The organism is Microbulbifer sp. GL-2, assembly GCF_007183175.1.
Lineage (GTDB): Bacteria > Pseudomonadota > Gammaproteobacteria > Pseudomonadales > Cellvibrionaceae > Microbulbifer.
This window is the reverse complement of record NZ_AP019807.1, coordinates 2,910,001-2,967,671: the sequence shown is the minus strand read 5'-3', so window position 1 is coordinate 2,967,671 and position 57,671 is coordinate 2,910,001. Positions and strand designations below refer to the sequence as shown.

Annotated in this window: 50 protein-coding genes, 2 rRNA genes, 1 other RNA gene, 2 pseudogenes and 1 riboswitch (2 of these 56 only partly in view); of the genes and pseudogenes, 27 read left to right on the top strand and 28 right to left on the bottom strand. The window is 49.5% G+C overall.

The genetic code is table 11. The features are described from left to right. Positions 1-276, top strand: the final stretch of a protein-coding gene (locus tag GL2_RS12955; RefSeq protein WP_143731062.1) for a type IV pili methyl-accepting chemotaxis transducer N-terminal domain-containing protein. 504 nt of this gene lie to the left of the window's left edge; 276 of the gene's 780 nt are visible here — the last part of the coding sequence; the start codon falls outside the window, past its left edge; the stop codon is at positions 274-276. A gap of 114 nt (positions 277-390) precedes the next feature. On the opposite strand, the gene GL2_RS12950 is transcribed toward GL2_RS12955, so the two are convergent. Next, complete coding sequence (locus GL2_RS12950) at positions 391-2,253, bottom strand: M2 family metallopeptidase (protein ID WP_143731061.1); 1,863 nt, start codon at positions 2,251-2,253, stop codon at positions 391-393. Positions 2,254-2,524: 271 nt separating this feature from the next. Beyond that, an RNA gene (gene ffs / locus GL2_RS12945) (signal recognition particle sRNA small type) lies at positions 2,525-2,621 on the bottom strand. A 129-nt stretch (positions 2,622-2,750) separates the two neighbouring features. Here ffs and GL2_RS12940 point away from each other — a divergent pair. The 4 genes and pseudogenes from GL2_RS12940 to GL2_RS12930 all read left to right on the top strand — a co-directional run bounded on the left by GL2_RS12940 (position 2,751) and on the right by GL2_RS12930 (position 6,028). Beyond that, complete coding sequence (locus tag GL2_RS12940) at positions 2,751-3,593, top strand: 6-carboxytetrahydropterin synthase (protein ID WP_143731060.1); 843 nt, start codon at positions 2,751-2,753, stop codon at positions 3,591-3,593. 105 nt (positions 3,594-3,698) lie between these two features. After that, positions 3,699-4,127: pseudogene (locus GL2_RS22370) on the top strand (RsmE family RNA methyltransferase); the annotation flags it as partial. Between the two features lie 128 nt (positions 4,128-4,255). Further along, on the top strand, positions 4,256-4,366 hold the full coding sequence (locus GL2_RS22365; protein WP_370452057.1) for a 16S rRNA (uracil(1498)-N(3))-methyltransferase: 111 nt from the start codon (positions 4,256-4,258) through the stop codon (positions 4,364-4,366). A 309-nt stretch (positions 4,367-4,675) separates the two neighbouring features. After that, positions 4,676-6,028 (top strand): substrate-binding domain-containing protein, encoded by a 1,353-nt coding sequence (locus GL2_RS12930; protein WP_143731059.1) that lies wholly within the window; start codon positions 4,676-4,678, stop codon positions 6,026-6,028. Between the two features lie 369 nt (positions 6,029-6,397). On the opposite strand, the gene ald is transcribed toward GL2_RS12930, so the two are convergent. Then, a complete protein-coding gene (gene ald, locus GL2_RS12925; protein ID WP_143731058.1) occupies positions 6,398-7,543 on the bottom strand; it encodes an alanine dehydrogenase in 1,146 nt (381 codons plus the stop codon). Between the two features lie 199 nt (positions 7,544-7,742). Here ald and GL2_RS12920 point away from each other — a divergent pair, with 199 nt between their 5' ends. After that, on the top strand, positions 7,743-8,228 hold the full coding sequence (locus tag GL2_RS12920; protein WP_143731057.1) for an Lrp/AsnC ligand binding domain-containing protein: 486 nt from the start codon (positions 7,743-7,745) through the stop codon (positions 8,226-8,228). 47 nt (positions 8,229-8,275) lie between these two features. On the opposite strand, the gene GL2_RS22150 is transcribed toward GL2_RS12920, so the two are convergent. The 4 genes from GL2_RS22150 to putP all read right to left on the bottom strand — a co-directional run bounded on the left by GL2_RS22150 (position 8,276) and on the right by putP (position 10,980). Next, positions 8,276-8,479, bottom strand: coding sequence for an Mpo1-like protein (locus tag GL2_RS22150; RefSeq protein WP_255505667.1), 204 nt, complete (start codon positions 8,477-8,479; stop codon positions 8,276-8,278). Further along, the gene (locus GL2_RS12915; RefSeq protein ID WP_232053611.1) at positions 8,410-8,739 is read right to left on the bottom strand and encodes a DUF962 domain-containing protein; all 330 of its coding nucleotides are present in this window, start codon (positions 8,737-8,739) and stop codon (positions 8,410-8,412) included. Before GL2_RS12915 ends, GL2_RS22150 begins: the two co-directional genes overlap by 70 nt. Positions 8,740-8,845: 106 nt before the next feature. Next, on the bottom strand, positions 8,846-9,358 hold the full coding sequence (locus tag GL2_RS12910; protein ID WP_143731055.1) for an O-acetyl-ADP-ribose deacetylase: 513 nt from the start codon (positions 9,356-9,358) through the stop codon (positions 8,846-8,848). Positions 9,359-9,513: 155 nt separating this feature from the next. Then, on the bottom strand, positions 9,514-10,980 hold the full coding sequence (putP, locus tag GL2_RS12905; protein WP_143731053.1) for a sodium/proline symporter PutP: 1,467 nt from the start codon (positions 10,978-10,980) through the stop codon (positions 9,514-9,516). Between the two features lie 207 nt (positions 10,981-11,187). Between putP and GL2_RS12900 the strand changes: the two genes are divergently transcribed. Continuing rightward, positions 11,188-11,793, top strand: a complete 606-nt coding sequence (locus GL2_RS12900; RefSeq protein ID WP_197736450.1) for a hypothetical protein — start codon at positions 11,188-11,190, stop codon at positions 11,791-11,793. Here GL2_RS12900 and ttcA read toward each other — a convergent pair. Next, positions 11,678-12,595, bottom strand: coding sequence for a tRNA 2-thiocytidine(32) synthetase TtcA (ttcA, locus tag GL2_RS12895; RefSeq protein WP_143731051.1), 918 nt, complete (start codon positions 12,593-12,595; stop codon positions 11,678-11,680). The two genes, GL2_RS12900 and ttcA, sit on opposite strands and share 116 nt — an antisense overlap. Positions 12,596-12,728: 133 nt before the next feature. Further along, positions 12,729-13,397 (bottom strand): arylesterase, encoded by a 669-nt coding sequence (locus GL2_RS12890; RefSeq protein ID WP_197736449.1) that lies wholly within the window; start codon positions 13,395-13,397, stop codon positions 12,729-12,731. Between the two features lie 45 nt (positions 13,398-13,442). Here GL2_RS12890 and GL2_RS12885 point away from each other — a divergent pair, with 45 nt between their 5' ends. From GL2_RS12885 to GL2_RS12870, 4 genes are all read left to right on the top strand, one after another. Further along, entirely contained in the window at positions 13,443-14,165 is a 723-nt protein-coding gene (locus GL2_RS12885) for an ABC transporter ATP-binding protein (protein WP_143731049.1), read from the top strand. Further along, positions 14,165-16,615: an ABC transporter permease gene (locus GL2_RS12880; RefSeq protein WP_143731047.1), complete on the top strand. Its 2,451-nt coding sequence runs from the start codon at positions 14,165-14,167 to the stop codon at positions 16,613-16,615. The genes GL2_RS12885 and GL2_RS12880 overlap by 1 nt, the downstream gene beginning before the upstream one ends. Before the next feature lie 54 nt (positions 16,616-16,669). Continuing rightward, entirely contained in the window at positions 16,670-17,941 is a 1,272-nt protein-coding gene (gene bioA / locus GL2_RS12875; protein ID WP_143731045.1) for an adenosylmethionine--8-amino-7-oxononanoate transaminase, read from the top strand. Between the two features lie 396 nt (positions 17,942-18,337). Continuing rightward, the gene (locus tag GL2_RS12870) at positions 18,338-18,748 is read left to right on the top strand and encodes a DUF6746 family protein (protein WP_143731043.1); all 411 of its coding nucleotides are present in this window, start codon (positions 18,338-18,340) and stop codon (positions 18,746-18,748) included. Between the two features lie 152 nt (positions 18,749-18,900). Here the strand turns inward: GL2_RS12870 and csrA are convergent, their stop codons facing one another. Then, positions 18,901-19,089 (bottom strand): carbon storage regulator CsrA, encoded by a 189-nt coding sequence (gene csrA, locus GL2_RS12865; protein WP_143731041.1) that lies wholly within the window; start codon positions 19,087-19,089, stop codon positions 18,901-18,903. A gap of 1,228 nt (positions 19,090-20,317) precedes the next feature. On the opposite strand from csrA, the gene GL2_RS12860 reads away from it, so the two are divergent. The 13 genes from GL2_RS12860 (at position 20,318) to GL2_RS12800 (ending at position 29,860) form a co-directional block, all read left to right on the top strand. After that, positions 20,318-20,758 (top strand): hypothetical protein, encoded by a 441-nt coding sequence (locus GL2_RS12860; RefSeq protein WP_143731039.1) that lies wholly within the window; start codon positions 20,318-20,320, stop codon positions 20,756-20,758. Positions 20,759-20,881: 123 nt separating this feature from the next. Next, a complete protein-coding gene (locus GL2_RS12855; protein ID WP_143731037.1) occupies positions 20,882-21,367 on the top strand; it encodes a hypothetical protein in 486 nt (161 codons plus the stop codon). A 132-nt stretch (positions 21,368-21,499) separates the two neighbouring features. Next, positions 21,500-22,018, top strand: a complete 519-nt coding sequence (locus GL2_RS12850) for a hypothetical protein (RefSeq protein WP_143731036.1) — start codon at positions 21,500-21,502, stop codon at positions 22,016-22,018. 6 nt (positions 22,019-22,024) lie between these two features. Beyond that, entirely contained in the window at positions 22,025-22,594 is a 570-nt protein-coding gene (locus GL2_RS12845) for a hypothetical protein (RefSeq protein ID WP_143731034.1), read from the top strand. 122 nt (positions 22,595-22,716) lie between these two features. Next, positions 22,717-23,502 carry a PhzF family phenazine biosynthesis protein gene (locus GL2_RS12840; protein WP_143731032.1) on the top strand — a complete coding sequence of 262 codons (786 nt, stop codon included), beginning with the start codon at positions 22,717-22,719 and terminating at the stop codon, positions 23,500-23,502. A gap of 560 nt (positions 23,503-24,062) precedes the next feature. Further along, the gene (locus tag GL2_RS12835) at positions 24,063-24,311 is read left to right on the top strand and encodes a hypothetical protein (RefSeq protein WP_143731030.1); all 249 of its coding nucleotides are present in this window, start codon (positions 24,063-24,065) and stop codon (positions 24,309-24,311) included. 238 nt (positions 24,312-24,549) lie between these two features. Then, a complete protein-coding gene (locus GL2_RS12830; RefSeq protein WP_143731028.1) occupies positions 24,550-24,903 on the top strand; it encodes a transposase in 354 nt (117 codons plus the stop codon). Then, complete coding sequence (locus tag GL2_RS12825; RefSeq protein WP_143731026.1) at positions 24,855-25,742, top strand: IS3 family transposase; 888 nt, start codon at positions 24,855-24,857, stop codon at positions 25,740-25,742. Before GL2_RS12830 ends, GL2_RS12825 begins: the two co-directional genes overlap by 49 nt. Positions 25,743-25,832: 90 nt before the next feature. Then, positions 25,833-26,339: a hypothetical protein gene (locus GL2_RS12820; RefSeq protein ID WP_143731024.1), complete on the top strand. Its 507-nt coding sequence runs from the start codon at positions 25,833-25,835 to the stop codon at positions 26,337-26,339. A gap of 898 nt (positions 26,340-27,237) precedes the next feature. Further along, positions 27,238-27,702 (top strand): hypothetical protein, encoded by a 465-nt coding sequence (locus tag GL2_RS12815; protein ID WP_143731023.1) that lies wholly within the window; start codon positions 27,238-27,240, stop codon positions 27,700-27,702. After that, a complete protein-coding gene (locus GL2_RS12810) occupies positions 27,699-27,992 on the top strand; it encodes a hypothetical protein (protein ID WP_143731021.1) in 294 nt (97 codons plus the stop codon). The genes GL2_RS12815 and GL2_RS12810 overlap by 4 nt, the downstream gene beginning before the upstream one ends. A gap of 734 nt (positions 27,993-28,726) precedes the next feature. Continuing rightward, positions 28,727-29,155 (top strand): hypothetical protein, encoded by a 429-nt coding sequence (locus tag GL2_RS12805; protein WP_143731020.1) that lies wholly within the window; start codon positions 28,727-28,729, stop codon positions 29,153-29,155. Positions 29,156-29,185: 30 nt separating this feature from the next. Continuing rightward, on the top strand, positions 29,186-29,860 hold the full coding sequence (locus tag GL2_RS12800) for a DUF3885 domain-containing protein (RefSeq protein ID WP_143731018.1): 675 nt from the start codon (positions 29,186-29,188) through the stop codon (positions 29,858-29,860). A 95-nt stretch (positions 29,861-29,955) separates the two neighbouring features. On the opposite strand, the pseudogene GL2_RS12795 reads toward GL2_RS12800, so the two are convergent. After that, positions 29,956-30,901 (bottom strand): annotated as a pseudogene (locus GL2_RS12795) (helix-turn-helix domain-containing protein). Between the two features lie 544 nt (positions 30,902-31,445). Between GL2_RS12795 and GL2_RS12790 the strand changes: the two are divergent. Beyond that, positions 31,446-31,775: a YceK/YidQ family lipoprotein gene (locus GL2_RS12790; RefSeq protein ID WP_143731017.1), complete on the top strand. Its 330-nt coding sequence runs from the start codon at positions 31,446-31,448 to the stop codon at positions 31,773-31,775. A 224-nt stretch (positions 31,776-31,999) separates the two neighbouring features. On the opposite strand, the gene GL2_RS22360 is transcribed toward GL2_RS12790, so the two are convergent. From GL2_RS22360 to GL2_RS12765, 5 genes are all read right to left on the bottom strand, one after another. Continuing rightward, the gene (locus tag GL2_RS22360; RefSeq protein ID WP_143731016.1) at positions 32,000-32,146 is read right to left on the bottom strand and encodes a transposase; all 147 of its coding nucleotides are present in this window, start codon (positions 32,144-32,146) and stop codon (positions 32,000-32,002) included. A gap of 153 nt (positions 32,147-32,299) precedes the next feature. Continuing rightward, the gene (locus GL2_RS12780) at positions 32,300-36,313 is read right to left on the bottom strand and encodes a translocation/assembly module TamB domain-containing protein (protein WP_143731015.1); all 4,014 of its coding nucleotides are present in this window, start codon (positions 36,311-36,313) and stop codon (positions 32,300-32,302) included. Further along, positions 36,313-38,112: an autotransporter assembly complex family protein gene (locus tag GL2_RS12775; RefSeq protein WP_143731014.1), complete on the bottom strand. Its 1,800-nt coding sequence runs from the start codon at positions 38,110-38,112 to the stop codon at positions 36,313-36,315. Before GL2_RS12775 ends, GL2_RS12780 begins: the two co-directional genes overlap by 1 nt. A gap of 161 nt (positions 38,113-38,273) precedes the next feature. Then, positions 38,274-38,648: a hypothetical protein gene (locus tag GL2_RS12770; RefSeq protein ID WP_143731013.1), complete on the bottom strand. Its 375-nt coding sequence runs from the start codon at positions 38,646-38,648 to the stop codon at positions 38,274-38,276. A 108-nt stretch (positions 38,649-38,756) separates the two neighbouring features. Beyond that, positions 38,757-40,736 (bottom strand): acetoacetate--CoA ligase, encoded by a 1,980-nt coding sequence (locus GL2_RS12765; protein WP_143731012.1) that lies wholly within the window; start codon positions 40,734-40,736, stop codon positions 38,757-38,759. 157 nt (positions 40,737-40,893) lie between these two features. Here GL2_RS12765 and GL2_RS12760 point away from each other — a divergent pair, with 157 nt between their 5' ends. Continuing rightward, positions 40,894-41,775 carry a LysR family transcriptional regulator gene (locus tag GL2_RS12760; protein ID WP_143731011.1) on the top strand — a complete coding sequence of 294 codons (882 nt, stop codon included), beginning with the start codon at positions 40,894-40,896 and terminating at the stop codon, positions 41,773-41,775. A 37-nt stretch (positions 41,776-41,812) separates the two neighbouring features. Here GL2_RS12760 and GL2_RS12755 read toward each other — a convergent pair whose 3' ends face one another. The 7 genes from GL2_RS12755 to thiC all read right to left on the bottom strand — a co-directional run bounded on the left by GL2_RS12755 (position 41,813) and on the right by thiC (position 49,196). After that, positions 41,813-42,286: a Dps family protein gene (locus tag GL2_RS12755; protein ID WP_143731010.1), complete on the bottom strand. Its 474-nt coding sequence runs from the start codon at positions 42,284-42,286 to the stop codon at positions 41,813-41,815. A gap of 537 nt (positions 42,287-42,823) precedes the next feature. Beyond that, a complete protein-coding gene (locus GL2_RS12750; RefSeq protein ID WP_143731009.1) occupies positions 42,824-43,573 on the bottom strand; it encodes a HesA/MoeB/ThiF family protein in 750 nt (249 codons plus the stop codon). After that, the gene (gene thiE / locus GL2_RS12745; protein ID WP_143731008.1) at positions 43,567-45,120 is read right to left on the bottom strand and encodes a thiamine phosphate synthase; all 1,554 of its coding nucleotides are present in this window, start codon (positions 45,118-45,120) and stop codon (positions 43,567-43,569) included. The genes GL2_RS12750 and thiE overlap by 7 nt, the downstream gene beginning before the upstream one ends. Before the next feature lie 7 nt (positions 45,121-45,127). Then, positions 45,128-45,934 (bottom strand): thiazole synthase, encoded by an 807-nt coding sequence (locus tag GL2_RS12740; RefSeq protein ID WP_143731007.1) that lies wholly within the window; start codon positions 45,932-45,934, stop codon positions 45,128-45,130. 2 nt (positions 45,935-45,936) lie between these two features. Beyond that, the gene (gene thiS, locus GL2_RS12735) at positions 45,937-46,137 is read right to left on the bottom strand and encodes a sulfur carrier protein ThiS (RefSeq protein ID WP_143731006.1); all 201 of its coding nucleotides are present in this window, start codon (positions 46,135-46,137) and stop codon (positions 45,937-45,939) included. Continuing rightward, positions 46,137-47,213 carry a glycine oxidase ThiO gene (gene thiO, locus GL2_RS12730; protein ID WP_143731005.1) on the bottom strand — a complete coding sequence of 359 codons (1,077 nt, stop codon included), beginning with the start codon at positions 47,211-47,213 and terminating at the stop codon, positions 46,137-46,139. The genes thiS and thiO overlap by 1 nt, the downstream gene beginning before the upstream one ends. Before the next feature lie 72 nt (positions 47,214-47,285). Further along, the gene (gene thiC, locus GL2_RS12725) at positions 47,286-49,196 is read right to left on the bottom strand and encodes a phosphomethylpyrimidine synthase ThiC (protein ID WP_143731004.1); all 1,911 of its coding nucleotides are present in this window, start codon (positions 49,194-49,196) and stop codon (positions 47,286-47,288) included. 86 nt (positions 49,197-49,282) lie between these two features. Next, positions 49,283-49,381: riboswitch (TPP riboswitch) on the bottom strand. Positions 49,382-49,656: 275 nt separating this feature from the next. Here thiC and GL2_RS12720 point away from each other — a divergent pair. Continuing rightward, positions 49,657-50,583 (top strand): SGNH/GDSL hydrolase family protein, encoded by a 927-nt coding sequence (locus tag GL2_RS12720; RefSeq protein WP_143731003.1) that lies wholly within the window; start codon positions 49,657-49,659, stop codon positions 50,581-50,583. A 71-nt stretch (positions 50,584-50,654) separates the two neighbouring features. Here GL2_RS12720 and GL2_RS12715 read toward each other — a convergent pair whose 3' ends face one another. The 5 genes from GL2_RS12715 to GL2_RS12700 all read right to left on the bottom strand — a co-directional run. After that, positions 50,655-52,121 carry a thioredoxin domain-containing protein gene (locus GL2_RS12715; RefSeq protein WP_172621137.1) on the bottom strand — a complete coding sequence of 489 codons (1,467 nt, stop codon included), beginning with the start codon at positions 52,119-52,121 and terminating at the stop codon, positions 50,655-50,657. Between the two features lie 565 nt (positions 52,122-52,686). Next, positions 52,687-54,867, bottom strand: coding sequence for an Ig-like domain-containing protein (locus GL2_RS12710; RefSeq protein ID WP_143731001.1), 2,181 nt, complete (start codon positions 54,865-54,867; stop codon positions 52,687-52,689). Positions 54,868-55,505: 638 nt separating this feature from the next. After that, a complete protein-coding gene (locus GL2_RS21490) occupies positions 55,506-55,661 on the bottom strand; it encodes a hypothetical protein (protein WP_172621045.1) in 156 nt (51 codons plus the stop codon). A 42-nt stretch (positions 55,662-55,703) separates the two neighbouring features. Beyond that, a 5S ribosomal RNA gene (gene rrf / locus GL2_RS12705) occupies positions 55,704-55,819 on the bottom strand. 206 nt (positions 55,820-56,025) lie between these two features. Next, a 23S ribosomal RNA gene (locus GL2_RS12700) occupies positions 56,026-57,671 on the bottom strand (it continues 1,238 nt past the right edge of the window).

Here is a 57,671-nt window from a genome sequence, read left to right as displayed (position 1 = left end):
AATGCCAGCAGCGGACTGCAACAGGATCTTGCTGAGTACACTAACCGCTTAAACCAACTTCTGGACAGTCCGCTTAACACACCAGAAATCACCTACAATCTCCGCAAAGCTCGGGACCACCTGAATTATGCAAGCCGCGGATTCGAGGGGGAGATGAAAATATCTGAGAAGCGTCAGATTCAGGTGATTACAGGGACTACTGATTTGATGCTGCGCAACATGGATGTTGTTACAGAACAATACGCCAAATTATTGGATTCAAGCGCCCTTTTATAAGAATGGGATGTATTTGAAAGAAAGCGGTGTAGAAGCCTTCGTAAAACGATAAAAGGGGAGTAAAACTCCCCTTTTATCGTTGGTGCGCTAACGAGCTATTGGATAACTATCAAATTACCAGCCGCACTGGCGACCCTGGTTTTGCTCTTCCAGGTAGGCCATCAGAGGTTGGAAATAATCGATAATCGCAGAAGCATCCAGGTCTCGCTGGCCAGTCAGGGCTTCCATCGCATCCGGCCAGGGCTTGCTTGCACCCATAGCCAACATGGTGCGCAACTTCTCTCCTGCCGCACTATTTTTGTAGATGGAGCAACGGTGCAACGGTCCAGTTTCTCCAGCAGCTTCGCAGAGCGCACGGTGGAATTGGAACTGCTGGATACGCGCCAGGAAGTAGCGAGCATAAGGAGTATTGCCTGGGATGTGGTATTTGGCGCCCGGATCAAAGTTTGCCTCGGAGCGCTCTACTGGAGCCTCAATACCTTGATATTCCTCGCGCAGCTTCCACCAAGCCTTATTGTAATCAGACGGTTGCACTTCACCGTTGAATACCTGCCAGCGCCACTTGTCTACCAGCAAACCGAATGGCAGGAAGGCAATCTTATCCAGCGCTTGCTGCATCAGGTAGCCAATATCCTTACTTTCATCCGGCACTTCGTTCATCAAGCCGATTTCTTTGAGGTATTTCGGAGTGATAGATAGTGCGATGGTATCGCCCACGGCTTCATGAAAACCGTCGTTGGCACCTTCCTTATAGAGGAAAGGCTGATCCTTATAAATACGCTGGTAAAAGTTATGGCCGAGCTCATGGTGAATTGTGACCAGATCTTCACCGGTTTTATTGATACACATCTTGATACGGATGTCGTCCTGGCCATCCATATTCCAGGCGCTGGCGTGACAGACCACATCGCGATCACGGGGCTGGGTAAACTGAGAACGTTCCCAGAAGGTCTCCGGCAGCGGCTCAAAACCGAGAGAGGTAAAGAACTTCTCACCGACTTTTACCATATCCTGCTCACTCATTCCCGAGTCAACAACCAGCTGGGTCAGGTCATAGGGCGCCTGCATGTCCTCATCCTTGACCAGCTCATAGACATTACCCCATTCCTGCGCCCACATATTGCCGAGCAGGTGAGCGGGGATTTTGCCCTGAGAAGGCACCACTTCATCACCATAGTGTTCGTTGAGCTTGGCGCGCACATGGCAATGTAATGCTTCGTACAAAGGCTTCACTTTGCCCCACTGGGCATCCATATCAGCAGCAAAGGCATCCGGCTCCATATCGTACTTGGAGCGCCAGAAAACACTCAGGTTGTCGTAACCCAGCTCTTTAGTGCCGGCATTGCCAATCTCAACCTGGCGCTCATACAGCGGCTTCATGGGAGGAGACACTTTGCGCCATCCAACCCAGAGATCCTTAAGCAGTTCCGGGTCGCGATTTTTAGCCATCACCTGCCCCATCTCGGTCAGGGTATAGCACTTCTCAGCACCGGACTCCTTGCGGCAGTATTTGCCAGCGCCATACATACCTTGCATCTTCGAGCCGATCTGGGCCAACTCTGAAGTTAATGCCGGGTCTTTGGGAGCCGGGAATACCAGCCCCTGTTTGAGCATGGTCAGCTGGCGGCGGGTATCCGCATCCAGCTCCAGGTTGTTGAACTTGGCCGCTTCAGAGGCCAGCTCTACAGCCAGGGTGGTGTAACGCTCTGATGCCAAAGCCTCAACGTACTGGGAATCCATGTTGATATAGGTTGATGCCAGCCATGCAGCATGACTCATCTCCTGTCCCATTTTCTCCAGGCGGGCCTGGGCATTATCCAAAAAAGCCTGGGCGTCTTTCGCTGTTAACTGGCTTTGTTCCGCTGCCGGACTTTCCGCAGTGGCCTGCGCCACACCAACAGTTTTCGACGTCTGCTGACCACTATCGCAAGCAGAGAGTGCCACGGCAGTCGCAAGGGCTAGAGCAACTTTTTTCATCTTCCCCTCAAATAATCATTATTGGGCCTGGTTATAATTGTCGCCGTTTATAGCATAAGCATCGCTATTTCAGCGATGGCGCTGCCGCCGTTAGGCCCAGATCGACACAAAATCCCTTTTTTTTAGGTATATTTGGCGGAAAATACGGGGACTACTGTAAAAATCACAGGCACAGGGCAGCACGCTTAGAAGCCGGGTCGTAAAACAGATAAGGAGGGCTTTGAATAGAGCAGTAAAGGATGCAAGAAAAGTGGGGAGAAATTGGAGGCAGCCCAACCAGCACACCCTCGGCACATGATACCACTGCTACCGTTGCTCCCTTCCGGGCCTGGCGGAGTTCACAGCTGTTCATTGCGAGGGGACCGGAAGGGCCGCCACAACGATCTTCGGTGCATCCGAAGAGGGCGCGATTATAGAGGCATAAAGGCGCAAGTTCCAGCCCTATTAACAGGTTATAATGGACGACTACTATCTTACCCCATGCAATAGAGTTACCCATGCACCTGTTTGTCGATAATTTAACCAATGTTGATTTCAGCTACCTGGACTTCCAGCGCGGCCTGGTAGGAGAGACATGGCTGGCCAATGCCACCCTTGAGGGCGCTCTCGATCATCAGGGCATGGTTTGCGACTTTGGTATCGTAAAAAAGACTCTGCGCCACTGGCTTGATGACCAACTCGACCACCGCCTTCTGGTCCCCACCCTAGCCCCTGGACTAACTCTTACCAATGAGAGCGGGCAAATATCACTCACTTGGCAGCTGGCAAGTGGCGAGCAGATTTCTGTTTCCGGCCCGGAACAAGCTTTTGCACTGGTTGAGGCTGGCACTATAAATGGGGACTCAGTAGCACGTTGGAGCGTAAAACAACTGGCCAGCTCCTTTCCCACCAGCGTCGAGCAACTCAAGCTCTCCTTTGAAGATGAAAAAATAAAAGATGCCTTCTATCACTACAGCCATGGCCTAAAAAAACACCAGGGCAATTGTCAGCGAATCGCACACGGCCACCGATCCCGCATCCAGATTTTTACTGATGGTGAACGCGACCAGCAATTGGAGCAGCAATGGGCAAAGCGCTGGGAAGATATTTATCTGGGAACCCGCGAGGATTTGCGCATAGAAGAAAAGAAGACTTTGAGCTTCGCCTATCGGGCTCAACAAGGTGATTTCACCCTGGAACTTCCCTCGCGCTGTTGCGAGGTTATCGACTGCGATACCACCGTAGAGCAGCTGGCCCAATATATTGCCAACACCCTGGCCAATGAGGCGCCCGGAAAAACAATCACCGTGCGCGCCTACGAAGGTTTGGGTAAAGGGGCAATCGCCTCCGCCCAGCGATGACCTTTTGCATACGGCAAAGCAGAACCCGTCTCTATACACAGCAAAGGTTGGCAGATTTTGAACCTGATTGTTTTACAGGAAACTGATTTCATCGACTCCACTCATGTGCGCCTCTCAGACCGCAGGTTGGAGCATATCGTTAAGGTCCACCGGGCCGCCCCAGGGCAGCAATTGCGTGTTGGATTGCTCAATGGTGAAATCGGTTTTGGTGAAATCATCGCTCTTACAGATCAGCAGGTTGAGCTCAGAGTAGAGTTACAAAGCAATCCTCCACCACCATTGCCACTCACCCTGATTCTGGCATTGCCGCGCCCAAAAATGTTAAAGCGGATTATTCAGCATATTACTGCTCTGGGTGTAAAAAAACTGGTTCTTCTCAATAGTTACCGTGTAGAAAAGTCCTATTGGCAAACCCCCTGGCTGGAGCCGGACAAACTGTCTGAGCAGTGTCTGCTAGGGCTTGAGCAGGCCGTCGATACCCAGATGCCAGAGATCATCTTGCGAAAACGCTTTAAACCCTTTGTGGAAGATGAGCTGCCTGAGTTATCTGCCGATACGGTGAAAATGGTTGCCCACCCGGTGGGGGGGAGGCCTGCCCGGTCGATATCGATAAGGCAACCACCCTGGCGATTGGCCCCGAGGGTGGCTTTATTCCCTACGAAGTGGAAAAATTACAAGAGGCCGGCTTTCATTCCGTACACTTGGGAGCCCGTATTTTGCGAGTAGAGACTGCACTACCGGTACTGGTAAGCCGCCTTTTCCCAGCGCATTAGTCTTTCACGGTTGACCGGGTCAGGATTCCAGCAATCCGGATTGAAGGTATTTGGTCTGCCCGCCAGCTGCCAATCCCCTTAATTTCAAACTTTTTATCTAAATAGTCAGCCCGGCACTCTGATCCCTGTTACACATCTTTAACCCCGCTTACCTTACAATTTCAAAATTCCACCCGATAATTCCTTCCACATAGTGCATAGAACCAATGACTGAGACATTTGCACACTTTATTCACTAAGATTTCATCATTTTGTAATAAACAAGACATATTTTGCGGCCTCGTTTTTCTTCCCTACGGGCGAGTTCTTATGCACCTGTTCTTACACCGACTTTTCTGTTCCTTGTTACTTTTGCTGGGACTGGTATTTTCTCCAATAACATCCGCCGACTTACCTGCTTTTGACTCCAACACTTCCGGCCTGCTGTTTACCCTACGTGGCTCAAATACCATCGGCGCGCAGTTAGCACCCAACTTGATTCGCGACTACCTTTCAGCAAAAAATGCCCAGAACATCCGTGTGATCCCCCTAGGCACCGCTAATGAATTCCGTGTACAAGCAGGCACCGGCAGCCACACTATCTTTGTCGATATTGCTGCACACGGCTCAAGCACAGGTTTCAAAGGGCTTAAACAGTCCCAAACGGACATTGCCATGGCTTCCAGACCAATCAAGGAAACAGAATTTACAGCACTTTCTAACCTGGGAAATATGCGTAGCAGCCGCGCAGAGCATGTCATTGCTATCGACGGCCTGGCAATCATTGTGCATCCCGACAACCCCATCCAAAAGTTGACGCTGCAGCAGATCGCCTCAATTTTCTCGGGAAAAATCTCCAACTGGTCCCAGCTCGGCGGAGGCAAAGGTCGAATCAATGTCTATGCCCGCGATAACCAATCTGGAACCTGGGATACCTTTAACAGCCTGGTGCTTGGAAAAAACCACACGTTGATCGACAGCGCAAAGCGCTTTGAATCCAATGACCAACTCTCTGATTTGGTTGCCGCAGATCCCTATGGCATTGGCTTTGTCGGGCTGCCATCAATACGACAATCCAGGGCAATCGCTGTCTCTGACGAAGACACCCAGCCCCAGGCACCTGAGCACTTAACCGTAGCAACGGAAGATTACCCGCTATCACGCCGCCTGTTTTTGTATACCCCGGTTTATTCGACAAAACCGCTTGCCGAAGAATTTCTGCGCTTTGTACAGAGTGAACCGGGCCAAGAGCAGGTAAAATCCACCGGGTTTGTTGCCCAGACTCCCATCGGGGTCAAACCCGAGGGCTTGCGTGAGGGCCCAAAAGAGTACCTGGACCTGACTGAAAAAGCGGAGCGCTTGAGTATTAATTTCCGCTTCTCTGAAGGTAGCGCCACTCTGGACAACAAAGCACAACAGGATATTCAAAGACTGGCGAGCTATATGCAAAAATCCGAGAATCGTGAGCGTCGCTTGTTGCTGATCGGCTTTGGTGACGAAAAAGCGAGCCCAGAACGTTCAGTGATTTTGTCCAAGCTGCGCGCCGTAACCGTTCGATCTGCCCTTCGCCATCACAAGATCAACACTGCACCAGTCCAAGGCTTCGGTGCCTACCTGCCGATTGCATCCAACAATTCCACTAGCAAGATTAAAAATCGTCGAGTTGAGGTTTGGTTACTGTGATTTGAAAGCTCCGCTGATTTGCAGGGAAGGAATAACCATAACGTGGGACTTGGAAATGTGACGGGAAGTGCCTTGATGGGCTTCCTGTTTTCCCCACATAGCTAACGCCTTAGATACAGAAAAAACGGGCTTTCTGTAAACATCAGACAGCTCTATGAGCACATAGTAAAAGTATTGTGAGTGTAAGCAGGTCAGAAATAATGGGCTCAGCAATAAAAAAGCCGCGTAAATACGCGGCTATCAACTGATGGCTTGGGAGCCACCAGGTCTCACAGAGAGGAACGCCAAAGAGCGCTCCGGGGAAAACTCCCAAATAACAAGCGCATTGCAGCTTGTTTTTAAAAGCGGCTGTATGACAGCCGCTAATAATCAGGCTACCGCTTCTTCCGACTCGGCAACTTTTTGCAGGGCCAGCTTGGGATCTACAAACTCATAACCCAGCACATCGGCAACTGCTTCGTAAGTCACCATGCCAGCGTGGACATTCAGACCTTCCAGCAGGTTGGCATCATCCAGTAACGCTTGCTTGGCGCCTTTGTTTGCCAAGGCCACAGCATATGGCAGGGTGGCATTATTCAGAGCCATAGTAGAGGTACGGGCTACACCACCGGGCATATTGGCCACACAGTAGTGCACAACACCATCCACTACATAAGTGGGCTCCTGGTGAGTGGTGGCTTTGGAGGTCTCGAAGCACCCGCCCTGATCGATAGCAACGTCTGCTACCACAGCACCTTTCTTCATGCGGCTGATAATATCGCGAGTCAGCAGCTTCGGAGCCGCGGCACCCGGAATCAGTACAGCACCAACGACCAGATCCGCTTCCAGCGCGTGTTTTTCAATCGCATCATTAGTGGAGTACTCGGTACGTACAGCGCCACCGAAAATATCATCCAGCTGGCGCAGGCGCGGCAAGGAGCGATCCAGAATGGTTACATCGGCACCCATACCCAGCGCCATCTTGGCCGCATTGGTACCAACAACACCACCACCAATAATCAGAACCTTGGCAGGAGCTACACCGGGTACACCACCCAGCAATACACCGAGGCCACCCTGGGCTTTTTCCAGGTGGTGCGCGCCACACTGCACAGACATACGACCAGCCACTTCAGACATCGGGGCCAGCAGCGGCAGGCCGCCAAAGCGGTCGGTAACAGTCTCGTAAGCGATACAGGTAGCACCAGACTTCACCAGCAGCTCAGTCTGCTTGGGATCTGGAGCCAAGTGCAGGTAGGTGTATAGAACCTGTCCAGGACGCAGCATTTCACATTCATTCGGCTGCGGCTCTTTTACCTTGACGATCATATCGGCAGTGGCAAAAATTTCTTGCGGAGTATCAATAATCTTGGCCCCGGCCTGCTCGTACATTTCATCGGTAAAGCCGATTGCTGTACCACCATCCTTCTGTACGATGACCTGGTGGCCATGGCCGACCAGTTCGCGAACACTCGACGGCGTCAGGCCAATACGATACTCGTGGTTTTTGATCTCTTTAGGGACGCCAATCAACATTTTCTGCTCCTCGGTCTCTGTATCTGGCGCAATCTCCGCACAAAGGCTGGAGCCACGCCTAATTTCTGTGTTTTCCCCAGTATAGGACCACTTTGTGAGTGGATTTATATGAGATTTTTTATCAAACTAGTGGAATCAACTAGTAAAGTTAGTGATAAGTCCATTTTTTAAGCTGATCGCCTACAGAGGAAGCAGAGGTATGCGTAAACGCGCGGGAGAGCTCAACACAGTGGATCGCAATATACTGCGGGTCCTGCAAAAAAATGGCCGCACCAGCTATGCGGAACTGGCTCGTCAAGTCGGATTAACTGCTACACCCTGTGTAGAACGGGTGAAACGGCTGGAAAGCGAGGGGGTTATCCAAGGCTATACGGCCCTGATCAATCCGGAGTTTCTGGATGCAGCGCTGGTAGTGTTTGTACAGATCCGCCTGAATCGCTCCGCCCAAGACGCCTTTGAAGAGTTTCGTAATGCCGTTGCAGCGCTGCCAGAGGTACAGGAGTGCTATCTGGTCTCCGGAAACTTTGATTACCTGATTAAGGCTCGGGTTGCGGATATGAGTGCCTATCGCAGGTTTTATGGCGAAACCTTACTGACTTTACCGGAGGTGCAGGAGTGCACCAGCTATGTGGTGATGGAGGAAGTAAAAGAGACCCTGGAGGTACCGGTTCACTACAACCGCTAACATCCACGACGAGGGCGACAAGCCAGTCGCCCTCCCACTGAACCGGCTTAGTATTGAATACCCAACTTGCGATAAACAAAGCCTATTACCCAGGCTGGACCAATCAGCAAAAATTGGACATCTTTAAAAAAGGAGGGCTTTTTTCCCTCGATATGGTGGCCGACAAACTGAAAAACCCACATCACCACGAACAGTCCCAGTGCCGTCTGCCACACGGGAACACCCAGGCGTTCCGCCACTGACCACCCCATAAACAGACTACCGTCAGCGCGGTCATACCCAGGCCAATTGGGAAGGAAAGGGCAAAGTAAAATAGCAGCACCGGCACTGTGATTACCACAGCCCAATTCAGCCATGGGAGTGCCGCCATAAACTGTAACTGCGGGATATCCCACAGAAGGCCGGCAACAGTTGCATAGATTACCGGTACCGCGATCCAGTGAATCGATTTATTAATGGGGTTCTGGTGACTCTCACCGTATTCGGCAAACCACTGCTGAGCACTGCGCATGACAATCTCCTTTTCTTATAGTGTTATTGTCAGGAAACTTATCATCCTCGACACCCCCGCCCTAATCAATGGCCGAAAGTATCAGGCGTTGAGCCAAAATAAGCGATTAACGCCGCACGTAGGCATCTAACTGAGCGTGATAGAGCTCAGCCATCTCCGCATCAAAACAACAAAATACGATGCTCTGTGGTTCGCCGTCTTTTTCCAGGTGTTGCTGCACCTGTTCAACAGCTATTTCCACCGCCAACCGAGGGGGATAATCATAGACACCACAACTGATGGCAGGGAAGGCAATGGAGCGCATACTCTCCCGCCGCGCCAACGTCAGGCACTGGCGGTAGCAGCTCGACAGCAGTTCCGGCTCGCCCAAACGGCCACCGCGCCAGACAGGCCCAACTGTGTGGTAGATACGTTTGACAGGGATTGAGAAAGCACTGGTGGCACGGACCTCACCGGCGGGACAACCCCCGATACTGCGGCAGGCCTCCAGAAGATTGGGGCCCGCGGCACGGTGAATGGCTCCGTCGACACCGCCACCACCGAGTAAGTGGGCATTGGCGGCATTGACGATGACATCGACGTTCAATCGCGTGATATCACCGAGATGAACTTTGATCACTCAGTATCTCCAACCGCTATTGGAATAATCGCTGCGGATGGAAATCCTTTTCGCCTCACAACAGTCGCGCCCTTGCCACAGGCGCGCCCTTTGCGCAGCTGTCGTCTTGCACCCAACCCCCTTAAAAGAAGGCCTTAAGTGCAAACCCTCCGGGCTTATCCCAGCAACTTTTTATGCTGGGAGGCCACGGCTTCCGGGCATTTCGTCAGTACGCTAACTATGACGATAGCAGCTGCTGAGAAAATAAAGCCTGGCAGCAATTCGTAAACATCGAAGATGCCACCGGAGAGCTGCTCCCAGATCACCACTGTGACTCCACCGACAGTAACCCCGGCAATAGCGCCGCTACCGGTCATCCTCGACCAGTAGAGACTGATTAACAGTGTCGGACCAAAAGCGGCACCCAGCCCGGCCCAGGCATAACTCACCACATCCAGGACCTTGGAATCCGGGTCCATGGCAATCCATACGGCAATCAGGGAAAGCCCCACAACGGCCCAACGCCCCACTTTAACCATGGCTTCCGGACTGGTCTTGCGCCCAAACCAGACATGGTAAATATCTTCTGCCAACGCTGCAGAAGACACCAGCAATTGCGAATCTGCAGTACTCATAATGGCGGATAAAATCGCTGCCAGCAGTACACCGGCAACAATCGGATGGAACAGCACTTGCACCAGCTCCATAAATACCGTTTCGCCATCGGGCAACCCCTGCTGCATCTGCAAGTGGGCAAAAAGGCCCACCGCCATGGCACCGAGGAAACCAATCAGGGACCAAACAGCAGCTACGGTTGCCGCCGCAGGAACATCGTCCGAGCTACGCACAGCCATAAATCGCGCCAGAATATGAGGCTGGCCAAAGTAGCCCAGTCCCCAGGCCAGGGAACTGAGAATGGCCACCAGCCCCAAAGCCTGGCCACTGCCATCAATCAGCCAATGCGTTAACTGCGGCTGCTGTGCTTGAAGCTGAGCCCAGCTGGCGGTTAAACCTCCCTGACCGGAGATAACTACCCAAGGCACAGCAATCAAGGCAACGCTCATCAGTAAACCCTGGAACACATCAGTCCAGGATACCGCCAGGAAGCCACCAAACAATGTGTAGGAAATTACCGCAACAGCGCCAATAACCACCGCATAGTGGTAGTCCCAACCAAACACTGTCTCAAATAGCTTGCCACCGGCAATCAAGCCTGAGGCCACATAAAAGAGGAAAAACAACAAAATGAAAATGGCGCAAATAGTGCGCAGATAGGGATGCCCCATTTTGAAGCGACGATCCAGGTAAGCGGGCACTGTCAGGGAATCATCGAGCTCATAGGTATAGATACGCAGGCGGCGCCCCATGCTGACCCAGCTCAAAACGATACCGGAAAAAAGCCCTATGGCAATCCAACCCGCAGATAAACCCGCTGCATAAGCAGCGCCGGGCAAGCCCAAGAGTAACCAACCGCTCATATCTGAAGCACCGGCAGACAGCGCCGCAACGGCGGGGGGTAGAGAGCGGCCACCGAGGAAGTAATCGCTGGCATTTTTGGTGCGCATATAGGCGTAAATGCCAATCACCAGGATTAAAGCCAGGTAAGCGACAAAGGTAAGGGCAACGAGCCACTGTGCGGGCATGTGGGGTTCCTTCTACTCAAGGTGGAGTGGCACCAGGATAGGGCTATTACTGCGACTCACTGCTCGCTTTTTGGGCAAAATGAGCTACAGGATCGGTACCACTTCAAAAATTGTTATGTTTATTGCGCCTAAATCTACCCAACAGGTGGCGTCGACTCAATCCGCAAACTAAATATTCAGGACAGCCACAGAAAAAAAGACAACACTATGGGCATCTGTCTGGACGAATTGCGCCTCCAGGTTATCCGTCCGACCCTCAAACACCTGAGAGCCTGGAGCCAGGGCATGGAAAACCTCCTGCTCGGCACTGCTGCACAGGAGTCGCAGCTTGGCTTTCACCTCAAGCAGGGACGGCGCCATGGATTGGGCATCTACCAAATCCAACCACACACTCACCGGGAGATCTGGGACGACTACCTGATTGGTCACCCGGCCCTGGCCTCAAAGGTACGGGGTCTGGCCAGCCAGCGGGATTTTCTCGATCACCCCCACAGTGAGCTGACCACCAACCTGCGCTATGCCACAGCTATCGCCTGGCTGGTATACCGCTCGGCGGATATCCACAAGATCCCCGAGCCGGAAACCAATGACGTGGCGAAAATGGCACGGCTGTGGCACCAGCACTTCCACCATGGGCCCAGTGCCACCACGCGCGACTTTGAATGCAGTTACGCCCAGCTGGTCAGCGGTGCAGATCCTACAGATTCAGCGCCTCGATATGCTGGGGGGCAACCTCCCGCGCATCCTCCGGCTCCCAGGAATTCACCTGGCGCTGAATTAAATGATCAGGACGCTCGGCAGTCGACGGCATAGAGCGGTCCAGCTCCAGGCTTTCAAAATCATACAGATCCCTGTCTGCTAATTGCGACGGAGATACGCGCGTTATTGCAGCGAAGATATTTTCGCTGCGCCCGGGGAATTTATTGTCCCACTCTCGCAACATCTGCTTGATCGCCTGCCTCTGCAGATTCTCCTGACTACCGCAGAGATTACAGGGAATGATCGGAAACTCCTTGAAAGCCGCGTAGCGGGCGATATCTTCCTCCCGGCAATAAGCCAGCGGGCGAATCACAATATTGCGCCCATCATCAGCACGCAATTTAGGGGGCATCGCCTTGAGGCGGCCACCGTAAAACATATTCAGGAACAAGGTCTCGACGATATCGTCCTTGTGGTGGCCCAAGGCCACTTTGGTGGCTCCAATCTCTTCGGCAAAGCCGTAAAGGGTGCCACGGCGCAGGCGTGAACAGAGGCTACAGGTAGTCTTACCCTCAGGTATTACCTCCTGCACCACCGAGTAGGTGTCTTTCTCCACGATATGGTGGGGCACACCCAGGGAGCGCAAATATTCCGGTAGGATATGCTCGGGAAAACCCGGCTGTTTCTGGTCCATATTCACCGCTACCAGTTCAAAATTGACCGGTGCGGTTTTTTGCAGGTTTAGCAGGATATCCAGCATGGCATAGGAATCCTTACCGCCGGACAGGCAAACCATAATTTTGTCGCCCTCTTCAATCATATTGAAATCGGCGATAGCACGGCCCACATGGCGGCGAAGGCGCTTCTGCAGCTTGTTGAATTCGAGCCGCTCGCGGCGGTTTTCCACTTCGGACATGGTGTCTCTCTAACTAGTTCAGTACCGCTGACCGGTTACAAATCTGGGGATCCAGCTGCAACCACTACCACTGGTGACCAATGGCCTGGCGCTGGCTTTCCCTATCCTGGGGGCGCGATTGTACGCATTTCGATCACGGAGTACACGACTCCCCCTCCACTGTATCCGCCAGCAGTGACTCAACACAGGGCCACACATGCTCCAGCAGTGCTGGTTGAGCCTTAGCCGTGGGGTGGATACCATCCGATTGCATGGCGCCATCCTCAAGTGCCACAGTTTCCAGAAAGAAAGGCACCAGTCCCACCTGCTCAGATTTCGCCACCTTTGGATAGACGGCGGCAAATGCATTGGTGTAGGCGCGTCCATAATTGGGCGGGATACGCATACCCAGCAGCAGCACCTCCGCACCAGAGTTCTTGGCCAGCTTCACCATTTCCATCAAGTTACGCTGTAAGGTTTGCGGCGGGTAACCTCGCAGGCCGTCATTTCCGCCCAGCTCCACAATTAGCCAGCGTGGGCTATATTCCTGCATCAGTCGCGGCAGGCGGGTCAACCCACCGGAAGTAGTCTCACCACTGATACTGGCATTGACCACCCGAACCTTCTTGCCTTTTTCCTGCAGGCGCTCTCGCAATAACTGCACCCAGCCCTGCTCCTCATTAATACCGTAGGCCGCACTGATGCTGTCCCCCAACACCAGCAGGGTCTCCGAGGTGTCCGCCTGGGCAACCCCGACAGGGACAAACAGCAACAACATCAAGCTGAATTGAGCCGCCAACTGCCGAAAAAAGGCTGTCGTCATGTCATACTCTCCAAAAAATTCGCGCATCCGTATAGGGAACACAGTATGTCCGCCATTCTCAAGGCAGAAAACCTGTATCACAGGGTCTCCACCAGCGAAGGGCCATTGACCCTATTAAACAATATCTCCCTGCAACTGGCTCGCGGGGAGAGCCTGGCTGTGACCGGTGCCTCAGGTTCCGGAAAATCCACACTACTCGGCCTGCTCGCCGGATTGGACAAGCCCAGTGAGGGTAAAATCTGGCTGGCCGGTGAAGAAATAACCGCCTTAGACGAAGAGCAGCGTGCTGCCATACGTGCCCGCTGTGTGGGTTTTGTATTCCAGACCTTCCAGTTATTGCCCGGTCTAACCGCACTTGAAAATGTCATGCTGCCCAGTGAGTTGCGCGGAGAGCGGGGTGCAGCAAAACGCGCAGAGGCGTTCCTGGCCAAAGTCGGACTGGAGCACCGCCTGGGCCACTATCCGCGCCAACTCTCCGGTGGAGAACAGCAGCGGGTCGCCATTGCCAGGGCATTTGCCAGCTTTAGCGGCGACGATGCGATTCTCTTCGCCGACGAGCCCACCGGCAGCCTCGATGCCGGCAACGGCGCCAAGATCATCGACCTGTTATTCAAACTCAACGCCGAATCCAACACCACCCTGGTGTTAGTGACCCATGAACAACGCCTGGCAGAGCGCTGCGCCACCCACCTGCGCATGTCCGCGGGCGCAGTAGAGTCCTACGACTCCCTCACCGGTGACGACAACCTGTCAGAGGTATCCGCCTGATGCTGCCACTGCGACTGCTTTTCAGGGACTGGCGCGGAGGCGAGCTGGCCCTGATCGCCAGTGCCCTGGTGCTGGCTGTGACCTGCGTAACCGCCATCGCCCATTTCACCGATCGCCTCACCCGTGCCATGGAAGAGCAGTCCCTCACCTTCCTGGCGGCAGAGAAGGTGCTGCGTAGCAGCCAGCCAGTCGACCCCGCTTGGCTCACCGAGGCCGAGAAACGAGGATTGGAGCAAGGTGAAGCAATCCAGTTTGCCTCGATGATCTCGGCCAATGACCAATTCCAGTTTGTCTCCGTAAAAGCCGTGGGTGGTGGCTACCCTTTGGTTGGTCATCTGGAAATTCGCCGATCGCCGGATGCCCCACGTGAGGTCGCACAACAGGGGCCACCTGCAGGGGAGGCCTGGGTGGAGTCCCGCCTACTCCCCCTGCTGGAAATTGAAATCGGCGACTCTATAGACCTGGGCGACACACAGCTCAAAGTGACCGGACTTTTAGAGCGGGAACCCGACCGGGGTACCAGCCTGTTTGATATGGGCGCACGGGTGCTGGCCAATGTGGATGATCTGCCGGCCTCCGGTGTTATCCAGCCCGGCAGCCGGGTGCGCTACCGTTACCTGTTTGCCGGCGATAACCAGATACTGAAAGAGTATTTCGACTGGCTGAAACCACAGCTGACTGAGCATCAGCGGGTGCTGGATCTGCGCGAGGGCCAGCCACGGGTAGCCTCAGCACTGAACCGCGCAGAGAGCTTCCTGTTCCTTGCCGCCAGCCTCGCTGTACTGCTGGCCAGTGTTGCTGTAGGCCTGGCCGCACGCCGCTATGGCCTGCGACATACTGCTTACGTGGCTGTAATGAAAAGCTTGGGCGCCGGGCGCAACAAGGTACTTGCTATCTATCTGGGCCAGCTGGCCGCCCTCACCCTGCTTGCCACTGCCCTGGGCCTCGCTTTAGGCAGTTTTATCCAGGCACAAGCGGTCAACCTGATGGCTGGCTTCTTCCCGGTAGCCCCGCCCGCCAGCCACTGGAACCCTCTGTTAGTCGGGCTCGCCACCGGCCTGGCCTGTGCACTGGGTTTTGCCCTGCCACCGCTGTTCCGCCTGGCGCGCACCGACCCCATGCAAACCCTGCGCAAGGACTGGAGCAATCCCGATAAACGGGAATGGCTTGGATTAATCCTCGGCCCCAGCGCCATGCTGTTGTTGATCTGGTGGCTGTCGGGCAGCTTGGCCATGACTCTGGCCCTGCTCGCCGGTATGGCGCTGCTGGTAGGAGGCAGCGCCCTGGTCAATCAATTACTGGTGCGAGGAAAGCTGGCCTCTCTTGGTGGAGCCTGGCGTATTGCCCTGGGCAGCCTGCAGCGCCGCGCCGCATTCAATACACTGTTGATCGCCGCCTTTGGCACCGGCCTGCTGGCAATGTTGGCCCTGGTTTTTGCACGCACCGCACTGATCGACGAGTGGCGTATGCAGCTGCCGGAGAAGGCGCCAAATCACTTCCTGCTGAATATCGCCCCCACAGATGTGGATGGAATACAGCAGATACTGGAAAAGGAGGCAGTGAGTAGCACCGAATTCTATCCCATGGTGCGCGGCCGTCTGATCGCCATCAATGACACTCTTACCAAGGATCTTAAGGATCGCCCCAACGGCGTACGCCGGGAACTCAACCTGAGCTGGACCGAAAACTTGGCACCGGATAACCGTATTCTCGAAGGCAAATGGTGGGACAAAACCAGCGAGGGAGTCTCGGTTGAGGTGGAACTGGCCGCACAGCTTAACTTGGCCCTTGGTGACAAATTGCGCTTTTCCATCGGCGGGCTGGAAGTGGAGGCCCCTGTGGCCAGCTTCCGCTCCCTGGACTGGAACAGCATGCGCCCGAACTTTTATATGTTGTTTGCACCAGGTTCCCTGGAGGGCTTCCCAGCCACTTATATCACCAGCTTTTATCTTCCTCCTGAAGACAAGCTGCTGATCAACGATCTGGTGCGCAGCTATCCCAGTGTCAGCGTGATAGAGCTGGATAAGATTATCCTGCGTATTCGCGACACCATCGACCAGGTATCTTTTGCCATCGAATCGGTAATGGCACTGATGCTTGTGGCCGGGGTACTGGTATTAATTGCCGGGGTACGCGCCAGCATCGCCGAGCGTTTGCAGGAAGCAGCAATTATCCGCACACTTGGAGGACGCAGGCGCCTGTTATTGAAGAGCCTGGTTCTGGAGTTTGGGCTACTCGGCTGTGCCGCCGGTTTACTGGCCGCCATTGGCGCCGAAGCAACCCTTGTGGTGCTATCGCAACGGGTTTTCGAGCTGCCCCTGATGTTCCACCCCACCCTGTGGCTACTGGGCCCATTGGTAGGCGCCGTATTGGTGGGAACTGCCGGCACTTTGGCCTGTTACAGCTCAGTGAGCCAACCTCCGCTAAAAGTGCTGCGAGAACTGGCCTGATTGCGATAAATTGGCCCAAATGTAGGCCGTACATAAATAGAGATGTAGCTTTTTATGGACCTGGAATTCGACCGCAAACATATCTGGCACCCCTACTCCTCGCTGATCAACCCGCCGCCGGTCTATCCGGTGGCCAGGGCTGAAGGGGTTCGAATTTTCCTGGAAGATGGCCGAGGCCTTATCGATGGCATGTCCTCCTGGTGGAGTGCCCTGCATGGCTACAATGTGCCCGAGCTGAATCAGGCCATGCGCGATCAGATGGACAAAATGTCCCATGTGATGTTTGGCGGCCTCACCCATGAACCGGCCATTGAGCTGTGCAAAAAGCTGGTGGAAATCACCCCGCCTGGGCTCAACCGCGTATTCCTCGCTGATTCCGGATCTGTTTCTGTGGAAGTCGCCATCAAAATGGCGCTGCAGTTTTGGCACTCCAAGGGAAAGCCGGGCAAGAATAAATTGCTGGCCCTGCGCAATGGCTACCACGGCGATACCTTTGGGGCCATGGCCACCTGTGACCCCATTACCGGTATGCACCACCTGTTTGCCGGGCAACTCAGCCAACATCTGTTTGCCCCCGCCCCGCAAACCCCTTTTGGTCAAACCTGCCCGGATGAAGATATCCGCGAACTGGAACAACTGATTGCGCAAAACAGCGAGCAACTGGCTGCGGTGATCCTCGAACCCATAGTGCAGGGTGCCGGCGGTATGCGCTTTTATTCCGCAGATTACCTGCGCCGGGTACGAGCACTCTGTGACGAATACGACCTGCTGCTGATTGCCGATGAAATCGCCACCGGTTTTGGCCGCAGTGGCAAAATGTTCGCCTGCGACCACGCCGGGATCAGCCCGGATATTCTCACCCTCGGCAAGGCACTCACCGGCGGAACCATGACTTTAGCGGCCGCGCTTTGTAGCGATCGTATTGCCGAAGGCATTTGCAATGGCGAGGCCGGAGTCTTTATGCACGGCCCCACCTTTATGGGCAATCCCCTGGCCTGCTCTGTTGCCAATGCCAGCATCCAGCTGCTTCTCAGCAGCCCCTGGCAGGAACGAGTAACAACTATCGAGCAGCAGCTGACCGAGCAGCTGGCCCCATTAAAATCCGCACCGGGTGTTGCCGATGTTCGAGCCCTTGGCGCGATTGGAGTGGTGGAAATGTGTGAACCAGTGAATATGACCAAGGTGCAGGAAGCTTTAATCGAACGCGGAATTTGGCTGCGCCCCTTTGGCAAGCTGGTCTACGCCATGCCGCCCTATGTGATTTCTAAAGAAGACCTTAGCCAATTAACTTCAGCAATGGTTGATGTGCTGGGAGAGATTTCCTAGCCTCCGTACCAATTAATTTGTGAAGCCGGTCTCAATAATACAGGGTTAACCGGCTCCTCCTGTAAATAGCCTTCTCTTTGCTACCGCGAAGAGAAGGTTAACAGATCAAATTCCATAACACGGGGTTACCTCTTCCAGGCTAAAGACCTCCGTTGACCCCTCCCGCATTCGTCGTTCTCAGATTCAATTTTCTTAGTCTTTACAAGCTTCGATTAGCTTGATCGCAATTTCTGCGAGAAATGTTTTGAGCACCTAAAAATTCCTGTATCATTAATGTTAATGATAGTTATCCTCATTTGCGATAGCAATCAAAGTGATCACTGTTAAATGTTAGGCATTCACCTCGCCCGATCAATGCCTTTTCAATCTTTACTGCTTGGGCGTTAGAGAGGAAAAATGAGAATTTTAATTGCATTACTTTTTGCGGTTACTTTTGCTACCACGGCGCAAGCTAGCGACGCATCAGGAGAAAAACCCATTCAGCACCTCAAGGTAGCGGATGTTACTTCGATGAAGGATGCCAAGAAGATTTTCATTGAGAAAACAGCAGAAATTAAGGGCAAGCAAAAACTTGATGCTGCTGAGCTTCACCAGATTCATGTCATCACCTACACGCTTGAGAAAAGTGTTGAGTTTTTCTCTGAGAACCTGAAGGGTGAGAAGCAAGAGCTTGCAAAAGAAATTGCCGTTGTGGTGGAGAATATCCATCTTAACTCCGAAAACAACCGTACAGAAAAGACCCAAAAAGATTTAAAAGAGTATTTTAAATTAGCAGATAAATTTATCGCTGGATTTAAACAGCAATAATAAAAATCAATTCTGAGCCTAATAAGCGACTCTATTCGGCGCGAAAGGCTCAACCAATACGACCGAAATTTAAAGCGCTAACTATCATTAGTTAGCGCTTTAATGGGCACACCACCCGTTCATTGCGATGCGCCATAGTCACGACCAGATTCTCAGCGATTCCCATTGCCCGCATTCCATTCCTTTTTGATGCGTACATAAATCTCTTCCCGGTGTACAGGCAGGGATTTGGGGGCAAGTATTCCTATCTTCACCTGATTACCCTTAACTTCCAATACCGTGACTGAGACATTTGCTCCAATCCGTAAGTTTTCGCCTGTCCGGCGCTTTAAGACCAACATATTTATGTCCTACTGATACTCAAGCCATAAGTAAACCTTCCACGATGGGAAAGCTTGGATAGTAACGCTATGGGGAGATGTGAGGTGGTGCGCGAGAACGGTAGGCATAGAAAAAGAAAAGGCAGACGCAACGCTCCCAGAGCTTGGGGAATCTCTCCAAGCCGCTGATTGTGCTCCACTTTATTGAAGACGAGCGGGTTTCTAGCGTACTATACATATAGCCATTTTGATAATTAGCCTATCAATTTGGTTAGCTGGCCCCAGGTGTTCCAGCACCTTGGGTCAGCGCCTTTTACTTATTCTTACTTCACGCTACCGTTCTCCTTTGAGGGGGTGGTTTTTTAGAAAATTCTTGGGACTCTGGATTCTCTCGGCTCCCTTGAACCGAGCCGCTTTGATTATTGCCTTCAGATGGCTTCTTAGTTACGGCCAGAATAACAATAAAGATCTATCGATTTTACGCAGCTTTGACACTAAAACAAACTTAATAAAATCCAATAAGATCATTTTTGTGCCTATATTTTTGGTTATTCATGCTTTGGAAAATTTCAGTCACACATAAAAATGGCCATTTAAATTAACACTCCTCACCGTTTCTCACTTTAGAATGCAAAAAAATAGCAACACCACTACTTGAAATATCTTCCACATATCAATAGAAAATATCTCTCGATAGCCAAAATATCTTGCAGACTTCTAATATATTGCTGTGGGATTTAGGTCGACATCCTATTAGTAGTGTTATTTTCATCCAACACTTAAAATCGAAGCGTTCTGGTACGATACCCACTATTTGTAAAAAGGCTACCCCAGAATGTCCATTATGCGAATTACCCGCTTAAGCGGCCTATACCGATCAGTTTTTTAAGCCTGCATCATATCCTGCCTAGATACCTTAACAACCTCCCCCAAACTATTACCGGCCTACGAAAGTTTGTGAGTGCTAGCTTAGGGATTTACGGTCATATTGACTGTTATATTGGAGAGCCAGAAGATACACCAAAAAACAATCGTTATATCAATAGGTTACAGACTATCGTTAAAACCGGGATAGTAGTCAAAGTGATCATTTTTACAGTCTGTACGAACGTATCAGAATGCTTTAAGCCCATGATTTAAAATATAAATTTTTGCTTTGGCGTAGAAATTGATTCTGAGATAATAGTCAGGATAATAGTGGTCTGAATGATCACTATATAAATGTTAGCTGCCGTAAGAGAGTAGTTCTGTGAATAAAGTCAACTTAGACGGGCAATATCTTATATTCTTAAGCCACGATGACGTTTCAAATATTTTGGAAACAAAGACGTTTGAAGAGTTTGCTCTTTCCCACTATGACATTCTCGCACCAGCACTACAAGAGTATCGTGAATATAGCGGAGTTGAAATCGCTCTTATGGGAGCGAGTGGTCGCTATCAATTAATCTGCTTCGTAAGCGTATCAGGTAAAAAGTATAGAGTTCATATTGAGGATGTTATTTGCGAGCACTGTAATAAAAGAAGCGGAATATCAGGAACGCCTGGAGTATGGGATCTCTATTTATTCTGCGAAGATCCGCATGCGGTTCACAGTAAAGCAATGGCTTTGCCTGTAAAAAAATGCATTCACTGCTCAGGGTTGCTAAATCGCAGGCATACAATCTGGTTTATGCATGAGCAATGCAGCTAACAAGCAGCGGCAGAGCGACAGCCAACGCTACGCACTTTTTGTGTTACTCGCTAGCGCTCAAACATTAACACAAAAAGCGCTCCGCGCCGGCTGCGCCTGCGCTGGGCGTTAACCGGTAATAGCATGAAAAGAATATTTGCAGTTTTACTATTAGCTTTCTCCTCCCCTGTGTTTTCGTGTTCATTTGCTCCAATGACGCAAGAATTTGAAATTACGGGTGAAGAGGCTGAGGCGCCGGAAAGACCAAACTTTGAATTAAAAAGCATAAAACGTGGTTTCTACGATGGAAACGGTGGTTCCTGCTCAGATGCAGGAATGATCACGCTTAAAAATATTAGTAAAAATAGCCGAGATGTTGGATACAAATTTTCCATTGTGGAGGGTGCATTCGAAGATACTATCTTCGGAGATAACCCAATTGTTCCATCTAACTTTGTTGAAGAAAGCGAGTTCACTTTCATTTGGTTTGATGGTCATACCGATGAACAAGAGCCTTTTGAAATAACTATTGAGATTACTCCTGTATCCAAAAGTGGCAGTACTGGTGAGTCAGCTAGGTTAATAGTTGCGCACCCTGGTGTTGAAAAACCATGGTGGAAAATCTGGTAGTGCGGACGCGGTTAACAAGCAATGCAGCCGACGTCTTATTTTGCGTACTTTTTGCACAGTCGCTGCGCTCCCATTTTCGTACAAAAAGCACACAAAGGAAGCCGCGTCTGATTGCGGCGTTAAGTTCACTCTATGAGAAAGTTCATCAATCTAAATAAATCTAAGCAAGAAGCTCTGCTGAAGCAGTTTCCAGGCTTACAGAAAATCATAGAAGTTGAACCTCCAGACAAATACACCTTTTTGGCAGTCTCAGTTTTTGACCACTGGTTGAGTCGAGAAGAAGCACGAATGCTGTTGGATGACGTTTCTGGAGCGGAGCAAAAGAAGAGAAATGAAGCCCTTTACTCTTTTAGTAAGAAACTTTTAAAAGAAACTGAAGTTATTAATTTTAGGATGGCCGGTAAGTGGAGCCATTCTAAGCCTAAATTTCGTCGTTTAACGTCAGATGATGCAGCTTTTGATTATTTCAAACCTGCAGTATCTGAGACCAGTAAGAGATTTTTTAACGTAGTTATTCCTGAGCTAGGCGTGGTCTTCTTAGAAAGTTGGGATGATACAAATGTCATGTACCTACTGGATGACTCTGTAAAACCGCAACTAGAGGAATGGGCTGCTGAATGTGGGGTACACTGTCTGGCAAATGGAACTTAACAAGCAGTGGCAGAGCGACAGCCAACGCTGGGCGTAAGCTTAAACATGAACCGAAAGAAATCGTTATCGATTCTAGTTTTATCAACTCTATTAATAGGGGTTGTTTTCTCTATGGTACCTTTTTTTTCATCGCTTCAGCCTAATGCTAAAGCTGAAGCAGCCCTGTTTAGGCTAGATATATCAAGGATTAATAATGGCGAATTTATAATTTTTGATCACCCAAACTACGGTGATTCAATCAGAGGCTATAAATGGAGCGTAATGATCTACAAAAGCCATAGTGGCTCCATTACTGCTTTTGATATTCCCCGCAAAGGCAAAGCAACAGGGCTTCCCGATATGTACTGGTGGAGGCCTGCTTGGCCATGCTTTAATTTTGGGCCAACCTTTTCAGGAAGCAAGGTTGATGAAAGTATGCCCATTAAGTGCCACGACAACAGAGAGGAGCTTGACTATTGGCTTCCCCAGGTTGAATGGGATCTAAGCGGAAAAACCATAAAAGGAAGCATGGATAATATGCTCCCAACATTAGGTACAGTTGAGGGAAAGCACTTTGTATTTGGAAAACGAAGCTAACAAAGGCAAGCACAATCGCCAAATGCAAAAAACTCATTTGGCTGGACTCGCTATACTGCGTTTCGCTCGTCTGTGTGGCCGGCGTTATATTTCCATTCACAATTTAGCAAATAGAGAGAAAAGTGGAATTAAATATTTATCAAGTTGATGCTTTTGCTTCGGAGGTTTTTGAAGGTAATCCTGCTGCAGTATGTCCTTTAGAGTCTTGGTTGCCAGATAGTATTCTCCAGAGAATTGCAGAAGAGAATAATCTGTCTGAGACGGCATTCTTTGTCGCTGAAAATGATTCATTCTCACTGCGCTGGTTCACGCCTGAAGATGAAGTTGATTTATGTGGTCATGCTACTCTTGCTACGGCTCATGTACTATTTGAGCATCTTGGTTACTCTGATCAAACTATCCAGTTTCAAACAAACAGTGGCCTACTTACCGTGGAGAAATCAAATTCTGGATATGGTATGGACTTCCCTGCTACAGTGCCTAAAGCAGTTGTAGCTCCAAACATTCTCATTGATGCTTTAGGCGTTTCTCCAAAGGAAGTTTTGTCTGGGTTTGATTATGTGGTTGTTTTGGGTAGCGAAACGGAGGTTCGATCTATGGTACCTGATTTTATAAAACTGTCACGACTTGATCTAAGAGGGGTAGAAATCACCTCTCCAGGCGATAAAGTGGATTTTGTTAGTCGATGTTTCTTTCCGAAGCTGAAAGTTAATGAAGACCCTGTTACGGGGTCAGCACATTGTGAGCTAGCTCCATATTGGAGTGAAAGGCTGGGGAAAAATAATCTTACAGCACAGCAATTGTCTAAACGGAGGGGAATTGTTGGCTGTGAGGTCATTGGGGATAGGGTGGTACTTAAGGGTGATGCTGTAGATTATTTACAAGGCAAGATTACGATCAAAATATAACAAGTACCTGCACAGAAAAACTAAAAACGCCGAATCGCTCTGCTTTTATTTTCCTGTGAGGCAAGCGTTAGCACCCAAACTATGAAGAAATTAATATCCTTTTCGATAGTAGCATTGATATATTGCAATTCGGCATTTTCAGAGGAAGAGTTAGTCGTCGCTTTGCCTGAAAATAACATATTTGTCATGTCTAAATCGGCGGCTTGTAAAGGCAATCCTAATCTATGGGTGTGTAGAGGAAAAAAGCCCTATAGTGGAACCGTGAAATTATATTGTAATACCTCAAAGTCTGATTGTAGTAGAGTAGATAAAAGATTAACTATAAGAGATTTTATTGCTAGCGAACGTTCTCTGGCTCCCTCCTGCATAGCATCCATTAACCATAAGATTATCGTGACAAATGGTAAACTTGGTAAGTGCATATCTTATAAGCTCAAGAGAGAAGCAAAGTGCTAACAAGTGGCATCAGCAACGACCCTTTGGGTCTAGACATACATTTCGCGGCTTCGCCGCTACATTCCGGCTGCTGTGCCAAGCGTTAAATGACACAGGGAGAGTAAATGAAATCACTCATAATAAATCTTTTCGGCCTAGCAGGATCTTGGTATATGATCGATCTTGCTTCCGAAAATTTGGTTAATTCTACTTTCGCCCCGTTAGTATTTACAGGCTTCCTAATTTCCAGTGTACTGTGGTTTATTGTGAAGTTTGGAGTAACTCAGGGGTCTAGCTCTGGTAGTTATTTTAGCAGTGGTGATTCTGGAGGTTTTGGTGGTGGAGATGGAGGGAGTGGTGATGGTGGGTGTTAGATCACTTAACAAGCGCATGTTGCTCATCGCTATCGCGTTCAGGCGACTTACACTTCGCCCACCGCAAATACGAATATTGTAAGGCACTATGAGTCAACTTAAGGAGGTCATTATCGCCATTTATGGTGGTGCCTTAATGTTAGTTATTGTGCTAATTATATTTGCGTTAAATTGGAATGTCCGGGGGAAACCTTCCCCCATTGAGTAGACGCCTACCTTTTGAATAGGGTAGGAAAAAATGCCGAAAATACTGAGTGAAGAGCGGGTTGTTGAATATTCAACAGAGTTCAAAGTTAGAGTGGTAGCTCTCACTAATCAACTGAAAGTAGATACGACTACAATCGCCAACATTGTTGGTTTGCATCCAGTAATGGTGTATAGATGGCGACAGGAAAGTAGAGAAGGCAAGCTGGTCGAGAAGCCCAGTCGTAGAATAAGTATGACCAAGACAACGAAAACTCAGTTTCAAACTGATGATAAAGAGATAAGACGTCTAAAAAAGCAGGTTGAGAAATTGCAAAAGGAGAATGATTTCCTAAAAAAGTGGGAAATGTACCTGAAAGATCCAAAGCCGAAAGATTCTCGTTCATAGCTCTTAATCGATCAGACTTTGGTGTCAGGTACTTATGTAGATACTTGAATGTTTCACCCCAAGGGTTTTATAAGTGGCTCAACCGTGATGAGAGCACTCGAGACATAGAAAATAGGCGAATTCTAGGGTGTATCGAAGCTATCTATGCGCAGCATGATGGTAATTATGGAAGTCCAAGAATTAGCGCAGAGCTGAAAGCTAATGGTGAACGAATAAATCACAAGCGTGTTGAACGCCTTATGAGAGAGGCTGGAATCGTGGGGAAAGCTGGAAGGATCTATCGTCGACGCCCTTTGCCTGGAAATCCTTGCATTAAGGTTGAAAATTTACAAAGAGAGCATGGTATGCCGAGTAAACCAGACTCTCAATGGGCTGGTGATGTAACCTATCTGAAGATCAATGGGCAATGGCAATATTTAGCTGTGATTATTGATCTTTACTCCCGGAAAGTGTTGGGTTGGGAGCTGTCGGATACTCGAACTGTTGAGTTAACACTGTCAGCGCTAAATAAAGCTGTCCGTCGCAAAAATATAGAATCAGATCTAATATTTCACAGCGACCGAGGTTCTGAGTACGGTGCTTATGCATACCAAAACCGACTCAAAGAATTGGGTATTGAGCCGAGCATGAATCGTCCAGGGTTTATGAATGATAATGTGTATGTAGAATCATTTTTTCAAACACTGAAAACTGAGAGTTTTAAAGGATTTAATTTTGAGTCCGTTGAGGAGCTAAGAACCAACTTAGCTTGGTATCTTGATAGGTACTATAACTTTAAAAGAAGACATGGTTCACTTGGGTTCAAAAGCCCAGATGAATATGAAAGAATGGCCGCATAAGATGAATATAAGGTGGCGTCTACTTTAAGGGGGGAGGCTTCGCTTAGCTAGGCGTTACACGCAAATCTATCGAGTTAGCCCTGAGGATATATGCGAGATCAGAAAATCAGCATTGATGGTGTTGGTGCGGTAATTTTTGGATTTTTATACCTATGCAGTATGTTATTGGCTGCAATATCTTTTCTTATATTAATCTTGGCTAAAAGAAAATCTCAGTTTAAAAAATTAACCAAGTTTTCTGGCTGCTACTCCCTATTTATTGGGATTATGGGAATCTTGTCTAATGTATTTTTAATATTTGTGTACCTGAGCCCTAGACAAGGACTAAAGCTAGATCCTCCCGGTGAGGATGGTATTTATATTACAAGTATTTTAGCTTTTCTATTGATTACGTTTTTCTCATTCATTTGGTCAGCTTTTGGTAGGCTATTAATTAATGTATCGCTACTAACAGCCTCTGTATTGGTCATCGGATTAATGGTACATTGCGTTTTTTCCCAGTCTATACCAATTCAAGACTACCTAATTCCAGGTTCTCTAGCACTCTCCTATATCTGCTTATTCTTTTATATTCGTAATAAAGTTGAAGCCGTATAACAGGAGTAAACACTAGGACACCCACAAATTGAAAGATGACATCGGAAATAGTGCAGGCCTTCCACCTTGACGGCCATTTCTCCTGATCAGGTATAGGGCAAAGTGAAATGCTGAAAAATTATGCTTTAGGTTTGAAAATTGTGTGATTTTGACCAAGCCGGAAGGAATAGTATCGAAAGGTTGGGAGGGAATTAGTGGGGCATTGCAGATAGGAAACGCTGGCAGTCGCCTATACCATGTACCCAGCGTTTATTGAGCTGAATACAGGCTTGCCGTACAACCTCCGCTGATCCCACTAGGCCTTTAAAGCGGCTTTCAAAGTTCCGATTAAAATAGAGCCAGTGTTTTGCTGAGATGCCCAGTGGCTTAAGGATAGGGGGCGCCTTTTGAGAAATGGCACCGATCGGCTTGAGATCTACATAGGCTATAAAGTGGGCTTCCTGAATCGAGGCTAGCGGGTTGGGCCTAATTACAGCTTAGCGGCCCCGATTACAGCAGCAAGCTAAACAGATCTGTCCAGATAAGAACGTGAACTTTCAATACACGACGACATCATTAGCTCAGCCCATTAGCCACATAGCTGCGGTATCCTTGGCCACCTCGCCTCCAGGCTAAGCCTTATATGATGTTGCTGTTTGTCTGCTCGCAGTTTTACTAGCGGCTTCCTCCCCACAAGACCTCGCTATGCTGCAGTTGCCATTCGTTAGTAGTTAGCATTTAATGGAACCCATTAAATGGTGATCCTCCTACAGGGGACTTTCACCCCATTAGTTCACGCCCATGCTGGGCGTACCAGGTAGCAGCAATACGCAGCCTTTGGCTGTCGGACTCAGTACAATGTGCTTCACGGTTGAGGCAAGCATTAGAGTTGATTAAGTAGTTCACATGGAATGTATGTATGGAACAGTTTAAAACCGTAGAGAATTTAAGGGAATATATAAGTAAACTTGGCCCTTTCTATGCACGTCCTACAGAGGCTGGAGCACACCCAACTCTCTATAGAAATAGCAATGATGCATCTATCATTAGTGGCGTTAGAAAACGTGATTATCTTTTCTCACAAGATGAGCGCTGGGTTTTACCACATCCACAAATGGGGCTCTCATTCTCGGCGCACTGGCAGCATTTAAAGCGTATCTATAGAATGAAGAAAAAGGTGACAAAAGGCCTTCCTATTAATGTATTTTGGGTAATTGAAAAAGCAGATATACCGAATGGTTTAGAATTTTCACCTGACCCCAAAGATAAGAAGCACTACCTGCTTGTAGTTACTGAAAGAATGAGGGTTGAAGACTTGGTAAGTAAGTTAACTTGGGTTGCTGATCGGATGTCAGTAATTAAAGAGGCTCAAGACGCACTATGATTGAATATAAATACCCAGAAGAACGCGAGATCCTTATTCACTACGCTGAAAAGATGGAGAATGAAACTGCACTAGATATTCTTAAGCAAGGCGTAGTTTCTAATCGAGAGCAGGCATTAGCTCTTTCTCAATTCTATTGGGGAATGATAGACGTTGCTGCTGATGATCAAGGTTCTGGATTCCCTTTGCTGGAGAAAGAAGGAATCGAGCAGTGGATGGAGTATATTTTTCACTCTCTGAATGGCTACTTGGTGAGTAATGGCTATGAAGAAGAGTGGGATCAAGAGTAAGGCTCTAAATCGTGTAGCCGGTAGTATCTAGCTACCGGCCCCTACACCACCCATCGTACGTGTCCGCAATGGGCGGTTCCCTATCCGTAATGAATCTCTACCCAACGATAGCGTTGAGCAGCTTTTCATTTGAGTTGAGTGTCATGGCAGTGCGGTACGTCAATTTTATATCCTGCTGGCAATATATCGGTAGGCTAGCCCTGTCTTTTAACTCGTGGATTTAGGTTCAGGTCTTCACCCTATCCAAGGTATTAATTGCTGATATCTGTTTAATCACCTTGGCCATTACTGACCGAGGCGATGGTGGCTAGCGGGTTGGGCCTACTTATGAGTCAGCGGCCACGCTGACAGCTTCATAGCAGCAAGTTAAACAGATCTCCCCAGATAAGAGAGTGAACTTTCACTACAAAAATGTATCATTTACTCTACCCATTAGATCGCATGGCTTCGGCATCCTTGGCCATCTTGCTTGCAAGGCTAAACCTTATAGGATGTTTCTGTTCGTCAGCTCGTATCTTGCTAGCGGCTTCCTCTCCACAAGACCTCACGGTATTACAGTTGCCATTCGCTAGTAGTTAGCATTTAATGAAACCCATTAAACGGTGATCATCCTATAGGAGACATTCACCCCATTAATCCACACCCATGCTGGGCGTACCAAGAAAATACAGCGGATCCACAAAGACTGCGGATTTTCGGACTGCTGATTTGGGTATTATGCATCAGGAGGAATAGTGAAACTGATTATATTTTTTAAATTATTTCTCTTTGCAAGTATGAGCTTTGCTATCGGCTGGGAAGAGGTGCCCCGAGAGATTTCTGAGAAAAGGGGCATCTCTATTAATTCGGAGCCTAACCAAAGTGGGGGGTGCCATAAATTCAGAATCTCACTACCCAGCAAGTTACACTTTAGCGAATTAGGTGAACGTAAGTTCTGGTCGGCCACGTATAAGGTGGTATCGGAGAAAACTAGGGGTTGGCAATTGGCGTCAAAAGGTACCCAAGTAGCTTTGCCTTCCCGTCCAGATGGCCGAAGTGTAAGAATAGATGGGCTCTGCTTAAGTGATTCAGATCTTCACAGTGCCTATATTTCGACTGTCTATGGTGGCTCGCAAGGAATTTCTCCAATGATTATTCTGTTAAACTTGGATGCATATAAATAATGCATAACAAAACAATCAAAGGGCCACTTCGTGGCTGGACCTACATTTCACAGCTTCGCTGCTACATTCGGCTGTGTTGGCGACATTAAGGCTACGATGAATATTCGAGAATCTATCCAGTCTCAATTTTCCGGAAAAGCTTTCGAAAGACCTTTGTTCTATTCCCACGATAAAGGTCTTCGTTTTGAGCTTTCCTTAGGCGGAGATTGGCTCGATCAATTTGACTTGGCATTACGTAAATCTCACGAAATATGTGAAGATATATTCGATAAAGAAATTGTTGCCTGTTACCGTATTTTTAGTGACGAACCCCTAGTTTCATCTATCTCCACTTTTCGTGAGCTTAGAGATATCGGATTATTTCCTGAGAGAGATAAAGAGCACTGGTTTGAGCGTGTAGCGGTAGATGAGGACTGGATTGAGGACGAAAACGAAGATTACTGGCATACAGTTGCGGTAAAGCTACCCAAATCAAGTTTGAAGAAACTACTTTGGTGCAGCATGGCACAAGACTTAGGTGTCAAGCCATGTCCGCAAGTAAACATCTACCTCTTTGATCTATCTAAAGGAGTTGAAGTTTGGCCTTATGATGATCGAGGTATGGACGTTATTGGCAACACGGCCATGCTGTCTCAGCTATACAAGAAGTTTAATTCCTATCTTCTCGACTACGATAGAGAGATAATGGACACCAATTTTGGCTAACGCCTTAACATGTAGAAGTTCAGACTTAACCTGACAGTTACCGGTTTTTCAGAAAGTGTTCTGTCAGGTCAAATTCAGTTTACAAATTTTTCCTTTCAGATGCTTTTTCCATCGTCAAGTGTTGCCATCGGTGTGCGGCCACAACACTTCTTACCTTGTTGGGTGCGATCATTATTATAATAGATGAGCCATTCGTCCAGATCCTTTTGTAGCTCTTCTATTGATCCATAGATCTTGCGACGCAATGATGGTTGGTAGAATTCCTGTAAAATAGTTTTATGGAATCGCTCACAGATACCGTTGGTTTGTGGATGTCTTGGTGTGTTCTATTTCGTTCACACTTAGATATAACTGATAATCATGTTGCTCCAGCTTGCCACAATATTCTGTACCATGGTCATTCAGAAGGTCTGCTGCAGTGATTGGTGTTTTGGTGGTATACAGCTTGCAGTGAGCCACTTTTGCATAGGTATCGACATAGGTTTGCTGGTAAACACGCCCAACTCCCTTAAGTTTTCCTACATAGAAGGTATCCTGCGAGCCTAGATAGCCTGGATGTTGAGTGTCAATTTCACCATAGGCTTCATTATCATGCCGCTTTCTCTCCAAGGCCTGAACCTGCGATTCTGTGAGAATCAGCCCCCTCCTCAGCCACCTTGGCCTCAAGCGCTTTTAATCGTAATTTGAAGTTGGCCAGGTCATGCCGCAGCCAGATGCTCCGAACGCCACTAGAGGACACAAATACACCGCGTTTACGTAGTTCATTGGAAACGCATACCTGTCCATGGGCGGGTTCCTGGAGGGCATAAGCCAAGACGACCTCTTTAATGACAGCGTCAACACGGTTTTGTGGTTAGGTAGCCGGCGATTCTTCTCAAGAAGGGCATCCACGCCACCACTTGAAACGGCTTCCTGGTACCGATAGAAAGTGTCTCTCGATACACCAAGCATCTTGCAAGCTTTGGAGATATTGCCAAGTTCTTCTGCCAGATTGAACAATACGGTCTTGTGTTTGATAATGCGATCATTAGTATGGATCATGGGGTTTATCCTTGGTTTTGCTTATAGGTTTAGGCACCTTCATCAAAACCGGTAAACCCCTCTTTTTCAAGAGAATGTTTCAGATTTGGTCTGAACTAATCCAACTTATTCAATCCTACGAGCGAGATTTCTGGATGACTTTTGAAATCAGTAATAATACCAACTAAAACAACACTCCCCAAACTTCCCCGTGAGTAGATATATATAGATATCGAAGACGAGAACTAGCCTCCAATCTCTTTAGCTCCATTAGAGTTCATGATAAATTTGTTAGAAATTACCATCAAGAAAGTTATCACTCTTTGTTCGCACGGAACCACCAGCAACGTTGATATTCGCTCAATTTATGGTACAGCCCCCTAATCTAAAAAAACAAATGCCACCTGAATAAATACCCCTAAATCACCATTGTTGGGCTATGAAAATTTGGACACCCACTCATTCATAATTTACTATAACGCTATTAAAACATACACAATGGAACCAACCTTACCAATTACTTTCTATATTAACCCCACAGATAACATTAACTAAGGAATAGCTAGTGAAAAATATAATTTATTTAATATCAGTATCTCTAGTTTGCATCTCATGTGCCACAGTAAAGACAATAAACCCGAAGGATAACCAGATAGATATTACTCATAGAGGGCACAAAAGCTATTGTGAAAGCATTCCAAGAGTTTACAGTGGGGCTTCTTATTCCTTCTGCTTAATGAACAGTGAACCTAGCGAAACGGTAAATCATGGTTCGACACTTAATAATGTCCCCTTCGTGGCTATAGATGCAGTTTTTTCAGTAGCAGCGGATACAGTTGTTTTACCATATACAGTAGTAACTCAGGCACAGCATGGCAATATTAAAGTGAACTGACGCATAGTAATTACTACCTGATCTACTCTAGCAGTGTCAACCCCATATAATATGGTACATCTGATCCGTTTAAGAAGTAGAAATTTCATACTAAACAGCTATTTCAATAATTTTATTATTGAAATAGCAATTCTCACCAGTATTGGTAAATCACATACAGCCTCTTAAGTTTGTAAAAATCAACATCCAACCGCATTAGAAACACTGAACTTCGGAGGAATCATTTACAACATATGGATGTGATCCCTCATTACGTACCCTTCAACAAGCTCAATGTCCTTTTGATGGCATAACGCTCGAAATAATAATTCAACCTCTCGCCTCAATGTCCCAAATAACGCTTTTTTGGTACACGGGTACAAATACCACATGGTACCTGTAATAAGCTTGGCACTGCCAATCTCGCATATGGCCTTCTTATAGAGCTTGCTGGTTCATAGAGGCCACATTTTTACTCTGCGCGCCGGAACGGCAGAGCCTAGTCAAGCCTCACCGTCAGAGGCGGTGGTTTACCTATGTATTAATTAATAATCCTTCTTCCACTGTAACTCTACACTGCCAGATCCACTGTCTCCATCATCAGCAGTTTTGAATTCCAGGTTAAGCTTTTCCCGCAATTCAATCTGCATTTCCGCTTGCCAGGGGCTTAAGGGATCGGTGCTGCGCTGCAGCTCTACATAAATTCGATTGGTAATATATTTGCCCAGGCTCAGGGCATATTCATCACCCTCATCGCCTTCTTGCTCGATATTAAGCGTATCAAGCTTCAGTAATTCTCGAGTTTTGGCTACCGGGTCCAACACGGCTCGACCGGTTTGCAGGCTACGCACCACACTTACCAAACGCACGGCTTGCAGTGGCGAGATAGCCGATAAGGACTTACCAAACAGCAACTGCGCTAAAATTTCATCCTGGGAAGCCGAAGGATCTGAACTGAAAGTAATATCCAGGTCTGTTGCAGAGCCGGAAATATTTGCGGTGATTTCGCCATCACTATAGCTGTAGACACCTTCTACAAACACCGCCACTTCATTATTTTCAAAGCGGATCTCCCCTTCCTGCAGATTAAATTTCTTACCCAGAAGGTCAAAACTACCACGCACAATGGTTAGCTCCCCCGAGGCTTCCGGTTTGGCTGCAGTTCCGCGAATATCTACTTGCCCGCGCAATTGAGAGTTAAGGCCTAGACCCCGCACATAGGATTGCTGATCCAGCACCACCTCGACTCCCAGACTGATTTTACTGAGCAGCGGTGCCGCGCGTTCCACCTGAGGACCATCCACCTGGACCTCCACTACCTGAATTTCAGGCACGGTACTGCCAATCCACTGCTCTATCTGCACCGCCAGTGGACGCAGAGTAAAGCGGCCAGTGATTTGCGCATCCTGGGTGGAGCCCGACAGAGTAGCCTCCCCGGAAATTGCGCCGCGTACTCCCGGGGTATTTAGTAGGTGTGCTCTATTCAGATTCAGACTCAGACTTAACTGCGGCTCGGCTTGCTCAGGGAAAAATACAGCCCCACCCAAATTAATCGTACCGCCATCGACAACTGTGGCACTGCCTCTCTCGATACGCCATTCCCCCGGTGTCAAGCGTGCATAAAAGTCGATATTGTTAATACGCGTATGGCTGGGGCGATGCTCATAACTGGCCCCGCTCAGCTCTATCGCACCATTGAGACGTGGCTCACCCAAAGTACCAGCACCATCCGCTGAAAAGCTCAACAGGCCATGCATCACGTGTACCCTGGGATCAATAAATTCCGCAATTACTGACAAGTCCGCAGTACCACTACTAACTAGTTGCAGTGGAAGCCCACTCACAGGTTGCGTCGGGCTATCGGCAAGTAGACGCTCAAAAATGGGCGAAATTAGTAACTTGGCGTTGCTATTTATTGCACGGCGGCTACCGTGGTCGGCTATCAGAGATGCCTGCAGTTCACCCTCCTCTGTAAGCCATTCCAGGGTCATAGAGAGTGGTTGCACCTGCGCACGCCCCTGCTCACGGCCTGACGCATAGCTGCTGATACGCAACTCTCCTTCAAACTGTGGCTGACGAGGGCTGCCGGTGATACTCGAGTACAGGATGAGATCACCTTGCTCGGGAGTATTAAATGGCAGCTCCGGCGAGAGATCCTCCAATGAAGCCCTGCCCTGTAATTGCAAATCCAGTCGCTGCTCGTTGAGACTGCCGTGCGCCCGAAGCTGGTTGCGCCCTGCCCACAGAATCTCCACCCCATCTACAACCAGGCTCTTATCTGCATAATCGAGTGCGCCCTGCAGCTGCCAGGGTTCATGGCGATAGCCGCCCTGGGCCAGCACGCTGGCGCGTACTTCGGGATTGGTAAGTGCTCCCTTGACCTCACCATCCAGGCTAAGCTCACCTTCCAGGGTATTTGGTAGCGGTAGCCCTGTGACTTCGAGTAGGGTTAACGGCAGATTGCGTGCACTCACCCCCACCTGGAGTTGATCCCGTTTGGGTTCAAGTACTCCCTCCGCTTCCATCAGGGCAATGCCCTGCCGCCCCAGGCGCTGAGCTTCCTCGGCAAGTGAGGTGAGGCGGCTCTCATTTTGCTCGGGCAATGTTGTGCCTTTATCCATACTCGGAACAGTCACTGGCGATTGGGGGCCACGGAACTGGCCCATGTCAAAGTGGTTCACCGATCCGTTGGCATATAACTCGATGCGTAACCCCTGAAGATCAATCTTCTCCAGGTTGCCGCTGGCATCGCCTTTCAGGTTGTAGCGGTATTCGTGAACCAGGCCATCGGATTCCAGACTGGCATTCAGGCGCGGATTGGACCAGGGGCCTTCCACACCTACCTGCCCCTGCAGGCCCAAGCTTACGCCCTTGGCAGAGGCAAGACCGAGGTCTTCATTGGGATTGAGATTGCGAACATCTACCTGCAGCTGCAAATTCAGCGCTTTGCCCTCAAGGTCTATGGTGCCACCACCAAGAACATTTAACTTTTCCCCCATTAGGGCAAAGTCTGTAATCGTTAGCCCCTTCAGGTTACCGTTGACTCCAGCCGTCAACTCATTTTGCAAATTTCGGTAAGCGGATACAGCACTTAGGTCTCCCTGCAAATCCGGGTTATCCCAAGGTCCCTGTGCGGTTAGCTGTAATTGGTGCAGGGTGCCGGAAAAGTCTTCGGGAATTCTTAATTGCTCTGTTTGCGGAAGGGAAAGTAAAAGGCGACGAATTTCCTCAACTCCCAACTCCTGCACAGCCGCACTCAAATCCAGGGTTTTATTTTCAGTATCTATAGCGCCGGCAGTACGAATCTGTGCTCCGGCAAATTCCAGCTGCAGGGACTCCAGCTGGATAACCCCCTGGGTGGTAATTACCCGGCCTTCAAGGTCTAGGGGCTGCTCCCGATAACTGCTATTCAATTTCACCTGGCCGGAAATATTGGGCAGCGGCAGAGTGCCGGAAACAGCTAAATCTGCACTGAACCAACCACTGTGAAGTACATTTTGCCAGGGACGGGAAAGAGTCACCGGTAAGCGGTTGAGCTGAAGCTCAGCGGAGATATTGTCGGCACTAATGTTACCGGACAAGGTGCTGCGCTTGCCGTCCACCTGCAGCCAGATACCGTCGGTGTGCAGCCGCCAGGGGAATAGATCGATAAGCAGACTGCCTGTCAGCGCCAGCTTATGCTGGGAAAATGGAGAGGTGAGCGACTCTATATCAACCTGAACCTGCTTATCGCGGCGGCGCAGGGAAATTTTACCGTGCGCATCCAGCCCCTGCCCCGCTGGCAAGTGCAACTGGCGACCAACAAATCCCTGAGCCTTTTCACTGGCAGAAAAATCCAAAATAAATCGACCGGGCTGACGTTCACGTCCCTCGACAATAAACTGCAGTTCGCCACCATTTAATTCCCAGACTTCCAGCTGCAATTGGGTAGGTTGACCCTCCCACCGGTACAAAGTATTGCCGCGCACAGAGATCGCAGGAATATCAGCTATTTTGCTACTGATCAACTGAAATCGCTCAAGTTGCAATTCTCCAACACGAAATCTCGGCAGCAAAGCTTCCCAGCTCGTGGCTTTTGTGCTGTCAGGTTCCTCTTCTACAACTTGAGCTGTTTCTTCCTCGGCTCCAACCAGGGACTGCAGCAGTTCATCCAGTACATCGAGATTCAATAAAAGGTCTTTGGCAACGGCCCGCTCAACATTGATAGGGTTGCTGGAAAAACTCTGAAGCTCCATTTCCAGCTGGTGACCTTCGGCCAGGGTATTGCTCTGAAAGTCGACCCTAAGACGCTCAAAAAACCATGCGCCGAGGCGCTCACTGCCCATTCCCTCAGTCTCAATCGAGAGGCCATCAATTGCCTGTTCCGCGCCGTAAAAAGCCACACGGGTAAGACTGACCCGCCCCGGTTCTGTGCCCAGGAAATAGATCAGCGAAAGCACAACCAACAGACACAAGCCGGTTATCAGTGAACCTCCCTTACCTAGAGAACGCCACAGCCCGCGTAATAGAGCAGCCAAAGTACGGAAAAAGCCCAGTGCAAATACGCCCAATTTGTCCATCAGAAAGCTTGCCCCAGACTGATGTATACCTGATAGCGATCATCCACACCGTCGCGGCGGTCTAATGGGAAAGCGAGGTCGAAGCGAATGGGAGCAAAAGAAGTGATATAGCGCACTCCAAAACCCGTCCCCCAGAAAAGGTCGGAAAAGTTGGGGCTCGGATTTTCGTAAGCGTTACCCCCATCTAAAAACAAAACCCCACCCCAGGTATCGGTGAAACGAAAGCGCCCTTCAATTGAGATTTCACTGAGGCCGCGCCCACCAATCGAGTCTGATAAAGTTTCCTCGCCGACCTCATTAATCTCAACAATACGTGGCCCCAACTCCTGGTAGCCATACCCACGCACCGAACCACCGCCGCCAGCATAGAAGCGCTCATCCGCCGGAAGTTCCAGATTATCTGCACCGGTAATGGCTCCAGCTTTAATTCGCAGAGCCAGGGTTGGTTCATAGCGCGCCGACTTAGCCGTTTTATAGGCAGTCAGCTGCAAGGTATTTTTTACAAAAGACGTGCTGTTATTGTTCAAGTCCAAATAAGGTTTGATTTCCAGGGCCGAGGTAGCGCCGCGACGGGCATCCAGCGGTTTATCTGTAGTGTTCAATTTAAAGCCGAGGGGGAATGCCAACAGGTGATAGTTTTCATCCGGGTCCCCGTCTTCCACAGCGCCTTCCACTTTCTCATCCACGCGACTGAATTTCAGTTCGGCCCCTGCACTGATAGTTCGGTGTTTGCTCAATTTACGCGATACAAGCCCCTTAAGAGTTAACGCCTTGGAACGATAGGAATCCACATCCTCACCAGTAAGAGCTACGCTGGCGGTAAACCGCTGTCTGTCCCTAAAAAAGCGCGGAATGGTCAGCTTGCTCTCCAGAGTTTGTTTGACCTTATTAACCTTGCTTCCCACCTCCAGCTTTTCACCACGGTGAAAAATATTGCGGTGCTCCCAACCGGCAGATACTCCGGGGCCCTCATCAGAGGTATACCCCACTCCAAAAGTTATGGTGCGATGGTTGCGTTCCTGCACAATAAAGGTGATATCAACCAAGCCGCTGTAGGGTTCCGACACATGGTGGGTCACGTTGGAAATTAGATTGGTACGTAACAAACGCAGCTGCGCCGCATCCAGTTTACTGCGACTGAAACAATCGCCCGGATTAATATTCAACTTGCTACGTAGGTAGTCTTCCTCAATGGAAGTGGCGCCGAGGATTTGGACATCACCGACCATCACTTCCGGGCTTGGCGCCACACGGTACACAAGGCGCGCGGCAGCTTCCTGGTGAATCACTGTGGCCTGGTACGTGACATCGACGTTGAGCAGGCAGGCATTATTATTGAGATACCTGGTAATTTTCTGCACCCCCTCAAGCACTTCATCAGCCTGGAGAGGATCTCCAACCGAGATAGCCAATCCAGGAAATCCCGCACGCAGTCCTGTCGGCATTTCAATATCCAGGCTCTTGATCAAATACTGGGGGCCGGGTACCACTTGATAAACAATCTCAGTGCCCAGCACAGACTCTCGCACAGTGGCATCGTAATACCCCTCCGCACGCAATAGTTTTTCCAGGTTACCTCGTTCATAGTGAGCGATATCCTGTGGCTCTGTATAGCTCTCAAGGGCACTGCTATTTTTACGCAGCTCTTTGAGTTCCTTACTCAAGTTTTCCTGTAACTGGGGATCTCCCTGCATATTCAGGGATAAACCCGGCAGTTTGGAGAAAAAAGGAATGGCTACCGCCCGCTGTATGGGCAGTAATGCAAAACCGATAAGCAGGGAGATAAAGAGAGTTCGCAAAATATTAATCCGTTGACTACAGCGGCTACTCCGCGTACTTCCGGGTATCCACTCCCTTCACATCTGATTTTGCCCCGGTACTGGCAGTGCCCGGGTGAAGTCCGCCGACGAAACAGGCAGTATGTTTGCATCATTCGCCGGCTAAGAGGCCTATAAATGGTTTACGGCTGGGTGCTGGGGTTACCAAGTAGCGGATTACAATCCTGGATAATCACACGCCCCTCGAGAATATTCCCCTTGGAGTACTCGGTGAAAATGCATTGATTGGATTTGGGATCGTAATTCTCAATCCAGAGATTGTCCTCTTTCCAGGTCGCGCCAATATGCCGATAGCCATCGGGCACTGAAATACGCATTACGCCACCGAAGCGTTTCACGAAGACCTGTTCGTAGTGAAAGTAATATGCCAGCCAACCTGCAAAGAAGAAAACTGCGGCTGCAATGGCGCCGATTTTCAGGCTGCCCATGCGGCTGCCAATGAAAAGAGAAAGAATAACCAGGGCGATCACCGCCGCCCAATAGAGATAAGTAACCATGCCTGTTCTTCTACCGTGAATTTATAGGTATTACTACTGGGCAAGGGTAGCGCAGAAATGACGTAAACAAAATGGCGCCCGCATACGTCCCCTTACCCCACAGTGGCCTCAGTCTTCCGCCAGGGCCGGCAGGTTTTCAAACAAGACTAATGCCCCGGGGTTAGCGAGGGCTTCCTTGTTCTTGACCACCTTGCCATGTACCACATTGCGTACAGCCAACTCTACAATTTTTCCACTAATAGTGCGCGGAATGTCGGCCACCTGAATGACCTTGGCAGGGACATGACGCGGGGTGGTATTGGCACGAATAGTAGAGCGGATTTTTTGGACCAGCTCCTCATCCAGTTCCAGGCCTTCACGTAATACCACAAACAGCACTACGCGCACATCATCGTGCCACTGCTGGCCAATACAGATGCTGTCGAGTACTTCCTCTACCTTCTCTACCTGACGGTAGATTTCCGCAGTGCCGATACGCACACCGCCAGGATTCAGCACCGCATCTGAGCGACCGTAAATAATCACTCCTCCATGCTTAGTAATTTCCGCATAATCACCGTGCGCCCAAACACCCGGCCAGTTTTCAAAGTAGGCACTGTTATATTTGGCTCCATCGGGATCATTCCAGAAGCTGATGGGCATACAGGGGAAGGATTTGGCACACACCAGTTCGCCCTTCTCTGCTGTTATCAGTTTGCCCTCATCATCCCAGACCTCCACAGCCATACCCAGTCCACGGCACTGTAGTTCTCCGGCATAGACCGGCAAAGTCGGGTTACCCAAGGCAAAGCAAGAAACAATATCGGTTCCACCGGAAATTGAGGACAGGCAGAGATCTTCCTTAATATCCCGGTATACATAGCGGAAGCCTTCGTGAGCCAGTGGTGAACCGGTAGATAGAACCGCACGCAGCTTCTCCAGTTTGTGGCTCTCTCGCGGCTTACAGCCACTCTTCTCCAACGCCGCAATATATTTGGCGCTGGTGCCGAAAACACTGATGCCTTCTTCATCCGCCATATCCCACAGACTTTTTGCCTCTGGATAGAAGGGTGAGCCATCAAACAGTATCAGGGTAGCACCGCAGGCCAGACCACTCACCAACCAGTTCCACATCATCCAGCCACAGGTGGTGAAGTAAAATAGTGAGTCCTCACGGCGCAGGTCGCAGTGCAGGCGATGCTCTTTCAGGTGTTGCAGCAGGGTGCCGCCCACACCATGCACAATGCACTTGGGCACCCCGGTAGTACCAGAGGAGTACATGATATACAGCGGATGATCGAAGGCAGTCTGTACAAAGGCAAGTTCACGTTCGGGTGCAGCAGCTTCAAAGTCCTGCAGCAATACTGATTTGTCTAGCGGTTCTGCTGCTAGCGCTTGAGCCGTTTCCTCCTGGGAGCGAGCGACTGGCACCACCACTAACTTCTCGATAGAGCCAATACGGGCCACAATCTCGCGCAGACGCGGCAGGGAATCGATCACTTTGCCGTTGTAGAGGTAGCCCTCGCAAGCAAACAGCACTTTCGGCTCCACCTGACCGAACCTGTCAAACACGCCATTGATACCAAAATCTGGCGAGCAGGAAGTCCAAATAGCTCCGAGGCTGGTGGTTGCCAGCATTGCCACTACGGTATCGATCACATTCGGCATAAAGCCAGCCACACGGTCCCCTTCGGATACACCCTGATTGACCAGGGCCGCGGCAAGGCGCTCTACCCGGCCATACAACTCTGCGTAACTGAGTTGGCGGCGGCTGCCGTTTTCCAGACGCTCAACCAGAGCGAGCTTGTCATCGCGGTAGCACAGCAGATTCTCGGCAAAGTTGAGGCGGGCATCTGGGAACCACTCGGCACCCGGCATGCTGTCGCGGCCCAACACCCTCTTTCCCCGCGCACTGGCCTGTACTTCGGAAAAATCCCACAAGTCGCTCCAGAAGGTTTCACGCTCTTCTACGGACCACTGGTAGAGCCCACTGTAATCTTCCAGCTGCAGCTGGTGTTTCTTATTGACCAGGCGGCGAAACTCATCCATTTGGGTGGCAGAAATGGCCTCGGGGCTCGGTTGCCAAAGGGGTTTTGCGTTGTCCTTCATCTCAACAGACCTTGTAGGTTCATTATTCTCGGTGATTGTTTGACCTTCGCCAGGGCGAAAGCGGCAATCATGCCTTGCCCGACGACTTTAAACTATTTTAATCTTTCGATAGTTTATTAAAAAAAATTTAACATTCTCTAAAGCGTTTGGAGCCCCAGTGAGTGCCACCATTAAACAGCTTCGCGCCTTCGTTGTCGTTGCCCGCAGCCGCAGCCTGGCACAAGCCAGTGCCCAGTTACACACTTCCCAACCAGCACTCTCTGTGGCTATCCGCAATCTGGAGGAAGCCGCCGGAGGCCCCCTGTTCAGCCGCGATGGTCGCCAGTTAGTCCTGACACCGGAGGGGCGCGAATTCCTGCTTCGCGCCGAGCAGCTACTCCACAGCTGGGACCAGTCCCTGGATGCTATACAGCAGCGCTTTCGCCTGGAGCGGGGCCAGTTACAGCTGGCAGTCATTCCCGCCTTTGCCTTAAACCGAGCGCCCATTCTGTTGGCAGAATTCCACTTGGAGCATCCACAAATCAACATTGTGCTGGAAGATGTGGTTATGGAGCGGGTTGTCCAATCGGTACAGGAGGGACGCGCAGAGCTGGGGATTAGCTTTCGCCCAGATGACCTGGGCGGCTTGGAGTTTGTGCCCTTCGAGCGCGACCGCTTTATTGCGGTAATGCCAGCAGAACATATATTGGCGGGGAAAAAGGCTGTGCGCTGGCGTGATCTGGCTACTCACCCCTTCATATCAATGAATCGAGGATCAGCAGTGCGACGCTGGACGGATACTGCCTTTGAGCAGTGCGGGCAAAGCGCTCAGTACGTTTGCGAAGCCAACCAACTAAGCACTATCGGTCAACTGGTCAGGGCGGGTCTGGGAATCAGTGCCGTACCGAGCCTCTGCATGGTACAAATGCGGGAGTACAATTTAACCTGCCTGCCGCTTTCCGCTCCGACGGTGACGCAGGAGGTAGGTGCGCTGTTCAAAAGCCGGGGTAATCTCTCTGCGTCAGCCAGCGCTTTCCTGGAATTACTCACCCGAAGTTAGTTGCCATCGGGTGAGTTATCCTCCAGCAGACTATCAGCTACTTACTGCTGGTGGCGCGCAGCATCCAGGCAGTTTTTTCGTGAACGCTCATGCGGTCGGACACCAGGGCTATGGTGGATTCATCCTCACCCTTTTGTGCAGCCTTTAATACGTCGCGGCACGTTTTAATTACTTGCTCATGGCCCTTAGTGAGAATTTTTACCATATCCTCAGCAGCGGGAACTTCCACAACCTCTTTAATAGAGCTCAACTGTCCAAAAGCCTGGTAAGTGCCGGGCGCGGGAACGCCCAACGTGCGAATTCGCTCGGCAATATCATCCACCGCAGTAGCCAGCTCGTTATACTGCTCCTCAAACATCAGGTGCAATTCACGAAAAAATGGCCCGGTAACATTCCAATGGAAATTGTGAGTTTGCAGGTACAGAGTGTAGCTATCCGCCAGCAGGTGCTTAAGACCGCCAGCGATCTTTTCCCTATCCTTTTCACTGATACCAATATCGATTTTTTTCATTATACAAATCCTTCTTCCAAAATTTTGTCACTGAAATGGTTGTATTGCCATTCTGATAGCTTTAAGAAGTTCTCACAAGCTATCGATTTAATAGCTTATCTATATAGCTGAGCAAGGGTTATAAGGCACTACAAAGACAAGCATATTTACCCAGGGCCTATTAACACTAATTTGATTGCACTGCTAGAAACCCTATTCTCCAACCAGGCAAAGGGAGCCTAGTGTAGTGATTCTACATACACGACGGATAACGCAGTTGCACGGAAAATGGCCCCAGTCTAAACAATCACCCAAGAGGAAACACCCCCATTTTGGTGTAACCCCTCTTTCAAGGCAAACCGGAAGACTCACCGCACAGAATAATTTTTATGCCAGAAAAAATGTTGGATAATAAAACTGGTAACGATACCAAAAACACGCCACCACACTTTACGAGCTTTTAGGTATAGATGAACTGATTGAGGGCAGAAAATTTCCTTTATTACCAGTCCACGGATACAGCTACAAAGTGAAAAATCCCGGATGAAATAATATTGATTAGACACCGCAAACCGGGCAATTACTTTGACTTGGCAACTGTAGCGTCTGCAAGGCAATAGTTTCAGTTTCAATTAAATGCAGTGTATTCAAACTCGATACCGGCAGGCCTAACAGGTACTTGATGGCCTCCAGAGCCTGCATACTGCCAACCACCCCCAATGCAGGACCAATTACGCCTGCCGTAGAGCAATTTTGCGTTTCAGCCTGTTCCTGTGGTGGAAACAGGCAGGCATAGCAAGGGCCTTTTCCTTCAGAAAAGTCAAAGCTGATCAACTGGCCAGAGAAGCCCTGTACCGAAGCCATCACTACCGGACGCCTGGCCTGATGGCAGACGCGATTGATAGTGTGGCGAATTTCCAGGTTATCGGTGCAGTCCAAGACCAGGTCCACCTGCTTTACCTGTTCTCGCAACCAAGATTCATTCGCCATCTGGTTGTGGGAAAATATACGAATGGCAGGGTTGGCGGCAGACAACTGCTGTGCAGCGACCACTGCTTTGGGTTTGCCCTGATGATTGGTTTTATACAACACCTGGCGCTGTAGGTTGGAAAGGTCAATATGATCGCCATCCACCAGGTGCAGCTCACCAATACCAGCAGCAGCCAGGTACAACGCCGCCGGGCTGCCCAGACCACCGAGACCAACAATCATTATCCGCGCAGAGGTTAGTTTTTCCTGCCCTTCTTCTCCCACCTGGGGCAACATAACCTGACGACTGTATCGTTGTAGTTCTTTATTGCTTAACATGGCTCAACTTCTGCCTGCTTGTCTTCCAACAGGGCATTAAAATCAGCAACCGCCCGCCGGTAATCTTCCGCTTTGGTAATAGCACTCACCACCGCGATACTGCCGACACCAGTAGAGATCACTTCTGGAGCCCGTTGTAAATTGATACCGCCAATGGCCACCAGAGGGCAATGGGGGAAAAGTGCCGCCATACGCGCGAGCTTCTGTGCCCCCTGCAACTGCTCCGACATATCTTTGGTATTGGTCGGGTAAATAGCGCCAATGGCCAGATAACTTGGGCGGTAGCGGTGGGCCAGCAATAACTCGTAGAAACCGTGGGTACTGATACCCAGTTTCAGGCCCGCCGATTGGATTGCAGCCAGATCTGCATCCTGTAAATCCCCCTGCCCCAAATGTATGCCGTAGGCTCCGCACTCGATCGCCAGCTGCCAGTAATCATTGATAAACAGGCGCAGGTTATAGGCTCTACCGATAGCAACAGCACGCTCAATCTGCTCGCGCAGATTTCCATCTGGATTCTTTATTCGCAGTTGCAGGGTGCGTACCCCCAGCTCGGCGAGGCATTGCAACCACTCCACGGTATCCACTACCGGGTATAATCCCAGAGCTTGGGAATCTGTCACCGCAAATTCTTGAATCAATGGCCGCGTAGCATTTAGCCCGTAATCCCGCCCGCGCGCTTCGCCCGGTACCAGTACCTCCGGAAAATCTACTAACTCCATCGGCCAGCCACAGTGGCCTACAGGGCCTGCGCCTGCGCCGATATGCGCATTATCTCCGAGGCGTAGGCCACGTTGAATGTAGGCCTTGCCCACTACGCAGGCATCCCGGATTGGGTAACCTAGTGCGCGACAGGCGGCAATAGCAGAAGACAGGGTGCAGCCTGTTCCGTGAGTATTGTTACCCGAAACTTCCTGGCCTATAAACCAGTCGGCCTTTTCTCCATCCCAGAGCAAGTCGGAAATTTCGCCCTGTCGTAATTGTGTGTGGCCGCCGGTGACCAGTACTGCAGCAGTGCTCTGAGCGCAGAGTTGCTGTGCGGCTTTCAAAATGGATTCAGCATCCCCAGCACGCATCTGGGTTAGCAACTCCAATTCATGCAGATTGGGAGTTACGAGATCACATTGAGGCAATAACTGGGCCAGCACTTCAGCGCTTATATCCCCTTCAGTAAGACCTGCACCATTGGTGGCGACGGCCACCGGGTCGTAAATTACCGGTACCGGCTTGAAAGCTTTAAGCTTGCGTAAAAAATCAGCCACGACCAAAACCTGTTCAGCATTGGCTAACAGCCCAATTTTGATCGCAGCGGGAAACAAATCGCGCTGCAAAGCCTGTAATTGGGAATCCAGTGTTTCTATCGAGACCGCATTTATCGCGGCTACTTCCACCGTATTTTGTGCCGTATTGGCGGTGACCGCGCTGCAACCGTGGCAGCCAAGATCGGCAAATGTCAGCAGGTCCGCTTGAATACCCGCGCCGCCACTAGAGTCACTGCCGGCAATGGTCCAGACAATAGGTTTATCTGTCAAAGTTTGATCTCGCATAAGTATCTTAATCTGGCAGCATACTTTCAGCTTGCTGCCAGAACGGCATATCCAGGGTGGGGGTACTGGGGCTGGCGGTTTGGCGTCTGAGCATTAAGCCGGCGTTAAAGGCGGCACGCCCGGACTCCACTGCCAGCTTAAAGGCCAGCGCCATAAGAACCGGGTTCTGGGCTTTTGCGATAGCTGTATTAAGCAGTACTGCATCAAATCCCATCTCCAGTGCTTCCGCAGCCTGTGATGGTGCACCGATGCCAGCATCAATAATCAGCGGTACATCGCTCAGGCGCTCGCGCAGTGTTTGCAGATTGTATTTATTCAACAGCCCCTGGCCAGTGCCAATTGGCGCCCCCCAGGGCATTAATACCTCACAACCCACATCCAGGAGTTTGCGACATAACACCAAATCATCAGTGCAATAAGGCAAGACTTTAAAGCCGAGTTGAATTAACTCCCGCGCCGCATCCACCAAGCCAAAAAGGTCGGGCTGTAGATTGTAATCATCGCCAATCACTTCCAGTTTGAGCCAATCGGTCTGGAAAATCTCCCGGGACATTTTTGCCAGCTCTACGGCTTCCCGTGGGGATTTACAACCAGCGGTATTCGGCAATAACTGACAACCGGACTCGCGAATATAATCCCAAAAAATATTATCCTTCTGCTGTGCGGGGTTCTGTCGACGCAGGGATAAGGTAATAATTTCTGAAGATGAGGCTTGCACTGATTCGCGCATGATTGCGGGAGAGGGATATAAAGCAGTCCCTACTAAAAGGCGGCTGCTGAATGTTTTTCCGTAAATCGTTAATTGATCGCTCACTCTTAGCCCCCCACTACCGGTGCGACAATTTCAAGGCTATCACCACTCTCTACCTGAGTATTCATATATTCCGAGCGAGCAACAAAGCCACCGTTGTGCGCAACAGCAAAGGTTTCCCCGCGATATCCCAGCTGCTGTAAAAGTGCAGCGAGTTCTATGGGAGCCTCAAGAGCATGAGCTTCCCCATTGATTAATACCTGCATCAAACCACCTGTAACAGTTGTTGTGCCACCTGATTCTCGACTTGCTCTACCACTGCCGGTGCTAAAAGATAACCGTGGCGGTAAAGGCCATTCACCCGAACAAGTCCATCCTCGCTATGTATATAAGGCATATTGTCCATAGTTGCGGGACGACAATTCACGCGGGTCTCCACAATACGAGCCTCGGCGAAAGCGGGGTTGAGGGAGTAAAGTGCAGAGGATAATTCCATACTGGAGCGCACTGATATCGGAGAAAGGTCCTCACTCTCAATTTCCGTGGCACCAATTACGGTGCGACCATTACTGCGGGGCACGGCATAGAGTTTGTAACGGGGGTGTAGCAAGCGCACTGGGCGCCGTAAAACCACTTCCCGGGATTCCACTACCATCACCTCACCACGGACACCGCGCAGGCCTTCAATCTGTCCCTTGGCACCGAGACCGCGACAATCGATAATACAGTCAAACTGCTCCTGCCCCGAAACCAGGGAAATGCGCCCAGCCTCACAACTCACCTGGCTGTGCCCGCGAAGCTTCACACCACCTTGACGCAGTACACTGAGCAATATGGGCAACAGGCGGTGATTATCAATATCTGCCTCATTGCGTAGGTAGAGCCCATGTTCAAAGCTTTGCAGCCCGGGCTCCAGTTCCGCCAATGCTTTTGCATCCAGAAGTTGAATCTGCTCCCGGGCCGAATCACCCAACTTTCCCTGCAGCTCTCGCAGGAATTGTAATAACTCACTTCTATCCTTGCCGTGCGCCACCAGCACCGAGCCCGCTTTACGGTACTTCACCGTACTCCCGCTCTGCTGCTCCAGCAGCCTGGACCATTCAGCCCAAAGATCGAGACTTTGCAAACCCAGCGTATAAACCTGTTTATCACTGTGAACCAGCTCCGACAGCGGCGAGATCATTCCCGCCGCCGTCCAGCAGGCACCACCCTCTGGGGCAGTCAAGTCACCAGCTTCAAACAGTGTGATATCAAAGTCCCGCTGGCAGAGTCGCCAGGCGAGCAAACGTCCCAACAGACCACCACCGGCAATAGCTACTCTGGCTTTGGTTTCGCTTGTCACAGACCGCCTACCTCCGCAAATCCAAATAGATACTCTTCTCTCGGGGAGAGTACCCTCTCCCCTGAACGATATTCAGCCCTTGTGATAAATCTCGCTACCCATATCCTTAAATTTAATCGACATTTCTTCCATACCCTGTGCCGCTTCCTGCTTGGCTGCATAATCACGCACGTCCTGGGTAATTTTCATGGAGCAGAATTTCGGGCCACACATCGAACAGAAATGGGCGACCTTGCCGGATTCCTTTGGCAGGGTCTCATCGTGATAAGAACGTGCACGCTCCGGGTCCAAACCGAGGTTGAACTGGTCCTCCCAGCGGAATTCAAATCGGGCTTTGGATAAGGCATCGTCGCGCTTCTGCGCGCGCGGATGCCCCTTGGCCAAATCTGCGGCATGAGCCGCAATTTTATAGGCCATCAGGCCCTCTTTAACATCCTCTTTATTAGGTAGGCCCAGGTGCTCTTTGGGCGTCACATAGCAGAGCATTGCGCAGCCATAAGTTCCTATTAGCGCAGCACCAATGCCCGAGGTAATGTGGTCGTAACCGGGAGCAATGTCTGTGGTCAAAGGACCGAGGGTATAAAAAGGTGCGCCGTGACAGTGCTTCAGCTGCTCATCCATATTCTCTTTGATTTTATGGATGGCCACATGACCAGGGCCCTCGATCATGGTCTGCACATCGTGCTTCCAGGCAATTTCGGTGAGTTCGCCAAGGGTATGGAGCTCACCAAACTGGGCCTCATCATTGGCATCGGCGATAGAGCCCGGACGCAGGCCATCACCGAGGCTGAAGCTCACATCATAGGCCTTCATGATCTCGCAAATTTCCTCAAAATGGGTATAGAGGAAATTCTCCTGGTGGTGGGCGAGGCACCACTTGGCCATGATGGAACCACCGCGGGACACGATGCCTGTCATACGCTTAGCCGTGAGCGGCACATAGCGTAAAAGCACGCCGGCATGGATGGTGAAATAATCCACCCCTTGTTCCGCCTGCTCAATCAGGGTATCGCGAAAAACATCCCAATTCAGGTCTTCGGCAATACCATCTACTTTTTCCAGTGCCTGGTAAATCGGCACAGTACCAATGGGCACTGGTGAGTTTCGCAGAATCCATTCGCGGGTTTCGTGGATATTCGCCCCAGTGGACAAGTCCATCACCGTATCCGCGCCCCACTTGGTGGACCACACCAGCTTTTCCACTTCCTCTTCAATGGACGAGGTCACAGCGGAGTTGCCAATATTCGCATTCACCTTGCACAGGAAGTTGCGCCCGATAATCATCGGCTCCACTTCTGGGTGATTGATATTCGCCGGGATAATCGCGCGGCCTTCGGCGACTTCCCTGCGCACAAATTCGGGGGTGATTTGCTCGGGAATAAAAATACCGTCCCGCGCTTTTTGATATTCGCCCTCGCTCATCTCAGCGGCTAATTTGGCTCGCCCCATATTTTCACGTACAGCAACAAACTCCATCTCCGGCGTGATGATGCCACGGCGGGCATAGTACATCTGCGATACATTCAGCCCAGGCTTGGCCCGGCGTGGGCTGGGGAGATTTTCGAAGCGAATATGATCCAGTCCCTGATCCGCCATACGTTTCTGGCTGTAGGCCGCCTGACGGGAGTCCAGCAGCTCGGTATCCCCGCGAGCCTCAACCCAGCCCAGTCGTAACTTGGGCAGCCCCTCACGAACATCTACCTTAAAATTTGGCTCGGAATATGGCCCGGAAGTATCGTAGACAGTAAGTGGTTCATTCGGTTCTAGCACCGGGCTTTCAGCATCCCCACCAACCACACTGTCCCCCAGGCAAATCTGGCGAGCGCCAACTTGGATACCCGCTGTTTCACCCGGCAAATACACTTTGCTCGAATTAGGAAAGGATTGAACCGTGAGGTTCTCAAGAAAAGCTTTAGCAGAATCGCGACTGGCAGCGCGGGAGGATTTTCCGGTCTTACCGGATTGTTCAATGATCTCGGACATGCGTAACCTTAAAGCTTGGAAATTTAAAGGTCGCAGCATCCAGGGCACACACAAAGAGAAAAGCCGCCAAACTGTAAATAAAACAGGCGACTTCAGATCTTGTTCCCTACGCGGGGGTTACCCCGATCAGGTTCAACGGATCTCGCAACAGCGATCTCAGCCCACAGGCACTCCGACAAGCAGAGCGCAGTATAGTGGAAGCACAAAGATATGAACAGAAGGTCAACCAGACCCGCCTCCGATGTTACTTCAACGGCATTTGATAAAGTGCATCTGAAAGAGGAATTAAATGTTCCAGACGACAAAACTCCAACACACTTCAACTTATTCAAAACTGACCAAATGGTCGGAAGTATTCACTCCTCATGCGGTTCTACTCCGACCTACACTCCTCTGGTTCACCGATGCAGTACCAAAAAAATAATGATCTACGACGAAAGTCGGTGTGGGAGAAAACACAATGTGGAATAGATACGGAGTTGTAGCAACACTAGCTTTATGCGTTTTGTCGATACCGCCAGCAATGGCAGCCCCTTCCAAGTCAGTCGCTGCCGGTGACAGTATTACCATGGCATTCGGTGCGGACTGTACCCGAAATAAATATTTCTGGGACCTGTTTTGTCTCCTCGGTGGTGACCAGCCGGAACATTCCTGGTTTGATGGTGATGACAACTCAGTAGAGAGTATTCATGATAAATACAAAGTTAATTCACCCAATATGGTCGCCAATAAAAATGCCGCAGAGAGCGGAGCTGAAATGCGCAGTGGAGGAGATAACTTCTCCGTTCAGGCGGACCGGATTCTTTCGCAGAGTAATATAGCTGACCATGTAGAGGTCGTATTAGGTGGTAACGATATCTGTAACCGAGAATGTATCGACCCAGCCAACTGCAATGATCCGCTTTATACCGACGGTGAGTGGCGCTCTGCCATTCGTGCAGGACTCGACAAGTTGGTCGATGGCCTTCCCAGTGGCTCCACCATTCTTCTCGGCTCCGTACCCCGTGTTCAAGACCTGCGTGCTGCAGGCTTGGAAAAGCAGGCTGGAAACTCCCGGGTGGACTGTGAAAGTGTCTGGTCAACTTTTGGTATCTGTCGAATTGCTACCAATGGCGGCACTATGAACGGTGAGAGCTTTAGCACTCGCTACGATGGCATTAGTGCAGCCCAGCAGCGGTACAATGAAATACTCGCTGAAGAAGCGGAGAGCTATAACGGTACCAATGGTGTCGAGGTGGTAGCCGAGTACACTGGTGAAGATGAAGTAAATGCTGGGACTTTCCAGTTTGGTAAGGATGATATTGATGGCGGTGATTGCTTCCATCCCAGTGTCCAAGGCCAGAATATCGTGGCCGATATTCTTTGGCAGGGGAACCCAGATAAATAAATAACTATTATCTGCTCGGTGAACAAAGGGCCCGGCTGTAGCTGTTAACGGGTGGGCCCTTTAATTAAATTCTATTTCTCTTCACCAGAACTCTCTTCAAAGTAGCCAAGCTCTTCAACCACATACTGTAACCTCTGCGGCAATCCCTTACGCATAAAAGCTACATCGATTATCTGCCCACTCGCAAGCGCATCCCACAAAGCATTTTGACCACTGTGCACCCAGCTATCGTTAACTCTCAGTAATACATCATTTTCTTCAAAACCAAGTGCAGTAAAGAATTCATTATCAGCTACGCCTTCCAAGCGCATCAATTGGTATCCCTCAACTTCCAGTTCTGCCTCGGTAAATTTTGCCTCCAGTTCCTCACGCTGCTCAAGCTGCTTAGCTAACCACTCTTGACCGAGGGTCAGCACACCTGCCGGTTCAATCAGTTTTTTACCGCCGTCCCCCTGTGGCTGTTCAATACGCTGACGCAGTACCTCATCATGCTGATGCGAATAAGTTATCGGTATACTATCACCGACCTGGCCCTGGAGTGGCAGCCGCTCAAAGGTGCCATGATTATCGATAACTACATATTCACGCTTTAGGTGCTTCAGGAGCACGCCTTTGAGCAAAACTTCATCCGGTACAAAATAGCTAGCCTCATTACCTTCAACGGCTATTAATGCCCTTGACTTGCTAGATATACTTGATTCACTAATACCAACTAAAGTCAGGGGAAGGGCTGTAAGCGGAATTCTATGCTCACTTTCTTTCCTATTATTCCAAGTATGTTTTTGGGTTGAGTCTATATCAAGAGTAGCCAACTCTTTTTTTATCCAGTAAGAATATTGCTCAAATGTTCGCTCCCCCTTTAAATACAATCCATTGATAAAAACTACCGGTACATTTTTAAGACTTAACCCCAATGCTACTGCCTGGTCCTTCAGAATTTCCTCTTTATACTTCATATCCTCTATACAGGTTTCAAATCGACTGCCATCAATTGATAAACTCCTCGCTGTCTGGGAGTAGGACTTTCTACCAAGATTGGGGGTCTTTGCGTATAAGGCATCGTGATACCCCCAAAAAGCGTTCTGCTCTCCAGCACACTTGGCAGAAACAGCAGCCTTGATACCTTCTCGGTGAAATTTAAGGGGGAAGTCAAAATTCACCTGGCGAACCCAGCCAGGAAAGTCATTTAACACACGCCTCAAGGTTGGCTGAAAGGACTTGCAGTGAGGGGATTGAAAGGAGCAGAAAACAGCGATTGTTATGGGCGCCTCTGGATTCCCTCGAATAGTGCGGCCATCATAATTAAGCTCTATTCGTGGTGGCTCTGGGACAGGAAGAAAAATTTCTATTTCTTCACCATCTTTTTCTAGTGTGGTAATTAGTTCATGCAGCTTGTTGAGCCGCAATTTATGCTCCATTTCAGCAATGTCATACAAGGCAAACTGAAGCTCCTTATCCAACGCCTGTACACTGACCTCCTGGCCATCAATCCGTGCAGCTACAGTTTGTTGATCCGGCGCCTTTGTTTTTGCTGCCATTCTCACACCCTTTGAGCAACCACCATTTACACTCAAGGCGCCCAAAGTCATCAACATTACTAAAAAAATCCCTGACCGATTCACTGGTAACACTCCTTTTATCGTTTTTTTCCAATCTTACCCGCCAATGCTCATTTCATTCTCTTACAGCGAGGTTTGTCGCCATCACTTTCAAAAAATGGGAGCCAGGCAAGTTTTTTGACGCTTTAGTCAACGAATTCAGGCAGAGGAGAAGAAAGTACTTTCAGTGAAGTAAAAGAAAGTCAAGATATTAGTAAGTCGGGAAATTTCAGAAACACACTATATAAAAGTATAAAAAAGGGCCTCCCTAGCGGTCGGCCCTTTCGGGTCAAACTGCTATAACCGAGCAATTTCCGGATTCAGCTGCTGGTAATCAATCAAGACTAACCAATAACAGGATACCCAATTGACAAAGAGTGAAATAAATTAACAAGCGATCGCAAATCCGAACTTTGCCTCTCCGAAATGAATCCGAGCCGCTATTGCGGCTCGGTGGGCATCCAAATTGCTATCAGAACCCTGACTCCCGTCAGGCTAAAACGAATTAGTTAACGGTACATTTGAACTGCCAGATTTTAGTAATACCAGTATCTGAACTGCCTTCCAGAGCGGGGACATTGACCTCAACCTTTACGTACTCAGAACCTATATCCGCATCATTGGGAGCATTAATAGAGAATGCAATTCGATCTGGGCCAATTACATTGCTATTGCCAATCACGGTAGACTCTGGGGTGACTTCACAATTTTCTGACTTAGTCTTCACCGTCGTACCCTGAGGCAAGCGCCCATTGTATACGTCAGAAAGATAGAAATAAAGGTTACCCGTTCCCCCTAATGAAGTTTTAACTTCAGGTTCAGAAGAATAACCACCCTCTGCTGTAGAAAATATTCCGAAGGGCTCACTTCCCGCTACCAGAATTACGATTTCACCACGCACATGAACCAGTTCTTTAGAGCAGGCACCCTCATCCTCAGCCGCCTTGGAGCAGCTAAGGCCGTTATAAATATCATTACCCCTATCGTATTTTTCATTATCATTCAGTGGAATAAACAACTCTTCATCGCCGCCTTCTTCTGGGCAATCAGGATAACAAGCTCCATCACTTTTGGAATTCCCAAAGGCACCATCTTCATTGTGATCTATAAATGCTTCCGGTAAATCTATAAATGTTTCACCTGTGTCAAATTCCCCATTTCCATTCGCGTCAGTAAAAGTTTCCTGTCCCAGCGCATAGGCCAGAATAGTAGAGCGGCCACCATATGGTTGACCCAGAGGTTGCGGGCATGGGTAGTCACCTCTAAGCCCGGTTACAGGACATGTCGTGTTAAAAATAGTCCGAAGTGAGTGCATCAAGCCATCATCACCAAGGAATTCATAGTCAATAGGTGCTCGGGGATTCTGGCTATTCCAATCTACGGAGCAATTCCCATCAACAGTAGTACAGTAGCCAGCTATGCGCCCATACTCTGTTTTAAAGGAGATGACGGTGCCATCAGGAATCGTATTATCAGGAGTTCCGATCCGGATGGTGATTGTCGAGGTGACACCATCAACACTATCGCCACCCGGATTCTTGCTACTAGCAGATAGAGAGAATGATTCCTGATCAAGGATGGCTGCAGAAACTACTAACCCTCTGGAAAAGGCACTAAAAGAGGTCCCGTTACTATCGGTAATCGACGCTTTTACTGAAACTGGTAGAGCTACACTTCCGGAATTAACGAAGGCGCTTACTTGGCCCTCTGCATCGGTAGCTCCGGAGCTATCAACAAGAGTTACGTTTCCCTCCCCTTCCTCCAAAGAGAAGTTCACTTCAACCCCACTCATTGGTAAATCATCTTTACTGAAGACCTGAAAGCGCACTTCTGATGTTCCCTTACCTCCAGAGCCTTGGATATGGATTACCTCAGGCTCAGCACTAACAAACTCAATGGAGCCTACCTCTGGAGGCATCACAGTAAGCTGGCCGTTGGCCGATATACTTGAGTAAGCGGTTAGTACGGCAGTGATACTATCCTCACCCTCACAGCCTTGTGCTGTATATGTGGAAGTTGCCTTACCTTCTGTCGTAGTAACCGGAGAATCAAGGGAAGCAACGGCTGGTTGGCTCAAGCTACAATTACTGGAAAATACCACTTGCATCCGCTTAGTGTAGGGATTTCCATCAGGACCCTGTACGTAGACACTAATTGGCATGCTGCCCTTAGAAGACAGATCTTGAGCAGGGATCTCCAAACCACCAGGCACAAACTGCTTATTGGTGTCTAAATAGCCAAGTTGCAAAGACGGCTCTTCAATTGTGAATCTTAGAGGCGAGTAAGGCTCCTGGTCAGTACTAATACTGTCATAGGCTACAATGATCTCACCAGCACTCCCTACTCCTTGCCCTTCAACATCCAGCATTAGAGATGCAACACCACTGTCATTAGTCATCACAACTCCACTATTAGGTGTCAACTCACCCAAGGTCGTTGTGACAGTTATGTTGTCAGAAGCAACTGGATCTCCATTACCAAGCTTGACCGTCACTTGGATACGAACTGGCTCCTCTGGGTTGGGGCTTACAATCAGCTCATCCGTTCCTAAATCACGCAACTCTACATTAATAACATAAGAGGTATCCGTTTCTGGTGAAATTGGATCCGAGCCGGAACCCTCATTATCGTTATCGATACGTGAACTGTCGCCACCACAGGCGGCCAGTGAAACTACAACGGTCAACAACAGAAACCATCGCGAAACTGATTGATACAATGTAAGAAAGTGCATCTAATAATTATCCTTCAATATCATTAGCGCCCAGTGGCAATAGCCATAATCCCCAACTGGGTATGTATAGTCTTCCCCAACACGACTTAATGTGTTTTTAGCTCTCATCGACCACTCGTACAGTTAAGAAGCCAAAAGGTACCTTTTTTGTTTTGAATAAGCTTTTCTTAAAAAAAAGGTGCGCCAATGCACAAAAAGAGGCAGCGGGCGACTATCCTGAATCTTTGCACTAAAATCAAGTTTTTTACGCCTAACCTGTACGCCTGTTCAATCAAAATATGGCTTGGAAGAAAGTAAAACCAACAAAATATCTACAAAAACACCAAACTCTATTCAGCCTTTCCGTACGCATAAAACCTGGAGCAAGTTGATCCGAGCCTGAAAAACTATTTTTTTATCCACCACCACTCTCAAAGATTTTGAGAACCCTACGAGTAGTGCGGTAAAACTATTCAGATAAACTCAGTGGTGGGAGGACAGATATTAATAAATAGCAGCTGTTATTTATTTTCGTGGTAAAGGTGTGTGGGAAAAAGCCTTTATTAAAAGCGCCAGAGGTTTTCTTGGATTTTTCTGAGCGTGTATTTTTCTTATTGGATTTTCCAGCCAGATTTTTGGCTATTTTTTCTGGCGATAAATTCCAACCCAGGATCCAATTCTAATCTCTCTAGCTTTTCTGTTTTTATTATTAATTTATTTAACCGATATTTTTTATTTTTTATTTTATTAAATATTTTTTCACGCATAAAAAAAGGGCCACCCAACTGGGTGGCCCTTTCGGATTAGAAGCCTGACGATGACCTACTCTCACATGGGGAAACCCCACACTACCATCGGCGATGTTGCGTTTCACTTCTGAGTTCGGCAAGGGATCAGGTGGTTCCACAACTCTATGGTCGTCAGGCAAACTGGCTTGGGTTGGCGTTGGTCTTATAAGCAATTTTGCTTGGCCTGCCGTGTTATCGCTGTTTGCCTCGGTCATATGACCGGCGATAACCCCAAATAAGTCGGTAAAACAATCTGTAGTAATACACCGCAAGTCGATCAATTGTGTGTCTCTAACTCACAATCCGCTAGCTTGCGCTAGTCGTTAGTAACCATCTCTGTTGTATGGTCAAGCCGCACGGGCAATTAGTACTGGTTAGCTCAACGCCTCACAACGCTTCCACACCCAGCCTATCAACGTGGTAGTCTTCCACGGCCCTTTAGGGGAATCAAGTTCCCAGGGAGATCTTATCTTGAAGGAGGCTTCCCGCTTAGATGCTTTCAGCGGTTATCCCGTCCGAACATAGCTACCCGGCAATGCCACTGGCGTGACAACCGGAACACCAGAGGTTCGTTCACTCCGGTCCTCTCGTACTAGGAGCAACTCTTCTCAAATCTCCAACGCCCACGGCAGATAGGGACCGAACTGTCTCACGACGTTCTAAACCCAGCTCGCGTACCACTTTAAATGGCGAACAGCCATACCCTTGGGACCGGCTTCAGCCCCAGGATGTGATGAGCCGACATCGAGGTGCCAAACACCGCCGTCGATGTGAACTCTTGGGCGGTATCAGCCTGTTATCCCCGGAGTACCTTTTATCCGTTGAGCGATGGCCCTTCCATACAGAACCACCGGATCACTATGACCTACTTTCGTACCTGCTCGACATGTCTGTCTCGCAGTCAAGCGCACTTATACCATTATGCTCATTGCATGATTTCCGACCATGCTGAGTGCACCTTCGTACTCCTCCGTTACTCTTTGGGAGGAGACCGCCCCAGTCAAACTACCCACCATACACTGTCCTCGATCCGGGTAACGGACCAGAGTTAGAACCTCAAACATACCAGGGTGGTATTTCAAGGACGGCTCCACAATAACTAGCGTTAATGCTTCAAAGCCTCCCACCTATCCTACACAAATAGGCTCAAAGTTCAGTGCAAAGCTGTAGTAAAGGTTCACGGGGTCTTTCCGTCTAGCCGCGGGTACACTGCATCTTAACAGCGATTTCAATTTCACTGAGTCTCTGGTGGAGACAGCGTGGCCATCGTTACGCCATTCGTGCAGGTCGGAACTTACCCGACAAGGAATTTCGCTACCTTAGGACCGTTATAGTTACGGCCGCCGTTTACCGGGGCTTCGATCAAGAGCTTCGCCGAAGCTAACCCCATCAATTAACCTTCCGGCACCGGGCAGGCGTCACACCGTATACGTCCTCTTACGAGTTTGCACAGTGCTATGTTTTTAATAAACAGTCGCAGCCACCTGGTCACTTCGACCGGCCTCAGCTTAGGGAGCAAGTCCCATCACCAAAACCGGCGTACCTTCTCCCGAAGTTACGGTACCATTTTGCCTAGTTCCTTCACCAGAGTTCTCTCAAGCGCCTTGGTATTCTCTACCTGACCACCTGTGTCGGTTTAGAGTACGGTTCACTATTGCCTGAAGCTTAGAAGTTTTTCCTGGAAGCATGGCATCAACCACTTCACTCACCGAGGTGAGCTTCGTCATCAATTCTCAGCCTTAGGGACCCGGATTTGCCTAAGTCCCCAGCCTACAACCTTAAACATGGACAACCAATCGCCATGCTGGCCTAGCCTTCTCCGTCACTCCGTCGCAGCAATAGCGAGTACAGGAATATTAACCTGTTTTCCATCGACTACGGCTTTCGCCCTCGCCTTAGGGGCCGACTAACCCTGTCCCGATTAGCGTTGGACAGGAACCCTTGGTCTTCCGGCGGGGAGGTTTTTCACCTCCCTTATCGTTACTCATG

Excerpts from the sequence above, each read along its gene's own strand:
- GL2_RS12950 (WP_143731061.1), bottom strand. The coding sequence starts at position 2,253 with ATGAAAAAAGTTGCTCTAGCCCTTGCGACTGCCGTGGCACTCTCTGCT.
- GL2_RS12940 (WP_143731060.1), top strand. The coding sequence starts at position 2,751 with ATGCACCTGTTTGTCGATAATTTAACCAATGTTGATTTCAGCTACCTG.
- GL2_RS12930 (WP_143731059.1), top strand. The coding sequence starts at position 4,676 with ATGCACCTGTTCTTACACCGACTTTTCTGTTCCTTGTTACTTTTGCTG.
- ald (WP_143731058.1), bottom strand. The coding sequence starts at position 7,543 with ATGTTGATTGGCGTCCCTAAAGAGATCAAAAACCACGAGTATCGTATT.
- GL2_RS12920 (WP_143731057.1), top strand. The coding sequence starts at position 7,743 with ATGCGTAAACGCGCGGGAGAGCTCAACACAGTGGATCGCAATATACTG.
- GL2_RS22150 (WP_255505667.1), bottom strand. The coding sequence starts at position 8,479 with ATGGGGTGGTCAGTGGCGGAACGCCTGGGTGTTCCCGTGTGGCAGACG.
- GL2_RS12915 (WP_232053611.1), bottom strand. The coding sequence starts at position 8,739 with ATGCGCAGTGCTCAGCAGTGGTTTGCCGAATACGGTGAGAGTCACCAG.
- putP (WP_143731053.1), bottom strand. The coding sequence starts at position 10,980 with ATGCCCGCACAGTGGCTCGTTGCCCTTACCTTTGTCGCTTACCTGGCT.
- GL2_RS12900 (WP_197736450.1), top strand. The coding sequence starts at position 11,188 with ATGGGCATCTGTCTGGACGAATTGCGCCTCCAGGTTATCCGTCCGACC.
- ttcA (WP_143731051.1), bottom strand. The coding sequence starts at position 12,595 with ATGTCCGAAGTGGAAAACCGCCGCGAGCGGCTCGAATTCAACAAGCTG.
- GL2_RS12890 (WP_197736449.1), bottom strand. The coding sequence starts at position 13,397 with ATGACGACAGCCTTTTTTCGGCAGTTGGCGGCTCAATTCAGCTTGATG.
- GL2_RS12885 (WP_143731049.1), top strand. The coding sequence starts at position 13,443 with ATGTCCGCCATTCTCAAGGCAGAAAACCTGTATCACAGGGTCTCCACC.
- GL2_RS12880 (WP_143731047.1), top strand. The coding sequence starts at position 14,165 with ATGCTGCCACTGCGACTGCTTTTCAGGGACTGGCGCGGAGGCGAGCTG.
- bioA (WP_143731045.1), top strand. The coding sequence starts at position 16,670 with ATGGACCTGGAATTCGACCGCAAACATATCTGGCACCCCTACTCCTCG.
- GL2_RS12870 (WP_143731043.1), top strand. The coding sequence starts at position 18,338 with ATGAGAATTTTAATTGCATTACTTTTTGCGGTTACTTTTGCTACCACG.
- csrA (WP_143731041.1), bottom strand. The coding sequence starts at position 19,089 with ATGTTGGTCTTAAAGCGCCGGACAGGCGAAAACTTACGGATTGGAGCA.
- GL2_RS12855 (WP_143731037.1), top strand. The coding sequence starts at position 20,882 with ATGAAAAGAATATTTGCAGTTTTACTATTAGCTTTCTCCTCCCCTGTG.
- GL2_RS12850 (WP_143731036.1), top strand. The coding sequence starts at position 21,500 with ATGAGAAAGTTCATCAATCTAAATAAATCTAAGCAAGAAGCTCTGCTG.
- GL2_RS12835 (WP_143731030.1), top strand. The coding sequence starts at position 24,063 with ATGAAATCACTCATAATAAATCTTTTCGGCCTAGCAGGATCTTGGTAT.
- GL2_RS12830 (WP_143731028.1), top strand. The coding sequence starts at position 24,550 with ATGCCGAAAATACTGAGTGAAGAGCGGGTTGTTGAATATTCAACAGAG.
- GL2_RS12820 (WP_143731024.1), top strand. The coding sequence starts at position 25,833 with ATGCGAGATCAGAAAATCAGCATTGATGGTGTTGGTGCGGTAATTTTT.
- GL2_RS12815 (WP_143731023.1), top strand. The coding sequence starts at position 27,238 with ATGGAACAGTTTAAAACCGTAGAGAATTTAAGGGAATATATAAGTAAA.
- GL2_RS12810 (WP_143731021.1), top strand. The coding sequence starts at position 27,699 with ATGATTGAATATAAATACCCAGAAGAACGCGAGATCCTTATTCACTAC.
- GL2_RS22360 (WP_143731016.1), bottom strand. The coding sequence starts at position 32,146 with ATGTGGTATTTGTACCCGTGTACCAAAAAAGCGTTATTTGGGACATTG.
- GL2_RS12780 (WP_143731015.1), bottom strand. The coding sequence starts at position 36,313 with ATGGACAAATTGGGCGTATTTGCACTGGGCTTTTTCCGTACTTTGGCT.
- GL2_RS12770 (WP_143731013.1), bottom strand. The coding sequence starts at position 38,648 with ATGGTTACTTATCTCTATTGGGCGGCGGTGATCGCCCTGGTTATTCTT.
- GL2_RS12765 (WP_143731012.1), bottom strand. The coding sequence starts at position 40,736 with ATGAAGGACAACGCAAAACCCCTTTGGCAACCGAGCCCCGAGGCCATT.
- GL2_RS12755 (WP_143731010.1), bottom strand. The coding sequence starts at position 42,286 with ATGAAAAAAATCGATATTGGTATCAGTGAAAAGGATAGGGAAAAGATC.
- GL2_RS12750 (WP_143731009.1), bottom strand. The coding sequence starts at position 43,573 with ATGTTAAGCAATAAAGAACTACAACGATACAGTCGTCAGGTTATGTTG.
- thiE (WP_143731008.1), bottom strand. The coding sequence starts at position 45,120 with ATGCGAGATCAAACTTTGACAGATAAACCTATTGTCTGGACCATTGCC.
- thiS (WP_143731006.1), bottom strand. The coding sequence starts at position 46,137 with ATGCAGGTATTAATCAATGGGGAAGCTCATGCTCTTGAGGCTCCCATA.
- thiC (WP_143731004.1), bottom strand. The coding sequence starts at position 49,196 with ATGTCCGAGATCATTGAACAATCCGGTAAGACCGGAAAATCCTCCCGC.
- GL2_RS12720 (WP_143731003.1), top strand. The coding sequence starts at position 49,657 with ATGTGGAATAGATACGGAGTTGTAGCAACACTAGCTTTATGCGTTTTG.
- GL2_RS12715 (WP_172621137.1), bottom strand. The coding sequence starts at position 52,121 with ATGGCAGCAAAAACAAAGGCGCCGGATCAACAAACTGTAGCTGCACGG.
- GL2_RS21490 (WP_172621045.1), bottom strand. The coding sequence starts at position 55,661 with ATGCGTGAAAAAATATTTAATAAAATAAAAAATAAAAAATATCGGTTA.